A 57,671-nucleotide genomic window follows, 5' to 3' on the forward strand; every position below is an offset into this window, starting at 1 on the left:
GTAAAGCATTATAAGCGTAAGGATAATCTAGTCATTGTAAGTATGCATTGGGGTGTTGAATATCGTGAGACACCTGTAGACTATCAAACTCAGTTCGGCAGAAGTATTCTTAATGCCGGTGCTGATATCATTATGGGCGGACATCCGCACCGCCTTGAAAGTGTCGAGAATTATAACGGTAAATACATTATTTATAGTATGGGAGATTACGCCTTTGGCGCAGACCCAACCTTGCTGTCACGTCAAACAGCGATGTTCCGTTTACGATTTGCGAAAGAGGACGATACCGTTTTGATGAAGGGATTAACGATCGTGCCGACCTTGGAAAACTCGGATGGCAGTACAAATGAAAATAACTACCAACCTCTTCCTGTATTCGGAAACGAAGCAGCAGATATCGTTGATGAGTTAATTCGAATCAGTTCACCGATCGAAAACGGTGTAACGAAATATGATTATTTTGATCCATTTTTATAAAAGCCAAAAAAGAGCAGCTAAAAGGAGCTGCTCTTTTTTGGTTTAACTATATCTATTCTAAATAGGCTTTTAATGCAAACTGATCTTTTACAAAAATTTGCTTTGTACCAGCAATTGCAATCAGTCCTAAATCCTCAAATTTGCTAAACTTACGGCTGATTGTTTCACGTGTAACACCAACGTAACTAGCGATTTCTTCCCTTGTTATCGGTAAATGAATCAAGGTCCCCTCATTCATTTTTGTTCCGAACTTTTGGCAAAACTCTAAAATCATGCTGACAATTCGGATTTCTGGATCTTTTGTGGCTAAGTTTTGCGCCAAATTTTCTGTATGGGCCAATCGTTTTGTTAATGCCTTTAATAGTTTTAACGATATCTCCGGATTTTCCAGCATAATCAAATCAATATCCGCCTTCGTTAACTGACAGATTTCCGTATCCTCAATCGCAAAGACACTGAAGTTGTTGACTTCATCATCGTTAAACAGATTCAGCTCGCCGAAAAAATCTCCAGTCGTCATGATATAAAGAATCAGCTCCTTTCCATCAACCGTGAACTTAGAAAGTTTAACTTTCCCTTGATGAATGATATATAGGGTATCAGACTTTATCCCTTCTGGAATCAGCATTTGTCCCTTTTGATAGTGGACATGCCGTATTATATTTGCTATTTTTACAAACTCATCCTGGGGCAATGAGCTGAAAATAGGAACTTTTTTTGTGCATGGATCACTTTCTGCATGATTACATACATGTTCTATCATTTTGCATCACCTTTGTTATAGAAATTGGATCACTTTCCCTTAAAATATAACAATCTCGTGAAAAATAAGGATTCAATATGAATATATCATAGCATTTAAACACAGTTAGTGTTTTAAATCACCTTATTAACATCACAATAGTTGTTTATTTCTAAATGTAAGAAAGTACCGAAATATAATAAGGTTTCCAGCACTTTCATTGTCTATTATTCTTCTACTTCGGCAAAATGATCCTTATCTCACCCCAAACCGGACATACCCAGTCTTCCGGTACATCTTCAAATGCTGTTCCCGGCTCTACATCTTCGTCCGGATCTCCAATCGCTGGATTGTAAATATAACCACATGGAATACAAATATATTTTTTCATGATATTCTCCTCATTTCTATGCTGACAGCTTTTGTCTTTTCTTTAATTCGTTCATTAATTCACTAACAGTGATATGACTTAGCTCAATTCCTGCTAATGAAACTCCATTTTCAATGGCGGCTTTATATGGCAATGAAGCCACAACACCCTCAAGAGAGATTGCACCAACCATTCTTTCGTCTTTAATAAACACTCTAGTATATTTGCCTGTTTCATCTTCTTCTGTAATTGTTGTATCACATTGACTTTCATCGACAAGTCCGATGGAAAATAAGGTGAAATCAAAAGCGTTAAAAACAGTCATGGGAATACTCTTTTGATAGGTTAGGGAAGAAGGAGCTGCCATATTTTTACCGGCCACTTTCCCTTGTTCCATGGCAGGATTCCAAAGAGCAGCTACTACGCCATTCCATTCTGCTGCATCACCAGCAGCGTATACATCTTCCACATTTGTCTGCATCCGGTCGTTGACAATAATCCCGCGGTTAACAGCAATGGCTGTGTTTTTCACTAACTCTAGATTAGGAAATACTCCAATTGAATAAATAACACTGTCACAAGGAAGCTCCTGCTGATTGACTATAATTCCTTCTACTTCTGTTTCACCGTTAATTCTTTCAACAGATGCATTGACGTAGACTTGAATACCGGCCTCTTCAATTTTCTGTTTCAACCTTTCAGAGGTGTTATTATCAAGCTGTCTCGCCATTAGGCGCGGCGCAGCTTCAATGATTGTCACCTGCTTGCCCTGCTTATGAATAGACCAAGCAGTTTCCAGTCCTTGAATTCCCCCGCCAATATTGACAACATGCTGTTTACTTTCGATAAAGGTTTTGAAGTCATCCGCTTCCTGCATTTCTCTAATCGTAAAAACACCTTTTTTGTCCGCACCATCGATTGACAGCTTCCTGTTTTGAGACCCTGTACAAATCAGCAATTTATCATAATAGAAGACTTCACCGGATGCCGCCATAATCGCGTGTTTTTCTGTATCGACATCGATGATCTTTGTGTTGGCATGGACAATAATATTTTGGTCCTGATACCACTTTTCTTTTTTAATTAAGACCTTTTCATTGTGTAAATCGGAATACAAATCCTTTGATAATTTGATCCGGTTATAAGGCATCGAGTTTTCAGCGCCAAAAACATGGATATTTGCTTCTTTATCCTGATCACGAATATCCTTCGCGGCATAGACGGCTGCAACTCCGGATCCGATAATACAATAGTTTTTGTTCATTCTGTCCACCATCTTCTTATCATTTTCTGTATCTCATTCAAGTGAGCTAGCTCTCATATAAATGTTTCATGTGAAACATTCCAGTTCATGCTTTCTTAGATAGCACTTCTTAATAAATCAGCAACAAAGCCTGCTGAATGTTCAATTTTAGCCAGCTGTTCACCCTTTGGTGAGAACCTCACACGGACTGGAAATTCAACATGTGTCATTCCAGTTGTTTTAATTACTTTTGATGTACTTTGAATGTCCATGTTTGTCTGATTCAAATAGTCTTGGATGACTTCGATTGCTTCTCCGCTCCAGCCATAGGAACCAAAAGCAGCCCCGATTTTACCCTTTAGGTCCATCTCAGGCAGTTCCTTAAGAACCTCCTCAAGATTCCCTATCATATCTGCATATCTTGTGGAACTTCCGATAAATACTGCATCTGCTTCTTTGATGCTTTCAAGAATCTCGGCCTTTTCAGCTTTATCCGCATTAAACACAGCTGCTTGAATCTGGTTTTCTTCGATGATGCGCTGCAGGTGATTCGCCATTTTTTTCGTGTTATTTTTAATTGTTGTGTACACAATCGTCACTTTTTTGTCTTGGACTGTATCAGCACTCATTGTTGCATAAAAGTCAATGTACTGCCCGATATCTTTTCGCAAAATAAAGCCGTGAGAAGGAGCAATCATTTGAACATCAAGCTCTGCTAATGCATCGATGAGTGTTCTTACATATCTACGGTGTGGATGAATAATCTCCGCATAGTAACCGGCAAAGTCCTCTTTAATATCAAAACCCGCCTCATCAGCAAAAATATGTTCAACCGCCACATGCGTACTGAAGATATCACAAGGGAATAGAATTTTATCTTCGACAGTATAAGTGATCATTGTTTCAGCCGTATGCAGATATGGAGTTTCTTTAAACTTCAGTGTTTTACCGCCGATATCCAATGTATCGCTGTCTTTTACGACTAAGAAATTACGGCTGTGAAGCTTGTACATCTCTTTTAACTCATTAACCGCGGGCTCTGTACAAACAATGGTTGCATTCGGCGCTCTTCCTGCCAATGCCGCCATACCGCCTGAATGATCCGGCTCCGTATGATTGATGACAATATACTGAATTTCCTGCGGGTCAATGATTTGACTTAGATACTCTACAAATTCTCTGCCAAACTCTATATTAACTGTATCAATTACAGTTGGCTTTTCTGATTTAATTAAATAAGCATTATATGTCGTCCCTTTTGCTAACACTAACCGGTGAAAAGGAACCTCACGATTATCAATTTTTCCTACCCAATAAATATCTTTCGTTAATTCTACATGGTTCATCATCTATTAAAATCCGCCTACATGGTAATGAGAGCTGTTATCAACTGAAATCATCTTACAACAGCACCCGCATCAAAAAAGAGGACGAAATCACTCTTTTAAATAAATCTACTTTTTTATTAGTAAAAAGTTAAAAAAGGTGCCAGGGGCGCCACATATGGACAAAAACCATCGTTTTGTCTTTTTGTGGTGCCTGACACCTTAATCTTTATTGAGCTGTATAGCCGCCGTCCAATACTACAGCTTGGCCGGTAATTCCTGCCCCTTTTTCACTTGCTAAGAAAACGGCATAATTGGCAATCTCTGAAACTGATAATAATCTCTTTTGCGGTACCATGGCTAAAATGACATCCTCAAGTGCACTATCAAGACTTACATTTCTTGTCTTTGCTAAGTCAGCAATCTGGCCGCGGACAAGCGGTGTGTCAACATAACCAGGGCATAAGGCATTGACTGTGATTCCGTCTCTTGCACACTCTAATGCAGCAACCTTTGTTAACCCGATCACGCCGTGCTTCGCACTGTTATAGCCTGCCTTTCCGGCAAAACCGATCAGTCCATTAATAGAAGCCATATTAATAATTCTTCCTGACTTTTGAGCCTTCATAATTGGGAAGACACTCTTGATTCCAATGAAGGATCCTGTCAGCATCACCTTCACTAGCTTTTCAAATGTTGCTGTTGGAAAATCCTCAATGGCTGCAACATATTGGAATCCGGCATTATTGATTAATACATCAATTGTTCCAAAGGTTTCTTTTGCCAATTCAATAGCATTTTTGAATCCATCCTCATCCGTTACATCACAAGGAGCTGATAATGCTTCAAAGCCAGCTTCCTTTAATTCAACTACGACCTCGTCACATCTTTCTTTGTTCATATCGGAAATCACCACTTTTGCCCCTTCGTTTGCAAACGTCTTTGCAATTTCCAATCCGATACCGCTTGCTGATCCTGTAACAAATGCCACTTTTCCCTCTAATGTTTTATTCATCGTTGTTCCTCCTTATTAATAACTTCCTGCTTTTTTAATATATATATCGAAGATTTTAAACAAGACCAAACCAAGAATATAAACCAATGATAACGAAAACAGTTAATGTTTTAATAACAGTAATAGCAAAAATATCTTTATAGGATTGTTTATGTGTTAAGCCTGTTACCGCAAGTAATGTAATAACAGCTCCATTATGCGGAAGTGTATCCATACCTCCTGATGCCATCGCAACAACACGGTGCATGACTTCCGGCGGGATATTCGCAGCAGCGATCATTTGATTATATTGATCAGCCATCGCACTTAAGGCAATCCCCATTCCGCCAGAAGCAGATCCTGTAACACCGGCTAATGTACTTGTTGTAACTGCGCCGTTTACAAGCGGATTGGAGAATGCACCGGAAATTCCGTTGCTAATATGGCCAAAGCCTGGAAGAGAAGAAATGATTCCACCAAAACCATACTCAGAACCTGTGTTCATAACGGCAAGAAGTGAACCAGCAATACTTGCATTCAGTCCCTCTTTAAAACCAAACTTGATTTTTTTCGTATCAAAAGCGATTGCTGCAACAATACCGATCACTAATGAAATGGCAACAGCCCAGATAGCAGCATTACTTGCTACATCAACTTTGTAAGCTGGCAGCCCAATTGCCTCAAAGTCAAATCCATTTGGATACATAGCAGGAATAGCAGTTGTTAATATTTTATTCATTACAGCAACAAGAACGAGCGGAACGAAAGCCAAAATCTGTCTTGTTACTGATAGATTTGAATTTAAATCCGGAATATATTCAGATTCTTCATTTGAAGGTGCTGCTCCTTCAGCAGCAGCTGCGGTTTCTGCATCAAAACCATAATAACCCTCTCCAGCCTGCTTGGCCTTTTTTCTTCTCATTTCTAAGTATAGTAAACCAACCACAAGAACAATGATAGCACCTATAATACCTAATACTGGTGCAGCATAGATATTTGTTTTAAAGAATGAAATCGGGATAACGTTTTGAATTTGCGGTGTGCCTGGCAGCGCATCCATTGTAAAGGTAAATGCACCAAGGGCAATCGTCCCCGGAATCAGCCTCTTTGGAATATTTGCTTGTCTAAATAATTGATTGGCAAACGGATAAATCGCGAATACGGCTACGAATAAACTTACACCGCTATATGTTAAAATGGCTCCTAATAGAATAACAGTCAGCATTGCTTGCTTCGCGCCGATTAAACGGACAATTGTTTTAGCAATGGATTCAGCAATTCCGGACATTTCTACAACTTTACCGAAAATGGCTCCAAGTAAAAAGACGATGAAGTAGTTTTGAATAAACCCTACCATTTTTGGCATAAAGACGCCTGAATAGAATGGCAGGACATGGCCTGGATCTGTCAGCAATACGGCTAATAGAGCACATATTGGCGCAAATAGAATAACGGAATAGCCTTTATAGGCGACAAACATTAATAGACCCAGTGACAGCAAGATAATTAATAAGTCCATATAAATCCTCCCCGGATAAATAGATTGCATTTCCTTTGAAGCAGATTCCCCAGACGGTCGTTTTTAAAGCGGGCAGCTCACGCAAAAAAATAGCGCTTATATATCTGTTAAAACGTACTAAAACATATTTTTTTACCTGAAATACAGGGAAACAAGGTAAATCACTTTTGTCATGTTTTAGTACCTTTCGTTTTCTTTTGCATAGACCCGCTTATCATTCCAAACAGAAAAATGATTATCCTTCCAGCTCTACAATACTTGCTGCCCCTTGTCCGCCGCCAATACAAAGTGTTGCCAATCCATAACGGGAACCCTGGCGTTTCATCTCATGTAATAGCGTAACAAGAATACGGGCACCACTGGCACCGATTGGGTGGCCAAGGGAAACAGCCCCGCCATTGACGTTCAGCTTTTCACGAGGAATAAAGAGATCACGACCGACAGCGAGTGATTGTGCCGCAAATGCTTCGTTTGCTTCAACTAAATCGATATCATCAATAGAAAGTCCTGCTTTTTCTAATGCCTTTCTTGTAGCTGGGACCGGCCCAATTCCCATGATTTTAGGATCCACACCTGCAGCTCCATTGCCGCGAAGAACAGCCATTGGCTTAATGCCTAATTCATCAGCCTTTTCCCTGCTCATAAGAACAAGTGCAGCCGCACCGTCATTGATACCTGAAGCGTTTCCTGCTGTAACAGTTCCATCCTTTTTAAAGGCTGGTTTTAATTTTGCAAGCTTCTCTGCTGTAACCCCCGCACGAGGGAATTCATCCTTATCAAATACAATTGGATCACCTTTCCGCTGTGGAAGTATAACTGGGACAATTTCTTCTTGGAATTTGCCTTCATTCATGGCTGCTTCTGCTTTTTGCTGGCTCCAGGCTGCGAATTCATCCTGTTCTTCACGGGTTAAACCGTATTGCTCAGCGATATTCTCAGCTGTAATCCCCATATGGTAATGGTTAATTGCACATTGTAAGCCATCCTGAATCATGCTGTCGATAATTTTTCCATCACCCATCCGGTAGCCTGTACGGCCTTTAGGAAGCAGGTAAGGGGCCATGCTCATATTCTCCATTCCGCCTGCCACGACGATTTCCGCATCACCGGTTTGAATCGCCTGGGCTGCAAGATGAACAGCCTTTAAACCGGAGCCGCATAACTTATTAATGGCCATCGCTGTCGTTTCAATTGGCAGACCGGCCTTTAGAGCAGCTGTACGGGCAGGGCCTTGACCTAGTCCAGCTTGGAGGACATTCCCCATAATCACTTCATCTACCTGTTCTCCTTTAATTCCTGCCCTGTTTACGGCTTCCTTTATCACAATGGCACCTAGCTCCGTTGCCGGGGTATTGCTCAATGCCCCCATAAAATTTCCAATTGCTGTTCTTACTGCACTTACGATAACGACTTCACGCATTCCTTTATCCTCCCAATTTAAGAGATTAACAACCAATTAATTCTTTTACCTTAAATGATGCTGCTGTTTTTTCTTTAACTGTTTCAAAATCGATACCCTCCTGCAGCTCTTCAAGAACCAGCCCATCTTCCGTTACGCTGAATACTGCCAGCTCTGTTACAATCAGATCAACAACACCTTTTCCTGTTAAAGGCAATGTACACTCTTCAAGAATTTTTGGTGAACCTTTTTTAGAGCAGTGCTCCATTGCAACAATGACCTTCTTGGCTCCTGTAACTAAATCCATGGCACCGCCCATGCCTGGCACCATTTTTCCCGGCACCATCCAGTTGGCTAGATTCCCTTTTGCATCTACCTCAAGTCCGCCAAGAACGGTGACATCCACATGGCCGCCGCGGATTAACGAGAAGGAGAAGAGGCTGTCAAAAAATGCACCGCCAGGAATAATACCCGCCGGCTGTCCTCCGGCATTCACGAGATCCATATCGATTTCATCATTTGCCGGTCCAAGACCAATGTATCCGTTTTCAGATTGGAGTATCACATTCACACCTTTAGGCAGATAGTCAGGTACCAGTGTTGGCAATCCGATACCAAGATTCACGACATCTCCGTCTTTCATTTCCTTTGCAACACGCGCAGCAATAATCTGTTTTGGAGTCATCATTACATCACTCATTATTAGTTGCCTCCTGTAACTAAGATTTTATCTACCAGGATACCAGGGGTCATCACTTCATCCGGGTTGATTTCACCAACCTCTACAACCTCATCGACCTGAGCAATCACAAGATCTGCTGCTAGAGCCATAATCGGATTAAAATTACGGGCAGAGCAGTTATAGACTAAATTCCCTGCTTTATCCGCCTTGCATGCTTTCAAAAGTGCTACTTCAGCATGAAGCGGTTTTTCAAGTAGAAAGTCACGACCATCAATGGTTATCTTTTCTTTTCCTTCTTCAACAACCGTCCCGATTCCAGTTGGTGTCAATACTCCGCCAAGTCCAGATCCGCCAGCACGTACTCGTTCAGCAAATGTCCCTTGTGGAACCAGCTCGACATCTAATTCGCCTTCAATCATTTGTCTGCCTGTTTCCGGGTTTGTACCGATATGTGAAGCAATAACCTTTTTTACCCGTTTATTTACAATTAATGGCCCGACACCTTTATCCACAACAGCCGTGTCACTAGCAATTAATGTTATATCCTTTACATTCGATTCAAGAACAGCGGATACTAGTTCCTGCGGTGTACCAACTCCCATAAACCCGCCGGACATGATTGTCATCCCATCTTTAAAAATAGATAATACTTCTTCTCTGGGAACTATTTTATTCATTTACAGCGCCCTCCCTATGAAATAAGTCAGCTTAAAAATGATTACACCAATATATAATGCAAGTGCCGTGCCAACTTTTAAAAAATGAACAAAAAATTATATTAAAAAGTTTTTAATATCCCGTTAAAAAGAATAAAGTTGCAATATGTATAGATTATTAATTTAAGAAAAACTTTTATAAAAACCTTTTATTCTTAAAAATTATTATTAAATTAATCAATTATTGATATATTAATAGATTACTACTATCAAATTTTGTTCAGTTTTCCTTACACATAACGAAATATGCTTAAAAAGTGTAAGGATTTTCATACAGTCGATATCTTCATGCATAAATAAGTGTTTGGAATCGCTTACATTTTTTTATTGAATTGATCCTGCCTATAATATTCCTTCATCACATAAAATATATAAAACCCCCTCTGATTGAACAAAGGGGGTAATGCCATTTATAATCCATATTTATTCATTTTTTCATAAAGGGTTGTCCTGCTGATTCCAAGCATCTGAGCTGCTTTGGATTTATTTCCATTGACTATTTCTATACAATCCATGATTGCCTTTCGTTCCGCATCATCCATCATTTCCGCCAATGGACGGAGGGACGGCACCGTTTTAAAACCGCTTATTTCAACAGGCAGATGTTCAGGTCCAATCTCCTTATCTTCATCCACCATGTTTAATGCACGTTCAATCGTATTCTCTAATTCTCGAATATTTCCCGGCCAAGAGTAAAGACACAGCTGCCTAATGGCGGCACAGCTAATCCCTTTCACTCGTTTTTTCATCAATTTTTGGTACTTCTTCAGGAAATGAGAAACAAGTGGTTTGATATCTTCATTTCGCTCCTTTAATGACGGCACGTTTATTTGCACAACCTTCAAGCGGTAATATAAATCAAGCCGGAATTCTCCATTACTGACCATTTCTGTTAGATCGCGGTTTGTTGCTGCAATGATCCGGACATCAATAGGAGTGGTACTTGTTGAACCGACCCTCTCCACTTCTTTTTCCTGTAATACACGCAATAGTTTCACTTGCATATGTAGTGGCAGTTCACCAATTTCATCAAGAAAAATAGTCCCGCCATCAGCTGCTTCAAACTTTCCAATTTTCCCGCCTTTTTTTGCACCGGTAAAAGAGCCTTCCTCATAGCCAAAAAGCTCTGATTCTATTAGTTCAGGCGGTATGGCGGCACAATTCACTTTAATAAATACACCCATTGCACGCCGGCTGCTGCTATGAATCGAATGGGCAAACAATTCTTTGCCTGTCCCGCTTTCGCCCAAAATCAGCACATTTGAATCACTTTCCGCTGCCTTTTTGGCATGTGCCTTCGCATCTTTAAAGGCAGGACTTACACCAATCATATGTTCAAAAGTATAGGTAGCCTTGTTTCTTTCTTGGAAAACCCCTTTATACTTTTTTAATTCCGTTTCCAACGATTTGATCCGTTTTGATAATGCTGTTAATTGGTTTACATTTTTAAATAATACTTTGCCGACCGCCCCCGTAATCTTACCCTCCTTAATGATTGGGGTTCGTGTAGCAATCATATAATTATCGTTAATTTTTTGCAGCTCGGCAACTTCCTCTTTACCTGTCTTAGCGACAATGTGCATTCTTGAATTTTCAATAACCTTTGTTACATGTTTTCCAATTGAACCTTTCTGATCAACACCAAGAAAGTCAGCATAACGCTTGCTCAGCATTTTCACATAACCTTCTGTATCAACCACAACTATACCGTCATAGGCAAACTCAATAATATCCTTATAAAGCAGTTCTTCTTCCTTATTGATTCTCATTTGATCACCTCGCTTAGACTGTGGTAGCGTTTCCATTATAACACAATCTAAACAGTGCTAAACCAGTCGGAATGTTTTAGTCCTGCTCTATTCCCTTTTTTACAGCTTTAATTTTTCCTAGTTTAATAAAATTGCGGTCCCTCTCTTCTAGTTTTTGTGAAATTGATCCTTCATTATATGGGTAAATGCCTTCGCCAGACTTTGTACCAAGCTTGCCTTGTTGAACAAGATCACGGATAATAGCCGGTGCACCTGTATCTTTGTTTAAATCAGGCGCAACATTATCAAATACACGCTGCCAAGTATCCAACCCGCCAAAGTCAGCAATTTCAATTGGCCCTGTGAATGCCCAGCGGAACCCGGGTCCTGCAGTTATGGCTGTATCAATATCGCGTGCATCCGCTACACCTTCTTGTAACAAATAAAAAGCTTCACGCATCAGCGCTGTCTGAAGACGGTTGGCAATAAAGCCGGAAATCTCCTTCTTTAAAAGGACAGGTGATTTACCGATACTATTCATTAAGTCGATTGTCTTTTCCACGATTTCCGGTTTTGTCTTTTCATGCTTAACAATTTCAACTAAAGGAACTAAATGGGCTGGATTAAAGAAATGTGTAATGATCATCCGATCGGCAAATCCTGCATCCTCCATTAAACGGGTAATCGGAAATGTTGACGTATTTGATGCAACGATTGCATCAGGCTTCATGATTTCTTCTAAACGATTAAAAAGATCCCATTTCATCTCAATGACCTCTGGAATGGCCTCAATGATGAAATCAGCCTCTTTGACAGCCTCCTCTAGATCAGCTTTATATTCTAAACTGGCTAAAGCCGCCTGTCTTTCCAGTTCAGTTATTTTCCCTTCTTCAACCAGTAAGGATAGATTCTCACTAATTCTTCGCTGTGCCTTAAACAGAAATTCCTCTTTCATATCATTTACCGTTACGTTATAGCCGCTGACCGCAAAAGATTGTGCAATACTGCTTCCCATGACACCAGAACCGATTATAGTTATATTTTTCATCTTCATTTCCATCTCCTGCCTAATTAATTTGAATACAAGATTGATAAAAGCCAATTCATAAAAACCAAATCATAAAAACCAAATCATAAAAACCAAATGCAAGTTTTGTGCCAGATAGACATAAGTGATTAACCTAAAAAAAGCAAAAAGGGAGAAATCCATCTTTTCATAGATGAATATCTCCCAATCTCTCACTCTCTTAAACTATAAGAAGGAAATAATTGCAATAGCGATAAATACAACGGTTAGTATATGAAGCCCGTTTATGCGAAGCCCAACCTGAACGCCGGAAAGACGGGAAAAGCGGCTGACCATTAAGTTCAGACCTGAAAAGGGGCTTAATGCAGTTGAAATATACCAGGTTAACAAAAGGATGAATGCTAAAGAAATATTGCTGATGCCCAGTTCCGCTGCATTTAATTGCATTGCCAATGCGCCTACCACAGCAATTTGGTGAATCCCAATGTAAGTTAGACAGAAAACAATGACCAATATTGCAAATGCGAATAGGAAGAATGACTGGTCAGCTAACACTTTAAGTAATTGACTGACTCCATTCATTACACTTGTACCCTTTAACGCAAATGCCAGCATTCCAGCACTCATAAATAGTGTAATTTCATTATTCATCATCGGTACTGCACGATCGCGGAAATCCAGCCATAAAGGCTTGGCCCGCTGCCAATCATTTGTCACAGCAGTTATAAGAAGCGGAACAAAAATCGAAAGCAGGCAGACAATGACAATCATCGACCACTTTGTCACACTTTCAATCATTAAACAAGCCGTCATTAATAGGACGACGAATAAGACTAACTCTAAAAGCTTCCTACGCTGTGCTTTTGAAATTTTGGTCAGGGAAGACGGGTCCCTTTTAATTGGATTCCTTTTTTCCCAAATAGCAAAGGATAGATTCCCAATCACTAAGGAAAGAAGAGAAATCCCTATTCCATAGAACACATACTCCTTAAATGGAACATTCAAATAATGCAGGACTAATGATACCGATGCAAAATAAGGCGACCACATCAGCGCAGTCGAGAAACCGACAATATAGCTTTTCGCTGACATGGCCGAGGGAAGTTTCAAATCTTCCAGAAACTCATTTATAATTCTCACAGAGCCTAAGTTTAAAATTGGACTAACGATAAATAGTGTTCCCGTTATACCGGCATATAGCTTTTGCGGGTGGTGCAGCAGATTATGCAGCAAACGGGAAACGGACTCAAAGTATCCTCCCAGCCTTAACGGAATGGCTAAAAGAGGGGCCAGTGTAATCAAACTTAATAAAGGAAGGATCCAAAAGATCCCCTCACTGATTCCTGCAAAACCAGTTCCCTTATTCCATTCAATTATTATTCCGGCACCCATCATAACAAGTCCAAGTATACGCGGAAACCGGTCTGCTTTTCCTGCGCTTCCGATGAATGCAAGGAGGGACAAACTCACAACCACATATTGAAGCCATGTTTGATTGGCAAAATATTGAATTAAAAATAACGTACACATTCCCAATATGAGATAACTTCTCATTACCTAATTCTCTCCCTGCCCATTGCCCGCTTATAAGCTGTTAATGAACAAGCGGACAACGTCAATTCCACCAATAAAGGTTCCTAATGAACTTCCAATATTAGCCAATACAACAACAAGCAAAATCCGCGTTACTTTATTATTCCAAAACCCTTTTACACTATAGACATCCTCCGATAGATTTTCAAAATCTCTCACAGTCGGTCTGCGTAAATAGGCTTGGACAATTCCGGTAAACCAACCGGCAGCAGTGATTGGATCCAAGGCAGTGATAGGAGCAGCAATAAAGGCCGTTAAGATCGTAAGCGGATGTCCAAAGGCAATCGCTGTTCCAATTGCTGAAAGGCCTCCGTGCCACAACCACCAGCTGATCGTCTGCTGCAGACCTGCTGATGGATTCATGTAGAAGGTATAGGCTATCATTGCAATAATTAAAACTGGAATGGTCCAGGCAAGCACTTTTGGAAGCTTTGATTTAGGTGGACGCTGTGTAATTAAAGCTAAATCATGTTCCTTCTTGATTTCCTCTTTAATCCCTGGAACATGGGCAGCTCCTAATACAGCCACTATTTTTTCACCTGGAGCTTCTCTAATCTTCTGGGCCAAGTACTGGTCACGCTCATCGATCAACGGTGTTTTTAATCTTGGAAACCCTTCGGTGAATTCACTTAAAATGGTATTCAGCATATCCTGGGATTTCATTTTTTCCAATTCTTCCTCGGAAATGGTATCCTTGCTGAAAATGCTATAGACAATCTGTGTGATCAACTGCATTTTCCCCCACCAGCCTACATTATGCCAGATACGAGAAAAGGTAATTTGAATGTCCCTGTCAGCTAAAACAAGATTGGCGCCAACTTCTTTAGCTGATTGAATTCCTTGAATCATTTCCTGACCTGCATTAATGCCAAATTGCGCGGCCATCCGTTTTTGAAAGGAGGAAAGCGCTAAATTGATTAATAGTAATGTCGCTTTATTTTCTTTAATAACCTTAAAGATATCCATATCGCTCCATTTATTGCCTTCTGTTATGGATTGATATCGTGGTTCATCCAGCTCAACACAGACAGAGTCCGGTCTTTCCGCCTCAATAACTTCTTTAACCTGCTCAGCACTGTGCTTAGAAACATGCGCCGTTCCAATCAGGATAAATTCCTTGCCATCCAAATGGATTCTTGTAATATTCTCTTCTATCATACATGACCTTCCTTTAAATGATTAACCGCATTTTATCTAACAATTTGCTAAAAAGTTCCTGTCATTCTTCAATAATAAACCAGAATGCATTAAATATGAAACAAATATGGTTTATTTCCATCTAAAGTGATAAGCACGCCAAAAGGACAAATAGCAACTGCCATTTGTCCCTTTGTCGTGATAGTACTTTTTTTAAAATGTTTCACATGAAACATCCAGAAAAATGCTAGGCACCACATATGGACAAATAAACTCTGTCCTTTTGTGGTGCCTGACATCTTCTATTTTGACTCCTGCTCCGCAAAGTCTGCTTCAATTCTGCTTAGAAATTCTTCAGCAGCGCTGTAGCCCTGCTGTCTCAAATACCAGTTATTTGCCGCTGCCTCAATTAGTCCGGCAACATCACGTCCAGGCTGAAGTTGGATTTCGATGGACGGAATTTTGACGCCCATGTACTCTGAAAATTGAGGCTCCTGCTCCAACTCATTATTCAAGGCATCCTTTTCCCACTTTGTCAGGAGAATATCAAGAGCAATCCGCGTTTCCTCCTGGAAGGCCTTGCGTCCGTACATCCGGACCACATTTAACAGTCCAATGCTGCGCAATGCCAAAAATTCTTTCGTCTTCACGTCATGGGTTCCCAAAATCGTTTGCGGACTTAGCTTTTTCAGTACAACAATATCATCTGCCACAAGGCGGTGGCCGCGGCCGATTAGCGTATGTGCTGTTTCACTTTTCCCGACCCCGGAATTACCGCGAAGTAAAATCCCCATGCCGGACACATTCAGGCATACCCCATGAATCGCAATTTCCGGTGCTAACTGTTTTACTAAATAGGCGTCCAGTTTCGTAATAAATTCTGAAGTTACCTCAATTGTTCTCGTTACTAATAACGGGATTTTTTCCTCAATACAGTGATGCCGCAAGTAGGTTAATCCTTCTTCACCCGCTGTCACAATAAAACATGGCGGGTGATAATGAACGATATTTCCAATCCGAATTCTTCTTTCTTCATGACTTAACTTATGTAAATAGGTAATTTCTTTTTTTCCTAGAATTTGAACCCGCTCAGTTGGGAAAAAATCGAAATGTCCAACAAACTCCAGACCCGGACGATGCACCCTTGATTGCGTAATTGGTTTTTGCAGCTGATCCTCACCAGCTAATACCTTTAATGAAAACCGTTTAACCAAGTCTTCAACCGTTATTTTCTTCACTTTTCCCTTCACCGTCCTAAATGACTTCTAACTTTAAATTATACTGATAAACAATGAAAACGTCATCTTTTTTTACAATCTATGGCAAAATGACCCATTTCTCACATTCATTTTTTGAATTCATTGTTGTAAAATAAGAATGGTATTCCCTAACTTGGAAATACTGGATTGTTGATAGGTATTTACAATTACACTGCACTAAGAAAATAACCCTCAGCTAAATAGGGAACATAGTCAATTTTCGAAGGAGCATATAAAAATGAACCTTATAACCATAATTGTGCCGGCATATAATGAAGAAGCTGTGCTGCACAAATTATATGATCGCTTGAAAGAAGTAATCAAAAGTGTCCCGGCATATCAATTTGAAATCCTCTTTGTTAATGATGGCAGTAAAGATAGTACGTTATCCATTATTAAAAAAATGAGGGAGTGGGATAAAAGAATTTCATATGTCAACCTTTCCCGTAACTTTGGAAAAGAAATCGCCATGCTTGCCGGTTTAGATCATGCCAAAGGGAATGCCGTCATCATTATCGATGCGGACTTGCAGGATCCACCTGAGTTAATCCCAGAAATGATTAAATATTGGGAGATGGGCTATGATGATGTATTCGCCAAAAGAAGGTCCAGGTCAGGTGAAACCTGGTTTAAAAAATGGTCTTCCTCAACCTTCTATAAGCTGCTGCAAAAAATGAGCCGGATTCCAATTCAAGAGAATACAGGCGACTTCCGTCTTCTTGATAGACGATGTGTTGAGGCACTAAAGCAAATCCGAGAAACGCAGCGTTATACAAAAGGAATGTTTAGCTGGATTGGCTACAACAAAAAGGAAATTTTATTTGACCGCGACCCGAGAGCAGCAGGTGAAACAAAATGGAATTACTCCAAGTTATTTGACTTGGCCATCGAGGGCATGACTTCATTTACGACCGCACCACTGAGATTATCAGCCTTTTGTGGCTTCATCATTTCCTTCTTTTCTTTTTTCTATATAATTTGGATTATCACCAAAACATTAATATTCGGTGAAAAGGTCGCAGGTTATCCTTCTTTAATGACGGTTATCTTATTTTTAGGGGGCATTCAACTTATTTCATTAGGGATTATCGGAGAGTATTTAGGCAGGATTTTTAACGAAACAAAAAACCGCCCGCTTTACTTTGTCGATGAATACAATAATGAAAAAGAGTTAAATCAAGCTAGACCTGCAAGTGAACAAAAAATTACGAAACATTTAAACAGAGGCAGAGCATGAACAAGCAAAAAGAAATAATAAACTATCTTATCTTCGGTGTTCTGACAACAGCGGTAAATATTATTAGCTTTTGGATCCTAGATCGATATGTTGGAATGGATTATCGAATCGCTGTCACGATTGCATGGGTCCTGTCAGTGTTATTTGCCTTTATTACCAATAAGCTTTATGTATTTAACAGTAAAAAGACGGATTTTTCCGCTGTCGTGAAGGAATTAACGTCATTTCTTTTTTTTCGTTTTCTCTCCTATCTATTGGATTTATTCACCATGATTTTACTCGTAGAAATCCTTCTCGCCGACAGCCTGTTAGCCAAAATAATCGCCAATATCTTCGTGGTCATTTTCAATTACTTTGCTAGCAAGTTGGTCATCTTTAAGCCCTCAAAAGGGGTAATGGAAAAACAACAGAAATCATAAAAGGTGTCAGGCACCGCAAAAAGACAAAGCACTTAGGTTTGTCCATTTGCGGTGCCTGACACCTTAACGTATGAAAGGAATTGTCATGTATGAAAAAAACGAAAGGGATATTGGGTTATGCAGGTTTATTTTTTACCCCAATGGCTATTTTATTCGTTATATTTTTAAAGCTTAACATTGCGCCCTTTGGAGAGAACTCTATCTGGTATATCGATTTACCCGCGCAGCTGACGATGTTTTATAATCATTTATATGATGTACTGCAGGGCAGCGCCAGTCCAATCTATACATGGAATTATGGCATGGGCACCTCCTTTTGGGCTACGATTTGCTATTATTTATCATCACCGTTATCCATCTTAATCCTGTTATTTCCCAGATCGTTTATCCCTTACTCTATCCTAATCATATGGCTGATTAAAATTGGTCTCAGCTCTATTTGTATGTCTTATTTATTAAAAAAGCAATTTACAAAAAATCAATTGATCATTTTTATTTTCTCTGTCAGCTATGCCTTAATGTCATTTTCTATCACCTATTATTTTCTACCGATGTGGATCGATGCTGTTTATTTATTGCCAATCCTTATTGTCGGCGTACATAACATCTTAACAAAAGAAAAACATCAGTTGTTTTTATTCAGTTTAGCGTTATTATTTATTTCTAATTTCTATATCTCGTATATGGTTGGAATTTTTGTCTTTTTATACTTTATCGCAGAATGTTTGATCAACCAGTTTACCTGGAAAGATTTGCTCAAACGGCTGATCCTTTTTTTCAAAAGTGTCCTGCTGGCCTTTTTATTTACGGCCTTTATAACCATCCCTACTTATTTAGAAGTTAGAAAAAATAAATATACGACAGAGGATGTTGATATCTTCTCGTATCTTTTAAACCCATTAGATCTATATGGCAGCTTTTTTAACGGGACGACCGTCATTCAAAATCTAAGCATCTACACAGGTCTCAGTATTTTGCTTTTGGTACCGCTCTATTTTCTCAACCAAAAATATCCGATTAGAGAGCGGATCATCTATGGTATCCTTTTAGGTTTTATGTTATACAGCACCACCTTTACACTATTAAACATGGCCTGGCATGCCTTTGAATTGCCAAACGGTGCGTTTTACCGCTATGCCTTTTTAATATCCTTTCTCATGGTTATCCTGTCGGTAAAGGCCATCCTGAAACTGGACGCAGTCACGATGAAGCAGGTCATCTTGGTCACATTGAGCAATATTCTCTTTTTATGTTTCGCAAACAAACTATTAGAACCGACTATTTTTGGACTTGGGTTGATCCATCGAAATATCATCATTCTAGTCCTTTATGCCTTCTTCATTCTCCTGTTAAAGCATGAAGGCTTCGTGGAAAAGAAGGCAGTAGTGCTTAAAATAGGCTTATGTCTGCTTGCTCTTGGGGATTTGACGCTAAACAGCCAGGCGATTTTCAAAAATTACATTCAAGCCTCCTACCCTGCAAATTGGTATGATGTCCATAATCCTTCCTATGAGGAAGCGATTAATAAGCTAAACACGAGCGATCCATCCTTTTACAGGACGAAAATCGAACCAGGCTTGGTGACATCCCATAATGAGTCATTAAGGTATAAATATAAAGGTATGTCCATTTATACCTCAACGGGGAACTCAAATCATAACCTCTTTTTACGCCGGATCGGCTACCACGCAGATGAGCGGACTATCAGAATGGAAGGAGGCATCTTCTTAAGTGATACTTTACTTGGTTTTAAATATATCGTGACAACAGAAGAGCTTGATAACAGAATCTATACGAAAGTAATTGAAGAGGATGGGATAAAGGTCTATAAAATAAAGCTCCATCTTCCGTTAGGTTACATGGTTTCAAACCAATTTATGAAGATTACCGAGAAAAAAGATCCATTTCAAGTTCAAAACCAATTAATCAATGGCTCTAGAGAACAGACCTTTTATGAAAGACAAAACCCGCCGGCTGAATTCACGATGCTTCTTCAGCAAAAAAATAGTAATGGGACAGAGGTTCTGCAAAGACAAGCGGGGCAATCCATCCCGGCAATGAAGGCTGTAATTGATATCTCTGAAACAAGCCAGCTATACATGCAGTTAGATGGCGATACCTACAATGGCTATGAAGACAAGCTGGACATTCTCATTAATGGTCAGCCTCTAAAAGGAGGCAAAATGAATACACTAAACTTAGTCGATTTAGGAACGTATGCAGATGAGAAGTTGACTGTAGAAATACGATTGAAGGATGGAATTCAGCAGCTCTTGGAACCGGATTTTTATACCTTGAACTATTCCGCTTTAGAACAGGAGATAGATCAGCTGAAACAGAATTCCCTAAAGATTAAGGATTATTCAGATACTGGTGTACGCGGTGATATTACCGTTCAGGATGACAACCAGCTGCTGTTTTTAAGTATCCCATTTGATAAGAATTGGAAAGCACGCGTCGATGGGGAACCTGCCAAGCTTCAAAAAATAGGCAGTTATATCGGCATACCATTAACGAAAGGAACCCATTCTATACAGCTGCAATATGTTCCAACAATCTTTTATATTTCATTAGGCTTATCTGCACTATCCCTTTTAAGCTATTTCATTTACCTCTTTTATAGAAGGCAGAAACGATAAGGTGTCAGACCGCAAAAGGACAAAGTACCGGCTTTGTCCTTTTGTTGTGCCTGACACCTGTTTATACAAAGAGAACTAGATTTGAATAGTATGTACTATATTCTATGATAGAAGGGAGGATGTTGTTTTGCCGCAAAGCAATAGACAAAGGGGGCCTGGATTTTGTGTTTTTCCTGGTTATAATTGGTGCGGCCCCGGCTGCAACGGACCCGGTGCTCCAATTAATGACCTCGACGCCTTATGCCGTGAGCATGACCGCTGCTATAAACAAAACCGTAATCGCTGTGAATGTGATCAAGAATTTCTCCGCCGTCTCAACTCAAAAGTAAACCCCCATACGAAAAAGGGAAGACAAGCTCAATTAATCTATAACTATATGAAATTCCAAACTCTTTTTACCTGCAGCTTTTATAGAAAGTAAGATCTAACTATAACTAACCGTGCCACTACTGCCTTCTATTACTTATGGTACGGTTTTTACTTTACTTTTTATTATTTCAGAACAAAAAAAGATGATACTGCAGATGTATCACCTTTAATCTCCGCTTTAATTCCCTTTGACTTTTTTCCCCTTCCGAATAAAATCATCCAGAACCTCTTGTGATACTCTTTCCCCGCTTTCTACTGCCCCATTTAAATACCCTTGGTAATTAATCGATGTATGCTCGCCTGCAAAGAATATATTTCCTTCTCTTTCACCCGCAACCCCCGCCAATGTCGTATATTGCCCGACCTTCCAAAATGAATAGGATCCCTTTGACCAAGTATTACTAAGCCAGTGGTCTATGGTTGATAATCCACTCCAGTTCTTTTTACTTCCTTGCAAAACAGGCTCCAGCTTGTCCAAAACACCTTCTGTAATCTTCTTTAACTGCTTATCCGTTAAGGGATTTAATATAGCAGCAGTTTCAGCCCCTGTATAGTCTACAAGAATCCCCGATTTACCTTGTTGGGCACGAGAAGACTCAAAGGTATTTTGGTACCCAGTATCTGAAAACGTATCACCGTTGTTTCCAAGCTCTTGCCAGAAGCGGTTTTTAAATTGAACATGCAATTTTGTATTGATCCCCATTCCAGTCTCTTCTATAGCAATTTGTTTCAGCGCGTTAAATTTAGCATTCTTGTAATCTATCGCTTTTAAAATACTAAACGGAATGGTCATAATCACTTTATCAGCAAAAACCTCCCACTCCTTTTCATCATTCCGAAAGACCAGTTTCACTTTATTTTTATTTTGTTCAATCCTAATCAGCTCTGAATGTAATTTAATTTGTCCCTTAAGCTCTTTGGCCAACAACTCAGTAAGCTGATCATTCCCGCCCTTTATACGATATCGTTCATCCGAATTTCCAAATAACCTTAACGGACCCTTTTGAGCAGAGCCTAATAAAAAAAGAAGATTTAATGCACTCTGTTCACCGGCATCTGCACCGTATTCAATCGTATAAGCTACCGACAATAGCTGGCCGAATTTTGAATCAATACCGCCAGGAACAATTTTATTAATATAATCGACAATAGACAGATGGTCCAATTCAAAGGCCCGCTCTGTATAGTGATTATAAAGCGTAATATCTCCTACCTCTGCAAGATCCTTTTGCAGCTGCGGATAAATTTCGAGGAAATCATTTGTTGCATTTTCAAGGCTGTAAGGAGATCCATCAAAAAAGTAAAACGGCTCTGTCCCTGGTGTTTCAGCCTCAAGTAAATCATCTAATACTAAGCCAAATTCCTGAGCCAGATTACGAATCTCAGTATGATCTGAATCGATTAATTCGCCGCCACGCTCAACAATTTGACCGTTCTTAAAAGTATCCCTTCTCGTCCAGCAACGTCCCCCCACTCGTTCCGCTGCCTCATAAACAACAGATGAAATTCCTGCCTGCTTTAAACGGTAGGCACAGGTCAGACCCGCTAAACCCGCTCCTACAATAACAATCCTAGGTTGATTTTTCACTTTTCCTTTAAAATCTGCCGTATGCCTATAATCCCTTTTTGTGTTGACGGGGGCATTTTCCGATACCATACTAACTTGTCCATTTTGTTTTTGCCTCTCCATTTCTATATGCGCAGTTGCATACGCCTTCTGCAGCATACAGGCTAATGGTGTACGTGCCAAAGAACCATCCCCTGTTTTATTAATAAAATATAAATTACTTTATTAGTAAAATATGTAGGATTCCTATGATTTGCTATAGGTCATTCATTTGATTGATAGGAAATGGTGATTAGTATAGTAGGAATATGAAAGGGGCCGGGAGGATTTTATTACTCTGTGTGAAGGGAGAATCTGTTTAGAATTTTTTAAAAAAATTTTCATTTATTAAAAATAACTGTATCGGTATACTTGATACAACGGACATGGGGTATAACAGAAAAGGGAAGGTGGACTATTCTCTATAAATCTCGTACGAAATCTACTGAATTACTCATTCTGGAATCGTTAAACAACCGCATGAACTTGTCTGAACATGACAGCAGCACTATTTTAATCTTAAAAAGGGATATAAAGGGGAAGTCATGTTTGATCAGTTAACAGAAAGACTTCAGTGTAACTGCCTCATATTAAATGATCTACTGCTCAAACATAATAACACTAGTTTTCAAATCGATTCACTTATCATTACACCTCATTCAATCTACTATTATGAAGTTAAAAATTTCGAAGGAGATTACTTTTACGATTCAGATAAGTTATATTTCAAACCTAAAGCAGAAGTAAATAATCCTCTAACCCAATTGAGCCGAGCCGAATCATTGTTTCAACAGATACTCCTCAAACTAGGATTTAATCTCCCAATTGATACCACAGTCGTTTTTATTAATCCTGAATTCAGCTTATACCAAGCACCACTAAACAAACCGATTATTCTTCCAACCCAAATAAACCGTCATATGAATAAACTAAATTTGCTTCCTGCAAAATTAACGAACAAGCACAAAATGCTGGCTGAAGTGAGGTTTGTTTTTTTAATAGACCTGAAGAAGGGCAAAAAGAGAAAATAGATTCCGTTTATTGTCCTTCATAAATTATCTAAAGGACAAAACGTGAGAAAAGTGATTAACTTTTGCTTCCCTTTTTCTCCAACCTCCCCAATTAGACATTTCTCGAACCCACTTACTAAAATCCCTCTAAAATCCACACCCGTATGCTAAAACGACCACAAAACGCTATCTATCTACATTTTTTAAGCAGCTTAATTAATCGCTCCCCTTGAATTGTTGTTATTCGCTACGACTATTCATTCTTAGACAAAATGTATTCTTTTAATAAAAATTTAATGCAGATTCTTATCTATGAATGAAGGAATTTGATTAACGGTTTTTCTCATAAAAGCATTGCCTCCATGTTACAATTAGGAAAAATTAAAGAGGAGCTGGTAGAAATGATCAACAATTCTAGCAAAGGCCTTCAATTGGAATCGGTTATTCTTTTTCTTATTTCAAGTATGATGATTCCTTTCGCCGTACTTAACTATCTTAACGTTTATATTTGGGGTATTAGCTTTAACCCGGTTGATTTTGTATTGAAGCCTGTTATCCTTATTCCGGTTGCTAGTCTATTACTTGCATTATTCACAGAGTGGGGAATCATTGCCTGTAATTATGTGAAACGTCTAAGCTTAAAGATTAAAAAGCAAAATGGAAGCTTCTCACTCAAAGTCGTAGAAAAAAACCTGCCAATCCACGTAATTGATCAAAGTTACTTAAATCAAATTCAACGCGGCACAATCGTAGATATGAGGATAAAAGATCGAGATCCGCTTTCCTTTGACCAACATGTTGAAGTAATTAAACTATTTAGCCCTGATCAGAAAGTAACTATTCCATCTTTGTTAGAGAGCGCTAATCTCCTGATCCAAAGCACCGCATTAAAAAATAAGCCGATTACGTTCATTGTAGATAGTAAAAAAGAACGCAATCGGACGATCTCAAAAATATGGCTAAAATTAATCCTTAATCCGAAATCCAAGTCGGCTAAGGATGACATTCATATGATAGAAAAACTCGTCTATTAAACATAAACATTCTCATCAGCTTAGATTGTATCCATCACACTATTAATCTGATCTCCTATAGTAGAAAAATGGACGAGGTTTTCTTTGTCATTAAAATTTTCATGCTTGATCACTTTAACCCCATTATTCAATAGAAAGAGAAACATGATAGAGAAGAAAATTCATAACTCACAATGATTATTACAAAGACAAGCTTTCCGGTGCCTTTCATTTTATGAGCGAAAACGCAATAAGTGCTTCTAATACGCCTGATTCTGCCAGTGTGCCGCAAAGACTAAAGACAAATGAGAATCGCGCAATCAGGCTGAGCATACTTGTTTATCAACTGCGTTGTAATAAGCTATTACCTATTTATATACGTGTGCTATTTGAAAACCAAGAATAGAAATTCTTTGTATAGTCAAAACCTTGATAGAAGCGATACCTCCTCCAGTCATAGGCACCAAATAAACCTCCATTAAGCCTCGGAAAGTGCTTTTCACTTTAATGAAATCCATAATAATAATTACTTATTTAAAATTATTTTAATTTATTTATTGACACTCGACAGATTATATATGATAATAATTATTGTATTAGAATTATTCTAATCAAAACTACAATCATTCTCATATCACATATACTAGGAGGAAATATATTATGTCTCTAATCGGAAAAGAAGTACAACCATTCAAAGCTTCTGCTTATCGTAACGGGGAGTTTGTCGATGTAACAGAAGAAAACCTTAAAGGCCAATGGAGCATTGTTTGCTTTTATCCAGCAGACTTCACATTCGTATGTCCTACAGAGTTAGAAGACTTACAAGCTCAATATCCAGCACTCAAAGAACTAGGTGTTGAAGTATATTCTGTTTCAACTGACAGTCATTACACTCATAAAGCATGGCATGATACATCAGATGCTATCGGCAAAATCACATATACAATGATCGGAGATCCTTCACATCAAATCTCCCGCAACTTCGATGTGTTAATTGAAGAAGAAGGCGTTGCTGACCGCGGTACATTTATCATCGATCCAGATGGTATCATTCAAGCACTTGAAATCAATGCAGATGGCATTGGCCGTGATGCAAGCACACTAATTAATAAAATTAAAGCAGCACAATATGTCCGCAATAATCCTGGTGAAGTTTGCCCAGCAAAATGGCAAGAAGGCTCTGAAACACTTAAGCCAAGCCTTGACCTTGTAGGTAAAATCTAATAAATCATTGATAAAGGCAGCCAGGGGCATTCCCCAGCTGCCTTTTATATAGGTGTTCCACAAAAATAAGATCAGAATTTGCTGGTCTTATTTTTTTTATGTTTAGTTCATATTTTCTATATATGATTCCAAATTATTAATGATAAATTGACTATATTATTTGCTGTATTGTGAATAAAGTTTAATAATGTTATATTTTTATTATAGGAATATAATACCATTAATTAAATATTATACAGGAGGGGAATAAAATGGATATCGTTCAAAGTAAATCTAATTTACTTTTTAAGATAATTGCCATATTAGTAGTTTTTCCATTAATAAGTAATATAATATTTCCAATTTACTCAAAGGCAGAAATTGTGAATGATCCAGAAACAGATTATTTATACATAAATTCACCAATTGTTTTGGAATTTGATAACCCGATTGAATGGAATAAAGGCCTTAGTGGTGTTTATAATAGCAATTATCCTAATTCACCCATTGCCTATAACAACGCCAATTCCGAAATTGTTTTAAACGACATTACTACAGGAATTCCAGTTCGGGTTGCCATAGACTTAGAAATTGATCCTATCAATCAAAATAGATTAATCGTTCAACCTAATTCACCATTGGACATGAATAAAGAGTATCAACTTAAAATTAATAATCATTTCATATTAAAAGATGGCGCAAATGGTATAAATAATCTATCCAATCAGGTTCTACCTTCACTATCAACTGCACTAGAATACACCTTCGAAACAGGATTTTTAACTTTTGAGGATTTAATGTCAGGCAATAGAAAAATTAATACGATTATTCAAGATTATACTCCGAGAAAAATAAAGGTAACGGCACCAAAACGATATGTAGAGGAAATGGAAATTATTCATAAACGACAAGACCTTGTTCAAGGCAGTACAACAGAATCAGTTACAAATATTGATGTTAAAGTGAATCATGGCCCTTCTCCAAGTATTATTAAACGTATTGAAGTCACACCTAAAAAAAATGGCGTCCCTTTACAAGCGGCAAAGACAATAGACTATCTCAACTCACCATCAATTAGCGGTATCCATGTTTATGATTTTGGTTTTACCCGCTTACCTGACACGAGTGGATTTGACTTTGAAGTGGTTATTTACGACGCTGATGATAATATTTTAGATAAAAGAATTATTAAAGTTCCGTATGAACAGTCTCCGACCACTACTATTAAGCAAAAGGATCGGTTTAGCACTGCAAACAAAACGTATTCTCTTTACGATTTAATGAAAAAACCAACGGATTTGCAAAAATTACTAAATGAAAATCGAATGAATGAAATAAAAGTACAGGTGGTGCAGAACTAATGTATAAACGAAAATGGGGTATAGTAACCATCTTACTGGCCTTCGTATTGCTCCTTATTATGTCAAATACAGCCCTAGGTGCCACTGATGAAGAAGATGTTTGGAATACAAAAATAATAAATGAGAATAAAAAGGTTTGGACCATTTCCTTTAGTCAGCCTTTGAAGGAATCATCTGTAAAAAATGCCTCTGTTTATGTTGAAGATGAAAATTATCGCTTGTTTTTTACGGATGTCACTGTTTCTAGTGATAAAAAGTCAATTATTGTCACTCCAAAAGATGTTTATCAAGAAAATAAAACATACAGATTAAATATTTCAAAAGATGTGACATCAGCTAAAGGGGAAAAAATCTCCAAGAAGATTATCCTACCTTTTATCTTAGACGATAGTACAGGAAATGAAAATCCAGATACTATAAATGAAGCGATTAGTAATGTAAAAATTACATCTACAGCCTTCGCCAGCCTGGTAACAGCCACTAGTGATGATTCAGTTAACCGGGTTACAGCAAACTACAAAGATATGCATTATGAGGGGAACAATACTTTTAGTCTTGGCATTACCGGATTAGATTCCGGCGATAATGTAAAAATAGAAGCCTATGATATTAACGGAAAAAAAGTATTTTCAAAGAATTTTAAAGTGAATTAAAGCCCGGAGGTCATGTAATGAAGAAAGTTGGTCTATTAATCCTAGCAGTTTCCTTTGTAAGCAACTTGATTTTCGGATATACAGTTACTGCAAAAACAACATTTGATGATATATCAAACAATTATTGGGCAAAAGATGATATTGAATATTTGTCAGGGAAAAAAATCATTAATGGATACACCAATGGAAACTTTGGACCTAATGATACAATAAAACGAGTAGATGCAGCTACTATGATTGTCAGAGCATTAGATATAGAAACTGCTAACCGCCCTAATCCTAACCTTAAGGATGTTACAAAAAAATCATTCGGATATAATACCATTGCAACGGTTATCGATGAAGGCATTTTTAAAGGTAACAGTGGTTACTTCTACCCTGACAATACATTAACAAGAGCTGAAATGGCTGCCATCATCAACCGTGCCTTTCCATTAGAGGAAAAGAGAGCAAATATTTCCTTTACAGATATAGACTCTAAACATTGGGCTTATCAGGATATCCAAGCACTTGCAGCAAATAACATTACAACTGGATATCAGGATAACAGCTTTAAACCTAACCAAACGATCACAAGAGCAGAGTTTTCTGTCTTCATGGCCCGCGTCTTAAAAAATATGAATGTGGTGGATGAATTAGATCAGGTTAAAGAGGACCATGAAAAAGATGAAGAGCAAGGAAATAAGGATGAAGAGTCAAATGAAAACAGTGAAAACTTCGAAGTAATAGGTATCAATTAATTATCTATTAATTTCAAACTCTGATAAAAACGGTGTTTTAATCTCCGTTTCCCGACACTTCAATCAACCTATTACAAAAATATAAAACATCGTGCTTTAATACAGCCAATTTCAAAAAAAAACCGTCGGGGATAACCGACGGCTTTTTCTTATATTAATAAGTCTATCTACCGCTCAATAATCACTTCTAATTCATTTTCTCTCGCTAAAATTTCCAGTGCAACTTCTTTTGCTGATTTTAATCTTGAACGGTCAGCCACATGGTTATTTTTATCCCAAAAAGGGGTATCCATGCCACCCATATATACACCAGAAACAGTAATGGATGTATTCTCTAACTCTTTAACTAATGCCTCAGTAAACCCTCGAATAGCAAATTTACTTGCACAATAGGCGGTTTCATGGACTTTTCCGCGTAATCCTGCTGTTGAAATGATGTTCATGATTTTTCCGGAGTTCCGTTCTAAAAAGACCGGCAATATTGCCTTTGTTACATAAATCGTTCCCTTTACATTTGTATCGATCATACGGCTGACCTGTTCAGCCGAAATTTCCTGTAAGGGACCGAAATAGCCTACGCCTGCATTATTTATCACTTGGTCAATCTTTTCTGTTTCATTCAAATGAGATAGCCGCTGTTTGACCATATTAGCATCTGTAATATCACAGGGTGCTGTTACAGCACTTCCATTAGTCTTTTCTATCATTCGTCTTACTTCATTTAGTTTGGATTGTTTTCTCCCAACTAGAATGATATGATTTCCCTTTTGAGCATAAGCAAGGGCCAGCTCTTTTCCCAGCCCCGTGCCAGCTCCTGTAATAAGAATTGTTTTCAAACTTTACACCCTCATACAATTAAAATGATTAGAATGCTGCTTTCAAATCCTTTAAAAAGCTTGTTCCATAATAGGGCATGTTCACATGAAAATTGTCTGCAACAGTAGCACCTACATCAGCAAAGGTTTGTCGTACCGGCAGTTCCATACCTTCCTTCATTTTCTTAGAATAGACAAGCAGCGGAACATATTCCCTTGTATGGTCAGTCCCCGGATGAACAGGATCATTTCCATGGTCCGCTGTAATCATTAGTAAATCATCTTCCTGCAAGTTTGCAAACACCTCAGATAGTCTCACATCAAACTCTTCAAGGGCTTTTCCATAGCCGATTGGATCGCGGCGGTGGCCGTATAAAGCATCAAAATCAACTAGATTTAAAAAGCTCAACCCGGTAAAGTCCATCGATAATGTGTCCATAAGTTTATCCATTCCATCTTGATTTGAAACCGTTCTTAGTGACTTTGTAACACCTTCACCATCATAAATATCTGAAATTTTGCCAATTGCAATCACATCAAGTCCTGAATCTTTTAACTCATTCATCACAGTCCGCCCAAATGGTTTTAATGCATAATCATGGCGATTTGAAGTACGCTTAAACTCCCTTGGCTGACCTATAAAAGGTCTGGCAATCACACGCCCTACCATATACTTTTCATCAAGTGTCAGCTCACGGGCAATTTTACAAATTTTATATAGCTCATCAAGAGGAACAATTTCCTCATGGGCTGCAATTTGAAGCACGGAGTCAGCAGAAGTGTAAACGATTAACGCCCTTGTTTTCATATGTTCTTCTCCAAGTTCATCAAGAATAGCCGTCCCGCTGGCAGGAATATTGCCGATGATTTTTCTGCCGGTTCGTGTTTCTAATTCATGAATAAGATCGTCAGGAAAACCATTCGGGAAAACCTGGAATGGAGTTTGAATATTTAAGCCCATCAACTCCCAATGGCCCGTCATTGTATCTTTTCCGGAAGATGCCTCCTCCATTTTTGTGAAAACAGCCAATGGTTTTTCTGCCTTTTCTATGCCTTTTAGCTGCTCAATATTGCTTAGGCCGAGTTTGGCCATATTCGGCATATGAAGCCCATTCATCCTTTCAGCAATATGTCCAAGTGTGTTGGCACCTTTATCACCAAACGCCTCCGCATCAGGAGCTTCCCCTATACCGACTGAATCCATAACAATTAAAAAAATTCGTTTAAATATATTAGTTTCCATCCCTATTTCCTCCTTATATTTTTAAAAAAAGAAATTACTCCGTATTATTGCACTTCACGTTTTTCTATTAGCGGCATCATAAATGATAACCTTAGTCTAAATAGGCTTACATCAAAATAAATAATGGAGTTGATTAAAACGAAAAACCAGATTTGGTTGACAATGGGTGTATTCCACACCCCAAAAAAGTATAAGATAGATGGGATTGTTAATGTCACCCAAGATTGTACAAAAGCAACCATGCTAAGATAGCGGTCGACGTTCATTTGCAGTGAATTAGACAAGAAGAATAATAACCAGAGAAACGCCCACATTCCCCATGTTAATGCACTAATCCCGTCATGGAACTGGACGATAGCTGTAACCGTATAGACAACTGCTATAATCGCTACCCATAAACAAAACCAGCCGAGCCCTTTTCCATCAAGCCCCATTAATGCAGTCGCACCAAAATATAAAAAAGTCAGCCCAAATAAAAAAATCGAGGCATAATTATATAGTTCCCAATGATCTTGACTAGAAGATATGATTAAATAAAACGGAATAATGATTTGAATGATTCCTACAAAAAGGTTAAGTATACCTACACTTTTTGCTTCTGCTTTTCCAGCAATCAACAAACTATTAAGAAACAACACGGCACCTGAAAGAAATAATCCAACGAAGCTCATATCAATAGATTGTGAAAAAACCTTTCCCCTCCTTAAAATAGGGAAAAGCAGTTTTTCACCTTTAAGATAAAGATGAAAAAATGCTTTTCCTACCATTTATAATACTATACTTACTATTACAGCCGATAACACACTTACTAATGTTGCACCATATAAAAGCTTTAAACCAAATTTCGCAACAACATTTCCCTTTTTTTCATTCAAGCTTTTTACGGCTCCTGCAATAATACCGATAGAGGAGAAGTTGGCAAAAGAGACAAGGAAAACAGAAATTATCCCTAATGTACGCGGGCTAAATGACTCTGCCATCGCTGCCAAATCCATCATCGCGACAAACTCATTAGTAACAAGCTTTGTGGCCATAATACCACCCGCTTTGACTGCCTCTGAGAAAGGAATACCCATAATAAAGGCAAAAGGTGCAAAAATATATCCCAATATTTCTTGGAATGAAATACCGAGTATTAACTCAAAAATGTTATTAATTGCAGCAATCAAGGCAACAAATCCAATTAACATAGCCCCAACAATGACCGCTACTTTAAAACCATCAAGGATATATTCCCCTAACATTTCAAAGAAGCTTTGTTTTTCTACTTCCTGTATATCTAAAATATCCTCTTCCGGCTTAACTGTATATGGATTGATAATTGAGGCGATAATAAATCCACCAAATAGGTTTAAGACAAGTGCTGTCACCACATATCTTGGCTCAATCATTGTCATATACGCACCAACAATCGACATTGATACCGTTGACATGGCTGATGCACAAAGAGTATATAAGCGATTTGCAGGCAATAGGCCTAACTGTTTTTTCACCGTAATAAACACTTCAGATTGACCAATCATGGCTGATGCCACTGCATTGTATGATTCTAATTTCCCCATGCCGTTTACTTTACTAAGTAATATCCCAATCGCCTTCATAACCAATGGTAATACTTTTACATACTGAAGAATTCCAATTAGAACGGATATAAATACAATCGGCAATAATACATTAAGGAAGAACGGGGCTTGTCCCTCATTGGCAATGCCGCCAAACACAAAGGATACCCCTTCACCTGCATATTCTAATAGCTTGCCGAAAACACCAGCAAATACTTTAATTACACTTAAACCGAGCGAAGTGTTTAATAATAAGGCAGATAATATAATTTGAATAATAACCATAAGAATAATCGGCTTTAATTTGATGTTTTTTCGATTATTACTTGCCACATAAGCTAACACAAAAACAACAAGTAAACCGATAATCGCAATGATGTATTTCATCGTTAGTCCTCCAGATGGTGTTTAATCTTAAGTTGATATATTCGTTTCCACCATAAGTAAAATCATTTACTTTGTTAATTCTTTAAAGAAAAAGCACCGGGCAGTAATTCATCAATCGTCGTCTCAACCTTAGACCCATTTAAATTAGCCAAAATAATCTTTGTGTCCTTGTCGCAAAACTCAGCCAATACTTGACGGCAGGCACCACAAGGGGCAATAGGACCTTCTGTATCACCCACTACTACAATAGCTTCAATACCCTTTTCACCTTCAGAAACCGCTTTAAAAATAGCCGTTCTCTCTGCACAGTTGGTCAATCCATAGGAGGCATTTTCAATATTACATCCAAGATAGACTTGCTTACCTTTTGTCAATACGGCTGCACCGACTTGAAAGTTTGAATAGGGAGTATAAGCCTTTTTTCGAGCCTCTATCGCTTGATCAAGTAATGATTGAATATCCATTATTTCGTCATCCTTCCTGTTCTTCATTATTTGAGTATCTAGGCTGGCCATTAGACCAGCCTTTTACTTTTAGTTAATACGAGGATGTTGAAATTTCACCATTTACAATCTTCACACCGGAACTTGCACCAATCCGGGTGGCACCCGCTTTGATAACTGCTTCTGCATCTTCTGCACTTCTAACGCCGCCAGAAGCTTTAACGCCGATTTCAGGTCCGACTGTTTTTCTCATTAGAGCAACATCTTCTACTGTCGCTCCGCCAGTGGAAAAACCAGTAGATGTTTTAACAAAATCAGCCCCGGCCTTAACCGATAATTCGCAGGCTTTAACTTTTTCTTCATCTGTCAAAAGACAGGTTTCAATAATCACCTTCGTAAGTGCTTTCCCTTTCGCTGCATCGACAACCGCTTTAATATCCGCTTCAACTGCATCATAGTCTTGGTCCTTTAAGGCGCCGATATTAATGACCATATCCACCTCTGTTGCACCATTTTCAATCGCATTTTTTGTCTCAAATGCTTTTACTTCTGGTGTTGTTGCCCCAAGTGGAAATCCAATAACCGTGCAGACCTTTACTTCCGGCGTATCGTGAAGAAACTCTGCTGCTGTTTTTACCCAAGTAGGGTTAATACAAACTGATGCAAATTGATATTGTTTTGCTTCTTCAAGCAGTTTCATAATTTCAGCCTTTGTCGCATTTGCTTTTAATAAAGTATGATCAATCAATCTTGCTATATTTTTTGTCATGCTTCCATCCCTTTTCAATTAATGAATTTCAGTATAAATCAGTGTAGGTTTTGCCACATTTTCATCGACTATACGATAAGCAGAGTAGATTTTGTCCATTACCTCTTGAACATCTTCCTTGTTACTATGAATGGTCACTAAAGCCTCCCCTGCTTGAACAGGATCTCCGACTTTTTTATGCAGCACAACACCTACTGCTAAATCGATAACAGATTCCTTCGTAGCTCGTCCCGCTCCTAGTATCATCGCAGCAACTCCCACTGTTTCAGCGGTAATTTCAGCAACATGACCAGACTGTTTAGCAGGAACAGCGATAGTATATGAAGCTGTTGGAAGCTTAGCAGGATCATCAACAACTGATGCATCCCCACCTTGGGCTGCAAGGAAGGTTTTAAAGCTTTCTAATGCTTTGCCATTCCGAATCGACTCCTCCAGCATTTCACGGGCTTGCTGGAAGTCTGTTGCTTTTTCTGCCGATACGACCATATGACTTCCAAGCGTCAAACAAAGTTCATGTAAATCTTCAGGTCCTTGGCCTTTCAGCGTATCAATGGCTTCTTTCACTTCAAGAGCATTTCCGACTGCAAATCCAAGCGGCTGGCTCATGTCTGAAATGATTGCCTTTGTTTTACGGCCAACACCATTACCGATATCAACCATTGTCCTAGCTAATTCCTTTGCATCATCAAGGCTCTTCATAAACGCTCCGCTGCCTGTTTTGACGTCAAGAACAATGGCATCAGCTCCTGCAGCGATTTTCTTACTCATAATGGAGCTTGCAATAAGAGGAATGGAATCGACTGTTGCTGTAACATCCCTTAATGCATATAACTTTTTATCGGCTGGCGTTAGGTTGCCGCTTTGACCGATAACAGCGACTTTATTCTTATTAACTAAATCGATAAATTCCTCGTTCGTGATTTCTACATGAAATCCTTTTATCGATTCCAATTTATCAATTGTACCACCAGTGTGTCCCAATCCTCTTCCTGACATTTTGGCAACCGGAACACCGACTGAAGCAACAAGCGGTGCTAATACAAGTGTAGTTGTATCACCAACCCCGCCAGTACTATGTTTATCTACTTTTATTCCTTCAATTCCAGATAGATCGATTTGATCACCAGATTGAACCATTGCTTCTGTTAAATAGACGCGTTCCTCTTTTGTCATTCCTTTGAAAAAAACAGCCATGGAAAATGCCGACATTTGATAGTCTGGAATTTCTCCATTTGTAAAACCATTTATTAAAAATTGGATTTCTTCTTTCGTTAATTCAAAACCATCACGTTTTTTTTCAATCAAGTCAACCATTCTCATATGATTTCCTCCTAACAACTGATGAAAGTATTCGGATTTTACTGGAATATATCCAGAGTGCGAACGTTTTCATTTTCAATGAAAATTTTTTCAATCATCTTTTTAGATTTAACAGATGAAAGTGATTTATTCATCAACCACAATGATTACTATAACAGTAGTAACCTAATTAGTAAATATTTTTTTCTAAAAAAGAAATGAACACTTTTTGACAGCCTTAAGTCACTATTTATCATTAACAAAAAGTATTATTTTACAAAACAATCTTCATCACCTATGATATATTGTAAATAATTTGGTTATTTTTAGATTGTAAAAGAGGTTGGGGCCATGCTGCAAAAATTTGGATTTTCACAATATGAAAGTAAAGTATACGAGGTTTTGTCCTCCAGTAATGAACCACTGGATGCAACATTAATTGTCAAACATTCCGGCGTTCCAAAGGCTAAAGTATATGAAGTTATTTCACGAATGATTGAAAAAGGGATGGTCTTGGATTCTGTTTCCGAGAAAAAGAAGCTCTATACTGCTTTGCCCTTACATCTTGTCATTGAAAAGCTGACAAAGGAGTTTCAGGCTCAAATCAAACAATTAGAAAGCAAATCTTCTAAAAGAACCGTCACGGATGACCGTGTATGGAGTTTAAAGGTTGATTCCTCCATCAAGCTGCAATTTAAACAGCTTTTACAAGAAGCACAACAATCCATTCAAATATCGCTTTGGACAGACGAGCTTCCCGATTATTTGCCATTGTTAATTGAGAAGGAACAGGCCGGTGTAAAAGTAGAAGCTCTTTTCGTTGGAGAGACGGATGAAGAAATCCCATTGTCCAACTACTATAGATTATCAGCCATTGAAGAACATCGATCATTGGAGAAAAACCGCCTCATCATTGTTGATGAGGAGACCATTTTATTTGCCGGTGTAGAAAATGACGCATGGCAGGCCATGGTTACAAAGTCAAAGCCATTTGTTAAATTTTTCGTAGAGTTTTTCTATCATGATGTGGCGCTGACGAAGATTGCTAAAAAATATGAGGATCAGCTTATGGAAGACGAAGAAGTCAAACATCTTTTGCTGCGTCTGCGCTATTAGGAAGGCGTATACAGTTAGTATTCGCGATGAATGGACTTTTTTCCTTTATACTAGAAAAGGCAGGGAATATCCCTGCCTTTTTTGTTATTTAATTAATGTTTCAAGCGCAATAACGACCATGTCATCAAAGGTTGTCTGACGTTCCTCGGCCGTCGTATCCTCACCGGTAAAGATATGATCGCTTACCGTTAGAATGGATAAAGCCTGTGCGCCATACTTCGCAGCTAATGTGTACAACGCTGTCGTTTCCATCTCTACTGCCAAGACGCCATAATCACCTAATTTTTTCACAATATCCATATTGTCTCGGTAGAAAACATCTGCAGATAATACATTTCCTGCCTTGATATTAATACCCCGCTCAGTTCCTATTTGATAGGCATTATGCAGCAGATTAAAATTGGCACAAGGTGCATAATCAATCCCTGAAAACGTCAAACGATTGATATTTGAATCAGTCGAAGCTGCCATAGCAAGGACCACATCTCGTACATGCATATCTTTTTGAATGGCACCACAAGAACCAACCCGAATTAAATTTTTCACTCCATATTCGCGAATCAGTTCATTCACATAGATAGAAATGGAGGGAAGACCCATTCCTGTTCCTTGAACAGATACCCTTTTTCCTTTATATGAACCTGTAAATCCCAGCATTCCTCGTACTTCATTATAGCAGGATACGCCCTCTAAAAATGTCTCAGCAATATACTTCGCTCGTAAGGGATCTCCTGGCAATAAAATACTTTCAGCAATTTCTCCCTGTTTAGCATTAATATGAATACTCATTTAACCAAGATTTATAAAAGGCAGATGTCCTTTTATAAATCCTGTTCACCTCCTTGTTTATAGTTCATGAACCTCTTTCGTAGCTGTTTGTGTCCGTGTTATGGAAAAAACAGCGCTAATTAACGCGAGAAGGACAAAAATCCCTCCGATGGATGCATTATAGAGAACAGAATACTGATTAATGACCAAACCTCCAATGACAGAACCTCCAGCAATCCCTAAATGCATAGCTGAATTATTCAAGCTTTGCTGTATATCAGCAGTCTCTGGAGTTGTTTCAATTAAGTAATTTTGCTGCGCGGGTGTAATGGCCCAGCTTAACATGCTCCAAACCATCATCACAATGACAAAAAGGATGGTTGAAAAGGTGAACTTTGGCAGGATAAATAGAACAAGGCAAAAGACTGAGACTATCACCAATATGCTCTTTTGAGAACCCCATTTGTCTGCCATAAATCCGCCAACCCCGCCGCCAAAAACAGCAGCAATACCAAAGATAAAATAAAAAATGCTTACCCATGTTGAATTTAAGTGCAGGGCTGTTTGCAAAAAAGGTGTGAGGTAAGCATATAAAGTTAAATGCCCAGTTAAAAACAGGAGAGACGTCAGTTGTGCCGATAAAATCTTCGGCTTCTTTAATGTCTCAAATTGCCGTTTTAAAGAAATGACAGGTTTTGGCTCCATTTTTTTAAAAAACAACATAATTCCAATCATGGAGACTAGAGAGAGAATAGCAATGAGCAAAAACGGCGAGCGCCAGCCGAAATGTTGTCCAATTACAAGGCCCAACGGTACGCCAATTACTAATGATCCGCTAACACCCATCATGATAATCCCAATGGCCCTTGCACGGTATTCTTCCTTCACAATAGTTGATGATATGGTTATAGATAAAACAACTAAAAGAGATCCTGTGGCTGCTGAGATTATCCTTGTAATAAAAAGAATGGAGAAATTTGGACTGAAAAAGGCCAAGAGATTCCCACCAAAAAAGATCAATAAAGACCAGAGAAATAACTTTTTCCTTTCAACCTTGGCAGTCAGCGTTAACAATACTGGGGAGGCAAGTGCAAAAACAAGAGAATAAATGGTAATTAGTTCCCCAGCCTTACTAACAGACACCCCAAGACCTTCCGAAACAATGTCCAAAATTCCACCAACAATCAACTCTGCCATCCCGACTACAAATGAAACAATTGATAATAGATAAACCTTATAATTCAAGCAACCCACCCTTCCCATTAAATATAGTTACTACCAACATAGTAACCTCTTATACTTATTAATTGCAAGCTAAAAAAAATTACCCCTATTAACACAGGGATAATTTAATAGCCATTTACAAAGTCGGCAATCGTTTCTTTTTCGTCTTCTGTAAGTTCTCTTTTTACGTACTTTTCATATTCCTTAAGTATTTTCTGTTCATCACCATCGCAAATATCTGTATATTTCGCAATCGTTCTAAGTTTGAGTGCTTCCTGATTAAATTCCTCTTTTGAAATCGGCTTTTGATGCGAAGGTATATATGTATCTGCATCAAATGATTCTAATGCATCCAATAGCCGTAATGTTTCCTTGATTGTATAGTTTTCCTTTTCAGAAAAAATATCAGGGTAAATGCAGTCACCAAGAAAAAGAATCTTTTCTTCTACGATATACACAATTACTGAATCTGCAGCGTGATCCCCTCCAACATGTTGTAAAATGCAGGTTACCCCGCCAAGGTCAATTTCCACTCGTTTTTCAAAAGTTAAATCTGGCAAAACAATCGTGATATCTCGATGATTCTTGAATTCCTCCTTAATGGCATTCGAACAAAATTCAATTTCTGATCCTTCTTTCACTCGTGCATCTAATGCCTCATCTGACCAAGAAAGCGGGATTAGCTTCTCTATTTCCTTTTTTGTTTCTTTGGAAGCAATAGAAACGGTATCAGGTAATGCTGAAAGACCAAAGATATGATCCCAATGCCAATGAGTAAGAACAACCATATCAGGATTGGGGACCTCCCTTTTTAAAAGTTCTTTCAGAAAGTAATTTGCATGGTCTTCCGAATTGCCAGCATCAATCATTAATGTCTTGGTATTGCCCACCACCATCCCTAGAATGGGCCGGTCGGTAACCGATATTGGAGTGATATACCAAAAACTTTTACCAATTTTGTTAATCAAGTGCATAAAGGACTGCCTCCTTTCACTAATAATATTTTAAGTCGAATAGCGATTGTTTACACAAAAAGTAAATATATTTAAGTTAAATACATATATTTACAGAAGCAGCCATCGGTATAACGAAAAAATCCAAATGGGGTTGATTACTTGGGCCATTTCAAACCAGAAAAACTATTTGTGGAATATATGGTCGGTGTTACTGCTACAGAACCTATTATTCCAAGGCGTTACACACTAACTCACTCTGATTTAACCGGAGATTTATTTTTAACAATTGGGAGTCATTATGCCTGGGATAAAATCAATCCTACGAGAGACGAGGTATTAGGCGGATGGAAAATAAAGGAAATCCCCTTATATTATTGTGTGTATTTACATATAGACCAAGGGCAATATCACCAAACTGCAGCAGCAAAACGCAATGAAATATTTAGACGTGAATTACCGCTTGCATTAACTGCTATAAAATACGCCGATAAGCTTCTTTTTAATACATTTCCTCATTTGGCTCAAGCCCCCATTATTGTTAACTTTATGTCGGCCTTTCCTCAGTTTGCAAGGCAGGAATCTTGGGGGACCTTTCAAAGTATTTTCACCTAAATAGTATCCCGTTCAAGTTCATTCACATACGGTGGAGCCCTTATGTATACGGTTCACCGTAACAAAACAAAAAATTTACCCCAAATAAATATTTATTTGGGGCTAATAGTTTTATTAAAATTTGGAGAATCATGCTTTCTTCAATTGCCCCTGAATCATACCGATAATGGCTGGCAGCACGGAAATGAAGATAATCGCTAAGAGAACCGTTGAAAAGTTGTCTTTGACAATTGGAATATTGCCAAAAAAATAACCTAAAATCGTACAGATGCCTACCCAAAATGCTGCACCAACCACATTATAAATCAAGAAATAACGGTAATTCATTCGGCTTGCCCCTGCAATAAAAGGAACGAACGTGCGAATAAATGGCATAAAACGGGCGATTAAAATTGTTTTCCCTCCATGCTTATTAAAGAAAGCCTCAGCTTTCATCATTTTATCTTGGTTAATCACTCTCCCCATAAAACTTCCATGTGAGATGGTAGTCCCAACTTTCCTACCGATATGATAATTTACAGTATCGCCGAATACCGCTGCCAAAAGAAAGATAATGAATAGAAAAACAATGTTAAATGCCCCCATCGCTGCAAGAGCACCACTAGCAAACAGTAAAGAATCACCCGGTAAGAAAGGAAAAATCACAAGTCCCGTTTCCACAAATACAATTAAAAATACGATTCCATACGACCACCCACCAAAGTTTTTGATGATTTCAACTAGATGTTCATCAATATGTAGGATGAAATCAATGATAGTTTGAATTATTGTCAAGGTTTTACCCCTCTTTCATAGTTTTCTTATTAGCGAATCCGTTGAGTAATATAGTAATCCTCTCCATACTATTATAAAATTCAGGGAATCTTGGGACACTCTGAATATGTAGATAATTATAAAACAACTGTTTCGATATTACTTTGTATTGACAAAAAAAAAATTGAAAAGTACGATTCATTTAAACATGCTTTAGGAGTTTTAATCAAAATTATCTAAATAATCAAAACGATAACAGGAAGGATATCCAAATTGAGTAAACCTTATTTAAAAGAAAAAACAGTTCAATTTTTGAAAATCATTTTTCCTCTAATATTATTAGTTCTTGCAACAATTGAAATAAATAAATTTGCAATGGACCTCAACATTCAATTGCTCCAACATGAAATCCGTCAAATACCGATAGCAACATTAGTCTTTGTCCTACTAATTACCATTGGATCCATTTTTCCAATGTTTTTTTATGATGCAGTTATCATAAAAATATTGGGAATTAAGATACCAAAAAGGCAATTTATTAAGCAAGCACTAATCGTCAATTCCTTTTCAAATTTGATTGGTTTCGGTGGCATTATCGGAGTAATGCTTAGAACGTATTTCTATCAAAAAGATGAGTTTGGGAAAGGGCATTTATTAAGAACCATTGCTGTTGTTTCTTTATTTCTCCTTACGGGTATTTCCTTACTTTCCTGGATTACCATAGTAGGATATAGAAATATTCCCCTGTTAGTACATACTAAATGGCTTTATTTGACTGTTATTGGCGTTGCATTGTACCTCCCTACTTTGATGATCATTACTTTATGGAGAGACAAAAAGAATCCTGATCCATCTATCACAATAAAAGTCAAATTTTTGCTTATTTTCGTTTCTGTCCTGGAATGGTCAGCTGTTTTATTCGTTTTTTGGCTTTTAAAATCTGTTTTGAGTATCTCAATTCCTTTTGGAGATTTATTTGCTATTTTTACCGTTGCTGCATGTGCTGGAATTGTAAGCTTAATCCCAGGAGGCCTAGGATCCTTTGACCTCGTTTTTATATGGGGAGTAGATTATTTAGGTATTCAGGATGAGAAAGTGGTTGTGCTTCTTCTGCTATATCGCATAGGCTATTTCATTATTCCATTTCTTGTAGGAGCTTTCCTTTTTATTAAAGCCTATTGGGAAAAGTGGAATAACACTTGGGGTAATTTGCCAAATGTATTTGTACAACATATCAGCCATTGGATGTTGACCATTTTGATATTTATTTCCGGGTTAATTTTGCTTCTTTCTGCCGCTTTGCCAGGTATTATTGAAAGGTTAAAAATTGCTGAAGACATTTTTTCTCTCACTATAATGAGTTTATCTCATCAACTTTCCGTTGCAACTGGCTTTACTCTTCTTGGATTATCAAGGGGCATTCAATACAAAGTAAAACGAGCTTATTATCTCACAATTGTAGCCCTATCCTTTGCTGCTTTATTTTCTCTTTCCAAAGGATTTGACTATGAAGAAGCCATCTTTTTACTCGTAGTCGCTTTGTTGCTTCGATTATCCAAAGCTCGATTCTATCGTGAAGGCTATGTATTGACTTGGGGGAAGATGATCTTTGATATTTTCATCATTCTCATCATTACACTTATGTATCTATTGATTGGGTATTTTAATTTGCCTACATCGAAATTCAGTATTCCAACAAAGTTTTTGCCATATATCATTACTGATTACCATGACTTGTTTTATAGTGCTTTCATCGGGCTGATAATAGCCATCTTTATTTATTGCATTGGTAATTTTGTAGGAAAATCTCAAAAATGGCCAATGGATACATCAAAAAATCAGGAGGGAAAAATTTACGAACACATCAATAAATATAAAGGAAATGTACTAACACATTTAATCTTTTTGCATGATAAGTATGTTTTCTGGAATAGCAAAGACAATGTTTTATTTCCATTTCAAAAATATGCGGACAAAATTGTGGTGCTTGGCGACCTTACTGGGGAGAAATCAGAGTTTCCACATGCTATTGAGGAATTCCTAACCATTTCTGATTTATATGGATATACGCCTATTTTTTATGAGAGTAGTAATGACATGCTTCCAATTCTTCACGAAAATGGTTTCGACTTTTTTAAACTTGGGGAGGAGGCATTTGTCGATTTAGAGAATTTCTCTCTCTCTGGTAAAAAGATGAAGGTAATGAGGGCCAACAAGAATAAATTTGAGCGGGAAAATTTTATTTTTGAAATCATTAAACCTCCATTAGGTGATGATTTACTTCAAAAGCTTAAAACAGTATCAAATGAGTGGCTTGCAGGTAGAAGGGAAAAGGGATTTTCACTCGGCTTTTTCGATGAGGCTTATCTTAATAGATCTGAAATAGCCATTTTGAAAAACATAAATGAGGATATTATTGGCTTTGCCAGTCTAATGCCTGTTTATGATAATAATCAAACAATTTCCGTGGACTTAATGCGCTTCATACCTAGTTCTCCCTCAGGAACAATGGACTTTATATTTCTTTCGTTATTTGAATGGGCTAAAGAAAAGGGATATAACCAATTTAATTTAGGAATGGCCCCACTTTCCAATGTTGGGCTGTCCAAATATTCATTTTTTAGTGAAAAGGTAGCTGCCCAAATTTATTTACATGGACAGGTTTTCTATCACTTTCAAGGCTTAAGAAAATTCAAGGAAAAATATAATGTTACATGGATACCCAAATACCTTGCCTACAGGAAGAAGTCCTCATTGCCCATCACAATGGCACAAGTAACTATTTTGATTGGAAAAGGAAAAAAGATTAAGAAAAATTAAGACAATGCACCTCTAATCATTCAGAAATGGAACAACAAACAAACTATTAAGCCCAAAATACCGTATTTTCAATAATGGTATTTTGGCTTAATATGCCCACTTATGGACAAAATAAGGATAATCTCTCTTGTATACCTTCTAAGACTTTTTCAGGTAGTTCTATTACCTTAATATCCCCACCTAGAAAAAGAATCCAATTTGTTATTTCAGTCAATTCCTCGGGATTATTAACATCGATAAAGGACTTTAGAATGGCTGTAGTTTGGTAAGGATTCGTATAGGAAATGGAAGCTTTAAAAGGATGATATTTTTTAAACTGGGCAATCGCCTTTGGACCCAGTTCAAGAACAAGGTTAATTACTCCTTCCTCCCTTAGTCTTTCAAATATTTCCTTCTCGCTAATTCCTTTTTTTCCATGATATGGTTTGACTTCGATGAGAATAGAGACTGGAAAAGCTCTCCTCCTTTCCTCGTTTAAGTCAAAGCCTTCGATCAGCCAAACGCCTTTTTCATGATAAAGATGCAAGAGATAAATTGGATACGATTTTGTTATCCTCTCCTCCTTGATAGTAATTAATAAATAGCTATCCAAAAGAAGGATTTGGATAAGTTTTTCTAACATAGGATCGGGTAAGTCCGACAAATCTAGTAGGTCGGGATTATAGGGGTTGGTCCCTTCAAAAAGCAAGATTCGATTTAAAAGAACAAGGTCATCTTGCTGGTTCTCTGAAATGAGACCTAGTAATTTTTCAGCTAAAGACTGACGACTCTTTAGATAAGGGAGTTGTTGATTTCTTGTGGCCATAAAGGCAATAAAAAGAGCTTTAATCTCATTATCGGTAAAGCGAACAGAGGGAAGAACAGAGTTGTTCATAACAATATACCCCCCATCTCTTCCAACTTCAGCAACAAGCGGCATCCCCATGGCTTCAATCTCTCTGATATCTCTGATAGCAGTCGAACGGGAGATATTAAATTCTTGCATGATTTCAGAAATTGTAAAGTGGGCGCGGTTGTTGATATACCGCATAATAGTATTAATCCGTTCAACTTTTTTCATTGGTGCCCCCTAAACAGTGTCATATTTTGAAACGATTTAAGGCTATTATAAACTCATCAAATGAAAAAACAATCATTTGATTTTATTTAAATTAAAAAAGAAAGAAGGTTTTGCATATGGCAAATTACAACATAGAAGAGAAAGACAGCTTTATCGTTTTAGGTATTGGAATCGAGCTAAAGAGCGATTACACAGACTATGCAGGCATAAATAAGGAAAAGGCGGACTTTTGGCGTGCTGTCAAACAAGATGGAAGGCTTGATACATTAAAGGCTATTGCCACAAACGACTATATTTTTGCCGTGAACGAAGCAGTGAATAACAAGATGATGCATTATGCTGGCGTAATGACAGGAGCATCGATCCCAGAGGAATCTAGAGTTATCCAATTTCCTAAAGGGGAATACTTAGTTGTTAAAGGGAAAGAAAAGACGTCTGATGAGTTGAATATCAAGCTTACTAGCATAGCCTTTGGCCAAGCTTTACCAGAAGCAAAAAACTTTGCGTATGTTGGCGGGCCAAATGCAACGGTTGAGATGGTGCAGCAAAACGGCTTAGTATATGGTGAAATGTGGATTCCAGTTGTTAGGAAATAAAGGAGGAAGGAAATGTCCTATATCGTTGATTTTATAAATGTGTCTACCATTGGTTTAGAGTCTTCACCTGTAGCAGAAGCGCTCGCTGGTTTACGTGCTAATGAAGCCCGTTACCATATGAACAAATATAAGCATGAATTTACGGTTGTCCCGGCTAGCGAAAGCAGGGAGACCCTTGATTATGTGAACCGAATTTTAAAGGAAGAACGTGATATTGAATTTGTGGCGAAGCCTTTAGAAACATCGCATTTTCAAGTGGAAAATATTAAAATGGCCTATGTCTTTTATGAGGATGGGCTTGAGGTCAACGTCATGTATACGGTTGATGACCCTAAGAAGCGGGCTGTTGGTTTTAAGCTTTCTGAGGAGATGGAGGTACCAAAGGAATTAGAAGGGAAGTTCAAGTTTGCCAGGCAGAAGTCTAAACTAGCTGGAACCATTCGGGGCTCATTTTTTGTTATTAAAGGAGAATATTAGAAGCCCGTAAAACAAACAGCACCTTTCCATCATATAGAAGGTGCTGTTTGTTCGTAAAAACCTCATTTATAATAAAGCTCTCCGTATTGGATCAACCGTTTTGTGAAACATGATTTTTTGAGGGGGCACTGTGACGGTATCTTTTTGCTTTTATCTTTTTACCCTTAAATAAAAATGATAAAATTTGTATTCGATCTATAACCATTCCTACAGAAAGTGAAAATCCTATAGCAATAATAGTAATTAATAAGGAATACCCTAAAGTATTTACCTCTGTGACAGTATTTGATAGCTCAGCAAAATATAAAACCAGAATGGCATGAAAACCTAAAATAATAATAGATTCTCTCCCCATGTAGGAGAATATGGAATAAACAATTTTGCTTTTTGTTAACAGATATTTAGAAATAAACAAAATCAAGAAACTTCCCGATATTCCACCGATATAAAACCAAAATAAGTTTCCGTATATTCGATAATTCATATTTGGCTGGATATTAAAATATAAGGCTGCCATAAACATAAATAACGAAATAGTCGAAGCAATAATCATAGCTTTATGGTGATATAAAATACGTTTTTCTTTTAATTGATTGCCAACAAACATAAACAATATGGCTACTAAGGCAATATCAAGACTAAAAGGCAACCAAACCACTTTGCTGACCCCAAATCCAACAATCCCAATTAAACTGAAAATAATCAACCTAATAAACGGAGAATATTTTTTTGTAAATTTCAGAACCACCCTAAAAATAACAAAAGTGCAAATTAAACAAGTTAGAAACCATACGGGTGGATTTCCAACGATCCACTTTCCATTCCCATAAAGCATTCCTATGAATGGTTTTCCCCATTCTATATCCCGTTTTTGTAAAATTAATACCACATACCAAATGACTGCAGGCATCAGACATAAAGAAATATAAGGTATTAATAAAACTCGTAACTTTTCTCTTACAAGCTTTTTAGGATTTTCAAGATATTTAGAAGTACTAAACAAATATCCGGAAACCATGAAGAATAAAGGCATCCTAAAATTGCCTAAGACTTCTGCTAATAGGCTGTTAGAAATTCCTGCATGGCCTAGTACAACTAAAAATATAGTGATACCTCTTACAATGTCAATTTCCTGCAGTCTACCATTCGAGTTCATTCTTTCACCGCCGTTTAAAAACATTTATCAACAGTGTAGCACTATATTTAAACTATAGACTCTCGGTTCTAGACTTTTAAATAAACGGTAATCAGAATGACTTAATACACTATACTTAGAAACATGTGAAACATGTAAAACGGGGCGATTATCGGGGTTTCGAACATTAACCTCATTTACTTATGATCAGGTTCACCGTACAGCATCTAAATGATCCTCTTGTAATTGATATTCTCCTACATTTGCAATCTTCTTTTATATAATCTCGTCTGAATATAACAAATAATGTATAATAAGAAAAATAAATCTAATGCATTTTTTTATCACTATAATATTCTCAAATAGAAATAATAAGATAATAAATTATTTGCTAATGTTACCCAATAAAATACACTGATTGAAAAGGAACGATTTATATGAGATTTAAACCAAGCTATGCCCCAGGACCAACGGACGTACGTGAGAATGTACGCCTGGCGTTAGCTAAAAAAACAAATAACACTGATTTTGATAAAGAATTCATCCACTATTACCATGAGGTATGCCAAAAGATGGGCCGGGTCATGGGTACTACAAATGAAGTACTGTTGCTTGCCGGAGAAGGAATTCTAGCTTTAGAAGCTGCCTGTGCTAGCTTAACTGAACCTGGTGACCGAGTCCTTGTACTTGATAACGGGATATACGGTGAAGGTTTTCAAGATTTTGTCAGAATGTATGGAGGAGAACCTGTTGTCTTAAGTTTTGACTATCATAAAGACATACCTGTTGAAGAATTACGGAACTATTTAGAAAAAGATCATGACTTCAAATATGCTACATTTGTTCATTGTGATACACCAACGTCCATCTTAAATGATGTTAGCCAACTCTCTCCCTTACTAAAAGAATATGGCATTCTAACGGTGGTTGATTCAGTTGCCGGTATGGTTGGTGAACCAATCGATGTCGACCAAAATCAAATCGATATTTGCTGTGGAGGTACTCAAAAGGCTATCTCAGCACCTGTTGGCTTAGCTATCGTTTCCATTAGTGAGGACGCTAAAAAGGCGATGGATAACCGTATAACACCTATTGCTTCATATTATGCAAACCTACAAATTTTCAAGGGATATATTGAAAAAGGCACCTTGCCTTATACGATGCCCGCTGGCAATATTGAAGCTTTAGATGTTGCCTTGGATAATATTTTAAAAGAAGGACAATTGGCAGTTTATGAGCGACATGCGAGAATTGCGAGCGCAGTAAGAAAATCCATTCAAGAATATGGACTAACATTATTCTTAGAATCAGGATGCTCCAATACAGTAACTGCCATCATCATTCCAGCAGAAATAGGCGCATTACGATTACAACAACACATTCAAGAAACATACAATCTATTCATCGCTACTTCTTTGGCACAATATGAAGATGTTATCTTACGTATTGGTCATATGGGTGAAAATGCCTTCATTGAAAAAATTCTATCTGTATTAACAGTGATCGATAATGGCCTACGGGATTTAGGTTTCAAAGGAAAGGGTAATCTTGGACAACTATTCCTAGATACCTATAGAGCAGAAAATTAAGAAATAGTTTTTGGTAATGACCGTCAAAGAACCCACTCTTCTTTAAGGAGTGGGTTTAGTTAATAATTAGAGGTTTTTAAAAAAATCTTGCAACATTTATTAAATGTAAATAGAGCACAGGTACTAAAATTTACCTAAGCTCTATTTGTGTTCTTTAGATTTTGGTTCGTTCACCGTAACGCATCTAAATGAGGTTTTACAATTTTTGACTTTTAATCATCAGGTCGTAGGTTCGAACCCGGCACAGTAATTGTTCCCGCCCCAGTACCTAAAATAAAAACAAGAAAAGTGAACGGCTTGCCATCCTCAGCACTGCTTCTTCAATTGTTGGATCCTTCAATTGCTCGTTGAATCGCATAAATAACTCCCGTATGCATTCCTTCATGGTGTAAACTAAACGCTAGAATTTCCCCGATTGTTTCCATCTTAAAACCAAGCCGTACAAAGGGTTTTATTGCCTTTTCCTGCAGGCGGTTACCGAGAGATTCCTTGATGTAAGCAGTTTGCTTTTTTAATTCATAGGATAAGGTTTGCAACGTTGGAGGTTCTACTTGCCATTCGCTTGGTCTTGTCCGATTGCCAAATAGGGCGACAAATTCTGGAGAAAGTTGTTGCGGTAATCCTGCAAAGTTCGAAGCAAGCTGATCCTGAACAATTAAAATATGACCAACGTTCCAACGGATCGTATTGTTAAATCCCTTAGGCATAATATCAGCCACATCTTCTGTAATAGATTCCACCTTTTGAAGAGTAATGGCTCGAACCACTTCCACTTGTCTCAGCACCATATCGTTCGTCATAATACCCCACCCCTTTTACGTTATAATGATTCCATTACAAATAATCTCATTTACTTATGATACGGTTCACCGCACTTCACCAAAGAACAAAGTCAAATTTGAACATAAAATCTATATTGCAATTTAAAAATAAAGCCCTACATCAATAGGGCTTTTTTGGTGTAAAACGATTTATAAAATATTGATTTCATTGAAATTCCATTTACTTTTAGGCATACGGAAAAACCGTTTATTCAGGCATTTTCCTATGTCTAATACTTTTTTAGAAATTTCATTAATATTAAACCAACTGTTAGTCCAGGAATTACACACAATATAGGTAGCCAAACAGGTCCAAGTAGCAACCCAAATAACCTAAAATTGGAGGAGTAAATACATCCAACCGTTACAAAATAAGCTGAAAATACAAACGGAAGATAAGTATACTTTTCCTTTCCTCCACTTGCATCTTTAAACGCATCCCACATAGCAAAGAAATATAGACAAGGATAAAACATCAACCATTGATAATTTGCTTCTGTAATTGCTTTTTCAATCTCCCCATGAAAGCTTAAAATAATTATTTCGTTAAAATTAGATTGAACATTAATAAGAAACTCTAAGAACATAAACACAGTACCTTTAAAAAGTTTCCCGTTTAAATATTGTCCGAATCCTGGAAGTGCAATACTCCATAACAATGCTTCTTTACTGTTCGCCACATTGTTCTATTCCTTTTCTAAAAAGTCTTTTTTTTTCGACTAGCTGCTAATGGAGGTTTTTAGTGCCATTCGATTGCAAAATTACTTTCTACCATGTGCCAGTGGTGGTGTTTCAAACCAACCTTTATCAATTAAGATATTTACACCATCATCAACAAATAAGCCAACATTCGTCGTAGTTCTTAGATACAATGCACTTATATCTCTTCTTGCAGTTACCGCCAGTGAGTTTCCAAATGACCTTATCTTCATTGCGAACATGTCCACTTTATGAAATAGCATAATCTTATCGGAAAAAGGTGGATTTGTAGATGTTGTAACCAAATGGTCAATAAATGACGGTGTTGGTAAGTTTTCTTTATGAAGTTTTTCAATACATTGATTTACAGCTTTATTAGTCATGTCTAAACCTCGTTTAAACAATGCTTTTATTTTTTCGTCCCTAACCGTCTGATAAAATCCCAATAATAACGCTTTGCTTGTTCTATTGTTTTCAATGTTATCGTAAAGATGAGTAATTTCCATAGCATGTAACGGTCTTACATCTCCAAACCAACCGTTTAAATAGCTTTGTTTATCAATAAAATCAGGTCTTTCGGGTGTCGGGATAATTGGAGGCTTTGAAATATACTTCCTCTCGAATAAGACATTATTAATTTGTCCTAATAGTATACTGGTGCATTGATTTGCATAAACAAAAAATTCTCTAATATCCTCCCTCATTACTAACGGAATTGCTACTGCATATAAGCTAAGGCCTGCCTTAGCCGCATATTTAATATATTGCGGGTAAAATTCATCTTCGTATAAACGGGGTGCATCTAAATTTACATCATCTTGGGTAAACCCCACAGGAATAGGAAAATTGTCTTTTTTAAAAAATGCTTCTACCCTTTGCTTAAAATCCTTAGATAGAGTTAAAGCATTTTCCACTATCGTCCTAATGTATTCATCCTCACAATGTTGAAGAAAATAGGTCAAGATTTGAGTCGACATACTGTTTCCCATGTAGGTAGCCCAAAGTTTTGCCATTTCAATAGACGATAATGGTTGTGACTCGTCTAATTCTTTTGTACTTAAATTAATGGGTTTCATTTTGTCCATTGGGTTTATTATATCCATCAGTAATCCTCTTTCCCCTCATTTTTGTTTAGATTTTCCATTTCAATATATTTTCATTCTACTTTTATCGCACGAATAAGAAGTTATAACCGATTTAATGTTCACATGTAATCATGCCATTTTAGAATTACAGAGGTTAAAAAGTGATTTAAAGTGCCCCCCACAATGTAAAAAGCACCTAACAATGTTAAGTGCCTATGTCATAGCTATTTATAATTGATTCATCTTTTTAAGTAGTTCAGATTTGCTCGGATTGGTGTACAGTAAAGTTGTATGGATGTTACTATGTCCCGCTTGATTTGCAACCTCATGAACGCTCATTCCACTATTTAAAGCATGACTACAAAAGAAGTGTCTTAAATCATGAGGTGTTATTTCTTTTCCAATTTTTTCGGAGTATGTTTTAAATAATTTATTGATTAAAGTCCTATCAACTGGTTTACCTCCTATTGCTTACAAAAAGATATTCACTCTCAATATTTTTATCCTTTCTTTCCTTTATCCATGTTTTAAGGGCATTTATGACCTTATCATTAAGAAATACTGTTCTTGTCTTATTACCTTTCCCTTCACTAACAATCAATTCTCTAGAGGTTAAATTGAAGTCCTTCATTCTTATGTTGATTGCTTCACTTATACGTAATCCTCCGTAAGCCAGAAAAAAGAAGCGTCAAAGACATTGAGTTGTTCTTTGACGCTTCAAAAAATAATAACTATGTGCTTACTTATGGTACGGTTCACCGCGATTAATCCGAAATGCTCTGTATACCTGCTCCAGCAAAATGAGCCTCATGAGCTGGTGGGGGAAGGTCATCCTAGAGAAGGAGAGCCTTTCGTCTGCCCGCTGCAGCACCTCATTACTTAGACCTAAAGAGCCGCCAATAACAAATGCTATTTTGCTTTTTCCGTATGTCGCCAATTTGTCAAGGGAGTCAGCAAGCTCCTCTGAGGATTTCACTTTCCCATCGATGGCCAAGGCAATAACATAGGTATCCGGTGAGACTTTGGCTAGCAGCTTTTCGCCTTCCTTTTGCTTGACCTGCTCCATTTCCACTGCACTAAGGATCTCTGGTGCCTTTTCATCAGGTACTTCAATCACTTCCACTTTGGCATAACCTGATAATCGTTTTAAATATTCATCAATTCCTGCCTTTAAATACTTTTCTTTTAGTTTTCCTACTGTAATAATTGAGATATTCACATCTTACCCTCACCTTATAAACAACTTATCCACAACAGTTATCCACATATCCACATTTTCTATCCACATCTTGTATGGGACCATTCGTTCCCTACAAGATATATCGCTGTATTTCGACAATATTCACACCCTGTTGATAACTATTTTGCCTGTTTTTCACCTTATTTGGCTATCAAATCAGGCATTCCACTGTGGATTATTTACCATTAACACATTACCTTTTCAACATGTGGATAAATCACATTGAAACTGCTATCCACAAACCATCATACCATAATGCATAAAAAAACAGGAAAGCCACAGCAGCCTTCCTGTCCAATAAATCCTTATTAATAGGTTTCACCAACCAATGTTAACGTTGTTTCTTGTCTTTTCCCGTCACGATAGTAGGTTACGGTCATTTGATCACCAATTTGTTTTTCATTGTAGAGATGCTTCCTTAATGAAATCACATCTGTAATTTTCTCTCCATCCATTTCTACGATGACATCCAATTCCTTAAGTCCTGCTTTATTTGCCGGTGAATTTGGGACAACTCTTTCAATCATAACGCCCTCTTTCACATCCCTTGGCAGAATCAATGTTTCCTGCTGATGATACGAGGAGACTTCCGTTAGATTTCGAAGCTGGATGCCCATTGCCGGTCTCTTAACTTCACCATGCTTTTCTAAGTCATCAATAATCGGAATCGCCGAATTAATTGGGATGGAAAGACCAATGCCTTCGACAGCCTCCTGGGCAATTTTCATTGAGTTAATGCCGATTACCTGACCGGCAATATTCACTAATGCCCCGCCGCTGTTTCCAGGGTTGATGGCGGCATCCGTTTGAAGAACTTCAACTTGCCAATCCTCAACACCATCCGAATTTAAATCAACTGGAATGGTCCGCTCTAAGCCAGAAATAATCCCGCTCGTTACAGATCCTGAGAATCCTAAGCCAAGCGGATTACCAATCGCGATGACTGGTTCTCCTGACTTTAGAGCATCTGAATCACCAAACTCTGCAATAGTTTTAATGTCCTTCCCAGAAACCTCAATTACGGCAAGATCTGTCCATGGGTCACTGCCTTTTAACTCTGCTGAAAGCTTTGTTCCATCTGACAAGGTGACTTCAAGCTGATCTGCACCTTCGACAACATGGTTATTCGTTACGATAAAGGCCCTGTCGCCTTCCTTTTTGTAAATAACTCCTGATCCTGTTCCAGCTTCTTGACTAGTGCCGCCTTGCTCTGACCAAAAGCTCGCTGCTTGAATATTCGTGATTCCAACGACAGCATCACCGGCTTTTTCAACAGCCTTTGTTACACCTGTTTCAACATCCAATGAAACATTTTGTGTAACAGTATTTCCATTATTATTATTGTTATTGCTCACTTCTACCTGGTTAGCCGGCTGCACAGAGTAGGGAAGAAGTCCATAATCAGAAAGAGTTGGTACGGCTAATACAACAATTATTGCCCCTACAATTGCACCTGCCAAGCTGGTAAGAAAGAAACGGCCTTTTCTTCCTTTTGGCTTCTGATTCACACGACTTTCGTCATCTTGGTCATAATAACCCACCGCTTCCACATCCTTTCTCCCGATATTTCTCTACGTTTTATTTTACCTATCCAACCAATATTATACTCGTTCATTTCTAAAAAACTAAATAAAAGGTATTAACAAACCGCTGTCTATTAGACAGCGGTAAGTGGTGTAGGCGTCTTAGGATCTGTATCATATAGGGCGACCTGTTCTCCGACTATGATCCCCTTCGTTTCAAGTGTTTGTGCAACGGCCATTCTGGCTAAATCTTTCATATTATTATCCAGACTTAAATGGGCCAGATAAATCCCTTTCGTATGATCGCCGATGACATCACTCATCGCAAGTGCTGCATCCTCATTGGAGACGTGACCGACATCGCTTAAAATTCTTCGTTTGATATTCCAAGGATAGCGGCCCATCCGCAGCATACTGACATCATGATTACTTTCAAAAACATACGTATCTGCATTTGAAATAGTACCCTTCATGCGGTCACTTACATAACCGGTATCCGTGATGAGCACCAACTTCTTCCCTTCATGATGAAAAACATAAAACATCGGCTCTGCCGCATCATGTGATACACCAAACGACTCAATGTCTACTGAGCCAAAGCTTTTGACCGTTTCCATGCCAAAAACAAATTTCTGCTCTGTAGGTACTTCTCCAATAAGATGGTCCATTGCCTTCCACGTTTTCTCGTTTGCAAAGACCGGAAGCTTATATTTACGAGCGAGTATGCCGACACCTTTAATATGGTCACTATGTTCATGGGTCACAAAAATCCCTGAAAGCTTACTTATATCACGACCAATCTGTTCAAACAATGCTTCCATTTGCTTGCCGCTAAAACCGGCATCAACTAAAAAAGAATGATTTTCAGATTCAATAAAGGTCGCATTCCCCGTACTTCCGCTCGCAAGAACACTAAATTGTAACGCCATTCTTCTCACTCCACTGCTTTTTTATCTTTTAATTCTACTATTTCTCCATCAAAGGCACTGACAAATAGCTTTTCTTTGTTATCCACTGTAAAGCACCAGGCTGGATTTAACACTTGTGCAGATTCGGAAACATCAACTAATGTATAGTAGCCTAACTCTACTTCTGTAATGGAACTCTTCGGTTTCAATAGCTTATTTGTATTATAAAGTGCTTCTATTGCTTTTATCGGCTGAATAATTTTTTCCGACTTAGCAAGCTTTTCTATTTCTTCAAGATAGGTTTGTTTATAGCCAGTAATTTCATTATCCTCATTAATATAAAAAATAAGCTTCCCTTTAACATTTTCAAACAGTGTTTTTCCTTCATAGTTCTGGGCATAAATAATCATCGTTCCATCCTTGTTTTTTTCCCAAAAGCGATAATCTTCACCATATAAAATATGATTTTTTATAAAACTATTTAATTCAGATGGACCAAACTTATCCGAGACTTTCAATGGCTCATTAAGAGTCGACTCCAATGTAGTGCCATCTTTAATGGTGATCTTTTGACCAGATAGAAGATCTTTTTCCTTATCCTCATCCTTAAACACTTTTGGCTTTGCCTTTAAGTATTGGTCCTCAACATAACCTTTTGGCAGTGGGACATAATCAATTTCATCAGCCATTAAGCGTTTTTCGATCGATGCTTCATTTTCCCTTTTTACCACTTCATACTGACTGGCATCCCAGATTTTAAAGAATTCATACATTAAATATATATCAAGAATAAGGAAGGAAATAATGAAAATAGTTTTTATCTTACTCCAATCCATTCTGTTCCCCTCCATACTCACTCGTAGTAAGCGGCTTCCAGACCCCATTATATAAGTAATACCATTTAGGCTCTAATTGTATCAGCAAAGACTGGGCATTCATTGTCATTTCATAACCAATTTTTATATCTTCCAGCAGGTTCGGATTAAATTTTTCTATGCTCCGAATTTTCTCTAGAGCTGTGGTACCGGACTCAAGTATTCGAGGTGAGGGTGAGGTGAAAGTTAGTAACCCCAGGGAAAAATTATTGCGTATATAACGGCTGATATCCGTATTCCCCCATACGAGCTGGATTTTTGAAATGTCTGCGTCTGGGTCTGCATTTTTACTGAATACAGGATACCCATCCTGACCATATAAGCGAAAATGAACTGTGCTTTGATCAGTATCCATATAAACAAAACGATATTTATCAGTCCAGCCTCCATGACTATTCACAAAGTCAATGCTTCTTTTTAATAGATCATTTTTATCGATATCCTGATTACCAACCTCCGATGGATCAATATAAGAAATCGTATTCGCGTCCGTATCAACTTTCATTAAGCTTGAAGCATCGGTATACTCTTCACCTGTTGCAATATAGTTTTTCTGTACAAGAGTAGGGTCTTTGAATAAGGCATTTTTAAATTTACCAGCATCTAATGGATCGGAGAGATACTGATAGCTATAGATTTCCGTTTCCGCTTCAGGCAAATAAATTCTTCGTCCGGCTTCAGTTATATAAGGAAAATACTTAGGATAGGATTTTGCCGCTTCAACATAAGCCCCTTTAAAATCAGAAATGAGTGATAAGTGAACCTCACTTCGATATATTTTTTCCTCTTCACGCGAAGCAAAATAAACCACTCCATACTCTCCCTGTTCCATATTCAAGGGAATAATAATTTGATCAAAATTGAAATTTGGTATATCCATTCCCTTAATTCCCAAGACACTTTTATACAAATCAATGTTAATGGCACTAGGGAATAGAATCTCAACAGCATCCTGATTATCTACAAGGGAATATACACCCATCCCTTCTAACTGAATTCTCTCAAACCCATTCAAATTCCAACGGCTCATTTCATTTAAAAACTTTTCTACCTCGTTTTCTTCAAGGCTTCCATAGATGCCGCCTTCAATATGGTAGAGGATTTGCTCAGGTTTCACGATAGCCTTTATCGGTTTCTTCGTGCTAAAACTAACCTCCTGAACGGTTTCGCCATTCTCCAATTTTTCATAATTTGGCTGGTATGTCCACAGATTCCAGGTTAACAGCAAACTGGCGCCTACGAGAATCGTTAAGATGATGGATTTAATATTTTCATATGTCAATTCCAATCATCCCCCTCGTCCTCGTACTTTTCGTATGGCAGACTAAAGAAGATCGTTGTTCCTTTTCCTTCGATACTTCTTGCCCAAATATGACCGTCATGTGCTTCAACCATCTCCTTCGCAATGGCAAGACCAAGCCCGGTTCCGCCCAGCTTCCTTGACCTTGCTTTGTCAACACGATAAAAGCGGCCAAAGATTTTATTTACATTGCCTTTCGGGATTCCCACACCCTGATCCGTAATGCTGACAATAATTTGATCTTCCTGCTCCTTAATTCTAAAGGTAACTTTGCCTCCTTCAGGCGAGTACTTCAAGGCATTAGAAATAACATTATCAATTACCTGTGTTAGTTTATCAGGATCAATTTCCATTAAGATAGGCTTATCGGGCAGCTTTCTTTCAAAATCTACAGTCTGTTCCTTTGTCAATTCAAAGCGGTCAATAATCCGGTTAAAAAACACTACAAAATCGACCCATTCCTTCGACAGTTTATAGTCCTTACTATCCATTTTTGATAACTGTAAAAGGTCATTCACCAAGCGTATCATTCGTTCTGTTTCATTTTGAGCAACATTTAAAAAGTTTGGTGCAATGTCTTTATCCTGCCAAGCCCCGTCACTTAAAGCCTCCAAATAACTTCTCATCGTTGTTAAAGGAGTCCGCAGTTCATGGGACACGTTTGCCACGAACTCACGGCGTTCCATCTCAATCTTTTCCTGCTCCGTAACATCATGTAAAACAGTAATTAAACCATTTACAAACCCTGTTTCCTTCTGTATAACAGAAAAATTAGCACGCAAAATATATGGATTTCCCTCCGTACTATAATCTAGAATAACGGAGTCCTTTTCTGACACCAATTCATCAAAAGTATATTCATTTTCAAGGTCGAGAAGGGATACAATCGGTGTTGAAAGCACGGTTTCACGTGAAACATTCAACATTAAGGCTGCCTGGTCATTAATCAAGATAACACGGCCGCGCCGGTCAGTTGCAATGACCCCGTCCGTCATATAAGAAAGCACCGATGACAGTTTTCGCCTCTCACTTTCCGTCGAGCTTTGCGCCTCTTGAAGCTTTTTTGTTAAATTATTAAAGGTAAACGCAAGCTGACCGATTTCATCATTGCCATA

The 57,671-nt window shown here is 37.9% G+C and carries 55 protein-coding genes and 1 pseudogene (2 of these 56 running past the window's edge); 17 read left to right on the forward strand and 39 right to left on the reverse strand.

Annotated elements, in window-relative coordinates:
* Nucleotides 1-477: the final stretch of a CapA family protein gene (locus R4Z09_RS30535; RefSeq protein ID WP_338450357.1), read on the forward strand. 972 nt of this gene lie to the left of the window's left edge; the window shows 477 of its 1,449 coding nt (coding positions 973-1,449); the start codon falls outside the window, past its left edge; its stop codon occupies nucleotides 475-477.
* 52 nt (nucleotides 478-529) lie between these two features.
* Here the strand turns inward: R4Z09_RS30535 and R4Z09_RS30540 are convergent, their stop codons facing one another.
* The 14 genes and pseudogenes from R4Z09_RS30540 to hprK all read right to left on the reverse strand — a co-directional run bounded on the left by R4Z09_RS30540 (nucleotide 530) and on the right by hprK (nucleotide 16,210).
* Nucleotides 530-1,240 (reverse strand): Crp/Fnr family transcriptional regulator, encoded by a 711-nt coding sequence (locus tag R4Z09_RS30540; protein WP_338450358.1) that lies wholly within the window; start codon nucleotides 1,238-1,240, stop codon nucleotides 530-532.
* 206 nt (nucleotides 1,241-1,446) lie between these two features.
* Nucleotides 1,447-1,610, reverse strand: a pseudogene (gene rd / locus R4Z09_RS30545) (rubredoxin).
* Between the two features lie 16 nt (nucleotides 1,611-1,626).
* Nucleotides 1,627-2,853: an NAD(P)/FAD-dependent oxidoreductase gene (locus tag R4Z09_RS30550; protein WP_338450359.1), complete on the reverse strand. Its 1,227-nt coding sequence runs from the start codon at nucleotides 2,851-2,853 to the stop codon at nucleotides 1,627-1,629.
* Between the two features lie 95 nt (nucleotides 2,854-2,948).
* Nucleotides 2,949-4,181 (reverse strand): FprA family A-type flavoprotein, encoded by a 1,233-nt coding sequence (locus R4Z09_RS30555; protein WP_338450360.1) that lies wholly within the window; start codon nucleotides 4,179-4,181, stop codon nucleotides 2,949-2,951.
* 205 nt (nucleotides 4,182-4,386) lie between these two features.
* Nucleotides 4,387-5,172, reverse strand: coding sequence for a 3-hydroxybutyrate dehydrogenase (locus tag R4Z09_RS30560; protein WP_338450361.1), 786 nt, complete (start codon nucleotides 5,170-5,172; stop codon nucleotides 4,387-4,389).
* A 55-nt stretch (nucleotides 5,173-5,227) separates the two neighbouring features.
* A complete protein-coding gene (locus tag R4Z09_RS30565) occupies nucleotides 5,228-6,670 on the reverse strand; it encodes a GntP family permease (RefSeq protein ID WP_338450362.1) in 1,443 nt (480 codons plus the stop codon).
* A 235-nt stretch (nucleotides 6,671-6,905) separates the two neighbouring features.
* Entirely contained in the window at nucleotides 6,906-8,090 is a 1,185-nt protein-coding gene (locus R4Z09_RS30570; RefSeq protein ID WP_338450363.1) for an acetyl-CoA C-acetyltransferase, read from the reverse strand.
* 25 nt (nucleotides 8,091-8,115) lie between these two features.
* A complete protein-coding gene (locus R4Z09_RS30575; RefSeq protein ID WP_338450364.1) occupies nucleotides 8,116-8,769 on the reverse strand; it encodes a 3-oxoacid CoA-transferase subunit B in 654 nt (217 codons plus the stop codon).
* A 2-nt stretch (nucleotides 8,770-8,771) separates the two neighbouring features.
* A complete protein-coding gene (gene atoD, locus R4Z09_RS30580) occupies nucleotides 8,772-9,428 on the reverse strand; it encodes an acetate CoA-transferase subunit alpha (protein WP_338450365.1) in 657 nt (218 codons plus the stop codon).
* 449 nt (nucleotides 9,429-9,877) lie between these two features.
* Nucleotides 9,878-11,236, reverse strand: coding sequence for a sigma-54 interaction domain-containing protein (locus R4Z09_RS30585; protein WP_338450366.1), 1,359 nt, complete (start codon nucleotides 11,234-11,236; stop codon nucleotides 9,878-9,880).
* Between the two features lie 76 nt (nucleotides 11,237-11,312).
* Nucleotides 11,313-12,269, reverse strand: coding sequence for a 3-hydroxyacyl-CoA dehydrogenase family protein (locus R4Z09_RS30590; protein WP_338450367.1), 957 nt, complete (start codon nucleotides 12,267-12,269; stop codon nucleotides 11,313-11,315).
* A gap of 198 nt (nucleotides 12,270-12,467) precedes the next feature.
* On the reverse strand, nucleotides 12,468-13,796 hold the full coding sequence (locus tag R4Z09_RS30595) for a hypothetical protein (protein ID WP_338450368.1): 1,329 nt from the start codon (nucleotides 13,794-13,796) through the stop codon (nucleotides 12,468-12,470).
* A gap of 30 nt (nucleotides 13,797-13,826) precedes the next feature.
* Nucleotides 13,827-14,993: a TraB/GumN family protein gene (locus tag R4Z09_RS30600; protein ID WP_338450369.1), complete on the reverse strand. Its 1,167-nt coding sequence runs from the start codon at nucleotides 14,991-14,993 to the stop codon at nucleotides 13,827-13,829.
* Nucleotides 14,994-15,274: 281 nt separating this feature from the next.
* A complete protein-coding gene (hprK, locus tag R4Z09_RS30605) occupies nucleotides 15,275-16,210 on the reverse strand; it encodes an HPr(Ser) kinase/phosphatase (protein WP_338450370.1) in 936 nt (311 codons plus the stop codon).
* A gap of 259 nt (nucleotides 16,211-16,469) precedes the next feature.
* Between hprK and R4Z09_RS30610 the strand changes: the two genes are divergently transcribed.
* From R4Z09_RS30610 to R4Z09_RS30625, 4 genes are all read left to right on the forward strand, one after another.
* Complete coding sequence (locus R4Z09_RS30610) at nucleotides 16,470-17,468, forward strand: glycosyltransferase family 2 protein (RefSeq protein ID WP_338450371.1); 999 nt, start codon at nucleotides 16,470-16,472, stop codon at nucleotides 17,466-17,468.
* Nucleotides 17,465-17,887 (forward strand): GtrA family protein, encoded by a 423-nt coding sequence (locus tag R4Z09_RS30615; RefSeq protein WP_338450372.1) that lies wholly within the window; start codon nucleotides 17,465-17,467, stop codon nucleotides 17,885-17,887. Before R4Z09_RS30610 ends, R4Z09_RS30615 begins: the two co-directional genes overlap by 4 nt.
* An 89-nt stretch (nucleotides 17,888-17,976) precedes the next feature.
* Complete coding sequence (locus R4Z09_RS30620; RefSeq protein ID WP_338450373.1) at nucleotides 17,977-20,526, forward strand: YfhO family protein; 2,550 nt, start codon at nucleotides 17,977-17,979, stop codon at nucleotides 20,524-20,526.
* Between the two features lie 127 nt (nucleotides 20,527-20,653).
* A complete protein-coding gene (locus R4Z09_RS30625; RefSeq protein ID WP_338450374.1) occupies nucleotides 20,654-20,947 on the forward strand; it encodes a phospholipase in 294 nt (97 codons plus the stop codon).
* Nucleotides 20,948-21,073: 126 nt separating this feature from the next.
* Here R4Z09_RS30625 and R4Z09_RS30630 read toward each other — a convergent pair whose 3' ends face one another.
* The gene (locus R4Z09_RS30630; protein ID WP_338450375.1) at nucleotides 21,074-22,645 is read right to left on the reverse strand and encodes an NAD(P)/FAD-dependent oxidoreductase; all 1,572 of its coding nucleotides are present in this window, start codon (nucleotides 22,643-22,645) and stop codon (nucleotides 21,074-21,076) included.
* Nucleotides 22,646-23,046: 401 nt separating this feature from the next.
* On the opposite strand from R4Z09_RS30630, the gene R4Z09_RS30635 reads away from it, so the two are divergent.
* The 6 genes from R4Z09_RS30635 (at nucleotide 23,047) to R4Z09_RS30660 (ending at nucleotide 28,481) form a co-directional block, all read left to right on the forward strand.
* Nucleotides 23,047-23,532 (forward strand): nuclease-related domain-containing protein, encoded by a 486-nt coding sequence (locus R4Z09_RS30635; protein WP_338450376.1) that lies wholly within the window; start codon nucleotides 23,047-23,049, stop codon nucleotides 23,530-23,532.
* Nucleotides 23,533-23,912: 380 nt separating this feature from the next.
* The gene (locus tag R4Z09_RS30640; protein WP_338450377.1) at nucleotides 23,913-24,545 is read left to right on the forward strand and encodes a hypothetical protein; all 633 of its coding nucleotides are present in this window, start codon (nucleotides 23,913-23,915) and stop codon (nucleotides 24,543-24,545) included.
* A gap of 639 nt (nucleotides 24,546-25,184) precedes the next feature.
* Nucleotides 25,185-25,748, forward strand: coding sequence for an alkyl hydroperoxide reductase subunit C (ahpC, locus tag R4Z09_RS30645; protein ID WP_338450378.1), 564 nt, complete (start codon nucleotides 25,185-25,187; stop codon nucleotides 25,746-25,748).
* Between the two features lie 251 nt (nucleotides 25,749-25,999).
* Complete coding sequence (locus R4Z09_RS30650) at nucleotides 26,000-27,088, forward strand: hypothetical protein (RefSeq protein WP_338450379.1); 1,089 nt, start codon at nucleotides 26,000-26,002, stop codon at nucleotides 27,086-27,088.
* Complete coding sequence (locus R4Z09_RS30655; RefSeq protein ID WP_338450380.1) at nucleotides 27,088-27,741, forward strand: Ig-like domain-containing protein; 654 nt, start codon at nucleotides 27,088-27,090, stop codon at nucleotides 27,739-27,741. Before R4Z09_RS30650 ends, R4Z09_RS30655 begins: the two co-directional genes overlap by 1 nt.
* A gap of 17 nt (nucleotides 27,742-27,758) precedes the next feature.
* On the forward strand, nucleotides 27,759-28,481 hold the full coding sequence (locus R4Z09_RS30660; protein WP_338450381.1) for an S-layer homology domain-containing protein: 723 nt from the start codon (nucleotides 27,759-27,761) through the stop codon (nucleotides 28,479-28,481).
* Between the two features lie 167 nt (nucleotides 28,482-28,648).
* Here R4Z09_RS30660 and R4Z09_RS30665 read toward each other — a convergent pair whose 3' ends face one another.
* The 7 genes from R4Z09_RS30665 to R4Z09_RS30695 all read right to left on the reverse strand — a co-directional run bounded on the left by R4Z09_RS30665 (nucleotide 28,649) and on the right by R4Z09_RS30695 (nucleotide 35,020).
* Nucleotides 28,649-29,317 (reverse strand): SDR family NAD(P)-dependent oxidoreductase, encoded by a 669-nt coding sequence (locus tag R4Z09_RS30665; RefSeq protein WP_338450382.1) that lies wholly within the window; start codon nucleotides 29,315-29,317, stop codon nucleotides 28,649-28,651.
* A gap of 28 nt (nucleotides 29,318-29,345) precedes the next feature.
* Nucleotides 29,346-30,539: a phosphopentomutase gene (gene deoB / locus R4Z09_RS30670; protein ID WP_338450383.1), complete on the reverse strand. Its 1,194-nt coding sequence runs from the start codon at nucleotides 30,537-30,539 to the stop codon at nucleotides 29,346-29,348.
* A 44-nt stretch (nucleotides 30,540-30,583) separates the two neighbouring features.
* Nucleotides 30,584-31,210 carry an AmiS/UreI family transporter gene (locus R4Z09_RS30675; protein WP_338453409.1) on the reverse strand — a complete coding sequence of 209 codons (627 nt, stop codon included), beginning with the start codon at nucleotides 31,208-31,210 and terminating at the stop codon, nucleotides 30,584-30,586.
* 96 nt (nucleotides 31,211-31,306) lie between these two features.
* Nucleotides 31,307-32,488 carry a NupC/NupG family nucleoside CNT transporter gene (locus R4Z09_RS30680; protein WP_338450384.1) on the reverse strand — a complete coding sequence of 394 codons (1,182 nt, stop codon included), beginning with the start codon at nucleotides 32,486-32,488 and terminating at the stop codon, nucleotides 31,307-31,309.
* A 74-nt stretch (nucleotides 32,489-32,562) separates the two neighbouring features.
* Complete coding sequence (locus tag R4Z09_RS30685; RefSeq protein WP_422392237.1) at nucleotides 32,563-32,979, reverse strand: cytidine deaminase; 417 nt, start codon at nucleotides 32,977-32,979, stop codon at nucleotides 32,563-32,565.
* A gap of 46 nt (nucleotides 32,980-33,025) precedes the next feature.
* Entirely contained in the window at nucleotides 33,026-33,700 is a 675-nt protein-coding gene (gene deoC, locus R4Z09_RS30690; RefSeq protein WP_338450386.1) for a deoxyribose-phosphate aldolase, read from the reverse strand.
* An 18-nt stretch (nucleotides 33,701-33,718) separates the two neighbouring features.
* Nucleotides 33,719-35,020 (reverse strand): pyrimidine-nucleoside phosphorylase, encoded by a 1,302-nt coding sequence (locus tag R4Z09_RS30695; protein WP_338450387.1) that lies wholly within the window; start codon nucleotides 35,018-35,020, stop codon nucleotides 33,719-33,721.
* A gap of 330 nt (nucleotides 35,021-35,350) precedes the next feature.
* On the opposite strand from R4Z09_RS30695, the gene R4Z09_RS30700 reads away from it, so the two are divergent.
* Complete coding sequence (locus R4Z09_RS30700; protein WP_338450388.1) at nucleotides 35,351-36,115, forward strand: TrmB family transcriptional regulator; 765 nt, start codon at nucleotides 35,351-35,353, stop codon at nucleotides 36,113-36,115.
* Nucleotides 36,116-36,199: 84 nt separating this feature from the next.
* On the opposite strand, the gene deoD is transcribed toward R4Z09_RS30700, so the two are convergent.
* The 3 genes from deoD to R4Z09_RS30715 all read right to left on the reverse strand — a co-directional run bounded on the left by deoD (nucleotide 36,200) and on the right by R4Z09_RS30715 (nucleotide 39,081).
* Nucleotides 36,200-36,904, reverse strand: a complete 705-nt coding sequence (gene deoD, locus R4Z09_RS30705; protein ID WP_338450389.1) for a purine-nucleoside phosphorylase — start codon at nucleotides 36,902-36,904, stop codon at nucleotides 36,200-36,202.
* A 57-nt stretch (nucleotides 36,905-36,961) separates the two neighbouring features.
* Nucleotides 36,962-38,146 carry an MFS transporter gene (locus R4Z09_RS30710; RefSeq protein WP_338450390.1) on the reverse strand — a complete coding sequence of 395 codons (1,185 nt, stop codon included), beginning with the start codon at nucleotides 38,144-38,146 and terminating at the stop codon, nucleotides 36,962-36,964.
* A gap of 86 nt (nucleotides 38,147-38,232) precedes the next feature.
* Complete coding sequence (locus R4Z09_RS30715; RefSeq protein ID WP_338450391.1) at nucleotides 38,233-39,081, reverse strand: MBL fold metallo-hydrolase; 849 nt, start codon at nucleotides 39,079-39,081, stop codon at nucleotides 38,233-38,235.
* Nucleotides 39,082-39,222: 141 nt separating this feature from the next.
* Here R4Z09_RS30715 and R4Z09_RS30720 point away from each other — a divergent pair, with 141 nt between their 5' ends.
* On the forward strand, nucleotides 39,223-39,675 hold the full coding sequence (locus R4Z09_RS30720) for a staygreen family protein (protein WP_338450392.1): 453 nt from the start codon (nucleotides 39,223-39,225) through the stop codon (nucleotides 39,673-39,675).
* A 129-nt stretch (nucleotides 39,676-39,804) separates the two neighbouring features.
* Here R4Z09_RS30720 and R4Z09_RS30725 read toward each other — a convergent pair whose 3' ends face one another.
* Nucleotides 39,805-40,449 carry a VTT domain-containing protein gene (locus R4Z09_RS30725; protein ID WP_338450393.1) on the reverse strand — a complete coding sequence of 215 codons (645 nt, stop codon included), beginning with the start codon at nucleotides 40,447-40,449 and terminating at the stop codon, nucleotides 39,805-39,807.
* A 252-nt stretch (nucleotides 40,450-40,701) separates the two neighbouring features.
* Here R4Z09_RS30725 and mprF point away from each other — a divergent pair, with 252 nt between their 5' ends.
* Entirely contained in the window at nucleotides 40,702-43,248 is a 2,547-nt protein-coding gene (mprF, locus tag R4Z09_RS30730) for a bifunctional lysylphosphatidylglycerol flippase/synthetase MprF (protein WP_338450394.1), read from the forward strand.
* A 100-nt stretch (nucleotides 43,249-43,348) separates the two neighbouring features.
* Here mprF and R4Z09_RS30735 read toward each other — a convergent pair whose 3' ends face one another.
* Nucleotides 43,349-44,308: a helix-turn-helix transcriptional regulator gene (locus R4Z09_RS30735; RefSeq protein ID WP_338450395.1), complete on the reverse strand. Its 960-nt coding sequence runs from the start codon at nucleotides 44,306-44,308 to the stop codon at nucleotides 43,349-43,351.
* 116 nt (nucleotides 44,309-44,424) lie between these two features.
* On the opposite strand from R4Z09_RS30735, the gene R4Z09_RS30740 reads away from it, so the two are divergent.
* Entirely contained in the window at nucleotides 44,425-44,904 is a 480-nt protein-coding gene (locus R4Z09_RS30740) for a GyrI-like domain-containing protein (RefSeq protein WP_338450396.1), read from the forward strand.
* A 12-nt stretch (nucleotides 44,905-44,916) separates the two neighbouring features.
* A complete protein-coding gene (locus R4Z09_RS30745; protein WP_338450397.1) occupies nucleotides 44,917-45,381 on the forward strand; it encodes a phage tail protein in 465 nt (154 codons plus the stop codon).
* A gap of 91 nt (nucleotides 45,382-45,472) precedes the next feature.
* Here R4Z09_RS30745 and R4Z09_RS30750 read toward each other — a convergent pair whose 3' ends face one another.
* Entirely contained in the window at nucleotides 45,473-46,561 is a 1,089-nt protein-coding gene (locus R4Z09_RS30750) for an acyltransferase family protein (RefSeq protein WP_338450398.1), read from the reverse strand.
* Between the two features lie 392 nt (nucleotides 46,562-46,953).
* Here R4Z09_RS30750 and R4Z09_RS30755 point away from each other — a divergent pair, with 392 nt between their 5' ends.
* Nucleotides 46,954-48,105: an alanine--glyoxylate aminotransferase family protein gene (locus tag R4Z09_RS30755; protein ID WP_338450399.1), complete on the forward strand. Its 1,152-nt coding sequence runs from the start codon at nucleotides 46,954-46,956 to the stop codon at nucleotides 48,103-48,105.
* Nucleotides 48,106-48,425: 320 nt separating this feature from the next.
* Here the strand turns inward: R4Z09_RS30755 and R4Z09_RS30760 are convergent, their stop codons facing one another.
* The 11 genes from R4Z09_RS30760 to walK all read right to left on the reverse strand — a co-directional run.
* Nucleotides 48,426-48,905 (reverse strand): DinB family protein, encoded by a 480-nt coding sequence (locus R4Z09_RS30760; RefSeq protein ID WP_338450400.1) that lies wholly within the window; start codon nucleotides 48,903-48,905, stop codon nucleotides 48,426-48,428.
* Between the two features lie 251 nt (nucleotides 48,906-49,156).
* On the reverse strand, nucleotides 49,157-49,606 hold the full coding sequence (locus tag R4Z09_RS30765; RefSeq protein ID WP_338450401.1) for a hypothetical protein: 450 nt from the start codon (nucleotides 49,604-49,606) through the stop codon (nucleotides 49,157-49,159).
* An 81-nt stretch (nucleotides 49,607-49,687) separates the two neighbouring features.
* Complete coding sequence (locus R4Z09_RS30770; protein ID WP_338450402.1) at nucleotides 49,688-50,728, reverse strand: DUF3231 family protein; 1,041 nt, start codon at nucleotides 50,726-50,728, stop codon at nucleotides 49,688-49,690.
* 210 nt (nucleotides 50,729-50,938) lie between these two features.
* The gene (locus R4Z09_RS30775) at nucleotides 50,939-51,178 is read right to left on the reverse strand and encodes a site-specific integrase (RefSeq protein ID WP_338453410.1); all 240 of its coding nucleotides are present in this window, start codon (nucleotides 51,176-51,178) and stop codon (nucleotides 50,939-50,941) included.
* Complete coding sequence (locus R4Z09_RS30780) at nucleotides 51,168-51,341, reverse strand: tyrosine-type recombinase/integrase (protein ID WP_338450403.1); 174 nt, start codon at nucleotides 51,339-51,341, stop codon at nucleotides 51,168-51,170. Before R4Z09_RS30780 ends, R4Z09_RS30775 begins: the two co-directional genes overlap by 11 nt.
* Before the next feature lie 108 nt (nucleotides 51,342-51,449).
* On the reverse strand, nucleotides 51,450-51,929 hold the full coding sequence (gene rlmH / locus R4Z09_RS30785) for a 23S rRNA (pseudouridine(1915)-N(3))-methyltransferase RlmH (protein WP_338450404.1): 480 nt from the start codon (nucleotides 51,927-51,929) through the stop codon (nucleotides 51,450-51,452).
* A 329-nt stretch (nucleotides 51,930-52,258) separates the two neighbouring features.
* Nucleotides 52,259-53,491, reverse strand: a complete 1,233-nt coding sequence (locus R4Z09_RS30790) for a S1C family serine protease (RefSeq protein ID WP_338453411.1) — start codon at nucleotides 53,489-53,491, stop codon at nucleotides 52,259-52,261.
* Between the two features lie 116 nt (nucleotides 53,492-53,607).
* Entirely contained in the window at nucleotides 53,608-54,402 is a 795-nt protein-coding gene (locus R4Z09_RS30795; RefSeq protein WP_338450405.1) for an MBL fold metallo-hydrolase, read from the reverse strand.
* A 5-nt stretch (nucleotides 54,403-54,407) separates the two neighbouring features.
* Nucleotides 54,408-55,217: a two-component system regulatory protein YycI gene (locus R4Z09_RS30800; RefSeq protein WP_338450406.1), complete on the reverse strand. Its 810-nt coding sequence runs from the start codon at nucleotides 55,215-55,217 to the stop codon at nucleotides 54,408-54,410.
* Nucleotides 55,204-56,538 (reverse strand): YycH family regulatory protein, encoded by a 1,335-nt coding sequence (locus R4Z09_RS30805; protein WP_338450407.1) that lies wholly within the window; start codon nucleotides 56,536-56,538, stop codon nucleotides 55,204-55,206. Before R4Z09_RS30805 ends, R4Z09_RS30800 begins: the two co-directional genes overlap by 14 nt.
* Nucleotides 56,535-57,671 carry the 3' portion of a cell wall metabolism sensor histidine kinase WalK gene (gene walK / locus R4Z09_RS30810; RefSeq protein ID WP_338450408.1) on the reverse strand. It continues 711 nt past the right edge of the window, so only the last 1,137 of its 1,848 coding nucleotides appear in the window; its start codon lies beyond the right edge, outside the window; the stop codon is at nucleotides 56,535-56,537. Before walK ends, R4Z09_RS30805 begins: the two co-directional genes overlap by 4 nt.

Source organism: Niallia oryzisoli (assembly GCF_036670025.1).
GTDB classification, from domain to species: domain Bacteria; phylum Bacillota; class Bacilli; order Bacillales; family Cytobacillaceae; genus Bacillus_BD; species Bacillus_BD oryzisoli.

Excerpts from the sequence above, each read along its gene's own strand:
- R4Z09_RS30540 (WP_338450358.1), bottom strand. The coding sequence starts at position 1,240 with ATGATAGAACATGTATGTAATCATGCAGAAAGTGATCCATGCACAAAA.
- R4Z09_RS30550 (WP_338450359.1), bottom strand. The coding sequence starts at position 2,853 with ATGAACAAAAACTATTGTATTATCGGATCCGGAGTTGCAGCCGTCTAT.
- R4Z09_RS30555 (WP_338450360.1), bottom strand. The coding sequence starts at position 4,181 with ATGATGAACCATGTAGAATTAACGAAAGATATTTATTGGGTAGGAAAA.
- R4Z09_RS30560 (WP_338450361.1), bottom strand. The coding sequence starts at position 5,172 with ATGAATAAAACATTAGAGGGAAAAGTGGCATTTGTTACAGGATCAGCA.
- R4Z09_RS30565 (WP_338450362.1), bottom strand. The coding sequence starts at position 6,670 with ATGGACTTATTAATTATCTTGCTGTCACTGGGTCTATTAATGTTTGTC.
- R4Z09_RS30570 (WP_338450363.1), bottom strand. The coding sequence starts at position 8,090 with ATGCGTGAAGTCGTTATCGTAAGTGCAGTAAGAACAGCAATTGGAAAT.
- R4Z09_RS30575 (WP_338450364.1), bottom strand. The coding sequence starts at position 8,769 with ATGAGTGATGTAATGATGACTCCAAAACAGATTATTGCTGCGCGTGTT.
- atoD (WP_338450365.1), bottom strand. The coding sequence starts at position 9,428 with ATGAATAAAATAGTTCCCAGAGAAGAAGTATTATCTATTTTTAAAGAT.
- R4Z09_RS30585 (WP_338450366.1), bottom strand. The coding sequence starts at position 11,236 with ATGAGAATCAATAAGGAAGAAGAACTGCTTTATAAGGATATTATTGAG.
- R4Z09_RS30590 (WP_338450367.1), bottom strand. The coding sequence starts at position 12,269 with ATGAAGATGAAAAATATAACTATAATCGGTTCTGGTGTCATGGGAAGC.
- R4Z09_RS30595 (WP_338450368.1), bottom strand. The coding sequence starts at position 13,796 with ATGAGAAGTTATCTCATATTGGGAATGTGTACGTTATTTTTAATTCAA.
- R4Z09_RS30600 (WP_338450369.1), bottom strand. The coding sequence starts at position 14,993 with ATGATAGAAGAGAATATTACAAGAATCCATTTGGATGGCAAGGAATTT.
- R4Z09_RS30610 (WP_338450371.1), top strand. The coding sequence starts at position 16,470 with ATGAACCTTATAACCATAATTGTGCCGGCATATAATGAAGAAGCTGTG.
- R4Z09_RS30615 (WP_338450372.1), top strand. The coding sequence starts at position 17,465 with ATGAACAAGCAAAAAGAAATAATAAACTATCTTATCTTCGGTGTTCTG.
- R4Z09_RS30620 (WP_338450373.1), top strand. The coding sequence starts at position 17,977 with ATGAAAAAAACGAAAGGGATATTGGGTTATGCAGGTTTATTTTTTACC.
- R4Z09_RS30635 (WP_338450376.1), top strand. The coding sequence starts at position 23,047 with ATGTTTGATCAGTTAACAGAAAGACTTCAGTGTAACTGCCTCATATTA.
- R4Z09_RS30640 (WP_338450377.1), top strand. The coding sequence starts at position 23,913 with ATGATCAACAATTCTAGCAAAGGCCTTCAATTGGAATCGGTTATTCTT.
- ahpC (WP_338450378.1), top strand. The coding sequence starts at position 25,185 with ATGTCTCTAATCGGAAAAGAAGTACAACCATTCAAAGCTTCTGCTTAT.
- R4Z09_RS30650 (WP_338450379.1), top strand. The coding sequence starts at position 26,000 with ATGGATATCGTTCAAAGTAAATCTAATTTACTTTTTAAGATAATTGCC.
- R4Z09_RS30655 (WP_338450380.1), top strand. The coding sequence starts at position 27,088 with ATGTATAAACGAAAATGGGGTATAGTAACCATCTTACTGGCCTTCGTA.
- R4Z09_RS30660 (WP_338450381.1), top strand. The coding sequence starts at position 27,759 with ATGAAGAAAGTTGGTCTATTAATCCTAGCAGTTTCCTTTGTAAGCAAC.
- deoB (WP_338450383.1), bottom strand. The coding sequence starts at position 30,539 with ATGGAAACTAATATATTTAAACGAATTTTTTTAATTGTTATGGATTCA.
- R4Z09_RS30675 (WP_338453409.1), bottom strand. The coding sequence starts at position 31,210 with ATGAGCTTCGTTGGATTATTTCTTTCAGGTGCCGTGTTGTTTCTTAAT.
- R4Z09_RS30680 (WP_338450384.1), bottom strand. The coding sequence starts at position 32,488 with ATGAAATACATCATTGCGATTATCGGTTTACTTGTTGTTTTTGTGTTA.
- R4Z09_RS30685 (WP_422392237.1), bottom strand. The coding sequence starts at position 32,979 with ATGAAGAACAGGAAGGATGACGAAATAATGGATATTCAATCATTACTT.
- deoC (WP_338450386.1), bottom strand. The coding sequence starts at position 33,700 with ATGACAAAAAATATAGCAAGATTGATTGATCATACTTTATTAAAAGCA.
- R4Z09_RS30695 (WP_338450387.1), bottom strand. The coding sequence starts at position 35,020 with ATGAGAATGGTTGACTTGATTGAAAAAAAACGTGATGGTTTTGAATTA.
- R4Z09_RS30700 (WP_338450388.1), top strand. The coding sequence starts at position 35,351 with ATGCTGCAAAAATTTGGATTTTCACAATATGAAAGTAAAGTATACGAG.
- deoD (WP_338450389.1), bottom strand. The coding sequence starts at position 36,904 with ATGAGTATTCATATTAATGCTAAACAGGGAGAAATTGCTGAAAGTATT.
- R4Z09_RS30710 (WP_338450390.1), bottom strand. The coding sequence starts at position 38,146 with ATGGGAAGGGTGGGTTGCTTGAATTATAAGGTTTATCTATTATCAATT.
- R4Z09_RS30715 (WP_338450391.1), bottom strand. The coding sequence starts at position 39,081 with ATGCACTTGATTAACAAAATTGGTAAAAGTTTTTGGTATATCACTCCA.
- R4Z09_RS30735 (WP_338450395.1), bottom strand. The coding sequence starts at position 44,308 with ATGAAAAAAGTTGAACGGATTAATACTATTATGCGGTATATCAACAAC.
- R4Z09_RS30740 (WP_338450396.1), top strand. The coding sequence starts at position 44,425 with ATGGCAAATTACAACATAGAAGAGAAAGACAGCTTTATCGTTTTAGGT.
- R4Z09_RS30745 (WP_338450397.1), top strand. The coding sequence starts at position 44,917 with ATGTCCTATATCGTTGATTTTATAAATGTGTCTACCATTGGTTTAGAG.
- R4Z09_RS30750 (WP_338450398.1), bottom strand. The coding sequence starts at position 46,561 with ATGTTTTTAAACGGCGGTGAAAGAATGAACTCGAATGGTAGACTGCAG.
- R4Z09_RS30755 (WP_338450399.1), top strand. The coding sequence starts at position 46,954 with ATGAGATTTAAACCAAGCTATGCCCCAGGACCAACGGACGTACGTGAG.
- R4Z09_RS30760 (WP_338450400.1), bottom strand. The coding sequence starts at position 48,905 with ATGACGAACGATATGGTGCTGAGACAAGTGGAAGTGGTTCGAGCCATT.
- R4Z09_RS30770 (WP_338450402.1), bottom strand. The coding sequence starts at position 50,728 with ATGGATATAATAAACCCAATGGACAAAATGAAACCCATTAATTTAAGT.
- R4Z09_RS30780 (WP_338450403.1), bottom strand. The coding sequence starts at position 51,341 with ATGAAGGACTTCAATTTAACCTCTAGAGAATTGATTGTTAGTGAAGGG.
- R4Z09_RS30795 (WP_338450405.1), bottom strand. The coding sequence starts at position 54,402 with ATGGCGTTACAATTTAGTGTTCTTGCGAGCGGAAGTACGGGGAATGCG.
- R4Z09_RS30800 (WP_338450406.1), bottom strand. The coding sequence starts at position 55,217 with ATGGATTGGAGTAAGATAAAAACTATTTTCATTATTTCCTTCCTTATT.